The organism is Stenotrophomonas sp. GD03654, from assembly GCF_029845105.1.
GTDB lineage: Bacteria > Pseudomonadota > Gammaproteobacteria > Xanthomonadales > Xanthomonadaceae > Stenotrophomonas > Stenotrophomonas africana.
The window spans coordinates 56,139-109,333 of record NZ_JAOCLC010000006.1 but is presented as its reverse complement, the minus strand read 5'-3'; the positions used below and the strand labels follow the sequence as shown (position 1 = coordinate 109,333).

The window sequence follows — 53,195 nt, the reverse complement described above, 5'->3', positions numbered from 1 at the left end:
GGGAGACGAAGTCGTCTTGCTGGGCAGTGCTGGCGCTGGCGTGCGGCTGGCGGGGCATCGGTGTTCCAGAGAGGCAGCCACCCGTGGGGTGGCTCTACCGGATTGCAGTAGAGCCACGCCTTGCGTGGCTGCGCGGTGTATCAGCCGCCCAGCGCTTCGGGCAGCAGGGCGTCGACGAAGGCTTCCGGGTCGAACACGCGCAGGTCTTCCGGGCGCTCGCCGATGCCGGCGAAACGGATCGGAATGCCGAACTCGCGGGCCAGTGCGAACACCACGCCTCCCTTGGCGGTGCCGTCCAGCTTGGTCACCACCAAACCGGTCACGTTCACCGCGGCATTGAACTGGCGCAACTGCGACAGCGCGTTCTGGCCGGTGGTGCCGTCGATCACCATCAACACCTCGTGAGGTGCAGTAGCGTCGATCTTGCCGAGCACGCGGCGGATCTTGCCCAGCTCGTTCATCAGACCGGACTGGGTGTGCAGGCGGCCGGCGGTATCGGCGATCAGCACCGAGGTGCCACGGGCCTTGCCGGCCTGCAGCGCATCGAATGCCACCGAAGCGGCATCCGCGTTCTGCCCCTGCGCGACCACGGCCACGCCGTTGCGCTCGCCCCAGGCCTGCAACTGGGCCACGGCGGCGGCACGGAAGGTGTCACCGGCGGCCAGCATCAGGCTGTGGCCATCGTCCTTGAAGCGCTTGGCCAGCTTGCCGATGGTGGTGGTCTTGCCGACGCCGTTGACGCCGACGGTCAGCACCACGAAGGGCTTGGCGTTGCGGTCGATCACCAGCGGCTTGGCCACCGGCTGCAGGATTGCGATCAGCTCGGCGCGCAGCGCGGCCAGCAGTGCATTGGCGTCGGCGAACTCGCGCGACTTCATGCGCTTGCGCAGGCCCTCGACCAGATCGGTGGTGGCACCTACGCCGACATCGGCGGTGATCAGTGCGGTTTCCAGCTCGTCCAGCAGGTCGTCGTCGAGCTTGGGGTTGCGCGAGAACAGGCCACCGAAGCTGCGCGCGATGACGCTGTTGCGCAGGCGCTCGCGCCAGCCGGGCTTGCCGGCAGGCGCCGGAACGGCGTCGACCGAGGCGGCGGCAGGCAGATCGTCGGTGACAGGTGTGGGGGTGGGCTCAGGCAGCGGTGCGGGTGCCGGTTCGATGGCCAGGGCCGCGACGGGGGCGACGTCGATCTGCGCCGTGGGTGCAGGAGCTGCCGGAACCGGTGCGACTGGAGCCGGAACCACCGGGGTCGGCTCGACAGCGTTCGGAACGATGGCTGCGGGGGGCGGCTCGACCGGTGCAGTCTCGGCCGGTACGGCTACCGGTGCCGGCTTCTTGTCCTCGACCGGCGCGGCCGACGGGAACGCCGCCGCCAGCTCTTCAGCCGAGTAGTGCTGGGTCTTGGGTGCCTCCGTTGCGGGGGCATCCTGGGGCTTCTTGCGGCGGAAAAAACTGAGCATTGGCAAAAGGCGCTGAAATCAGAGGGATATGCTACCACTCGGGCCTGTCGGGCCGATGTGGACTCAAGGTCGCGGCCCGCCGGCCGTTAACCGGTCCGGAGGGCTGCGCAGGGCGGCCCGGAGACCGCCATGAACAACGTGATGGGAATCGCCCTCAGCGGGACGCGTGTGGCCCAGCAGGGCGTGCAGGTGGCCGCGCACAACGTGGCCAACCTGGCGACTCCCGATGCCCAACGCCTGCAGCTGCAGCGTAGTGCGGTGGAGCAGGGCGGGGTGAAGGCTTCGGTGACGTCCATTGGCGCCGATACCCGCGCACCGCTGGGTGATCTGCTGGCGGCGAAAGCCGAGGTGGTGGCCTTCGCCGCCAATGCCACGGTGATCCGCCGCCAGGACCAGATGCTGGGCTCGCTGCTGGATCGCGAGGTCTGAGCAGCCCACTTCGGTAGGTGCCAACCGCCGCCCCAGGTGGGGGCCAACCTTGGTTGGCATGCTCGACCCGCCCTGGTAGGTGCCAACCTCGGTTGGCACTCATGGAGCAGTCGAGCATGGCTCGACTCTACAAAAGCGCGTCACCAAGGTTGGCCTCCATCCTGTCAATCAGGCCGACAGCTCCAGCAGCAGCTTGTTCAGGCGCGCCACATAGGCGCCCGGGTCCTTCAGGCTGTCACCGGCGGCCAGTGCGGCCTGGTCGAACAGCACCCGGCCTAGATCATCGAAACGCGCGCCGTCGGCTTCGGCATCGAGCTTGGCGATCAGCGGGTGGCCCGGATTGATTTCCAGCACCGGCTTGCTGTCCGGCACCTTCTGCCCGCTGGCTTCCAGGATCTGGCGCATCTGCAGGCCCAGGTCCTGTTCGCCGATGGCCAGCACCGCCGGAGAATCGGTCAGGCGGTGCGACACGCGCACTTCGGCCACGTCATCGCCCAGCACCGTCTTCAGGCGCTCGACCAGGCCCTGCTTGTCCTTGGCGGCTGCTTCCTGTTCCTGCTTGTCGGCCTCGCTTTCCAGCGCGCCCAGGTCGAGGTCGCCACGGGCGATGTCGACGAAGCCCTTGCCGTCGAAATCGGTCAGGTAGCCCATGAGCCACTCGTCGATGCGGTCGGTCAGCAGCAGCACTTCCACGCCCTTCTTGCGGAACACTTCCAGGTGCGGGCTGTTGCGCACCTGGCTGTAGCTCTCGCCGGTCAGGTAGTAGATCTTGTCCTGGCCTTCGGCCATGCGGCCGAGGTAATCGGCCAGCGACACGGTCTGCGCATCGCCGTCGCCACGGGTGGAGGCGAAGCGCAGCAGGCCGGCCACCTTCTCGCGGTTGTTGTAGTCCTCGGCCGGACCTTCCTTCAGCACCTGGCCGAATTCCTTCCAGAACGTGGCGTACTGCTCCGGCTTGTCGGTGGCCAGCTTTTCCAGCATGTCCAGCGAGCGCTTGGTCAGCGCCGCCTTCATCGAATCGATGACCGGGCCGGACTGCAGGATCTCGCGCGAGACATTCAGCGACAGGTCGTTGGAATCGACCACGCCCTTGATGAAGCGCAGGTACAGCGGCAGGAACTGTTCGGCCTGGTCCATCACGAACACGCGCTGCACATACAGCTTCAGGCCCTTGGGCGCGTCGCGGTGGTACAGGTCGAACGGCGCGCGGCCGGGCACGTACAGCAGCGAGGTGTACTCCAGCTTGCCTTCGACCTTGTTGTGGCTCCACGCCAGCGGATCGCTGTGGTCGTGCGCCACGTGCTTGTAGAACTCGGTGTACTCGGCGTCGCTGATCTCGGTGCGCGGACGGGTCCACAGCGCGCTGGCGCGATTGACGGTTTCCCATTCGACCGCGGCGCCTTCTTCGCCACCTTCCTTCGGCATCTGGATCGGAAGGCCGATATGGTCCGAATACTTCTTGAGGATGCTGCGCAGGCGCCAGCCGTCGGCGAAATCATGCTCGCCGTCCTTCAGGTGCAGCACGATGCGGGTGCCGCGCTCGGCTTTGTCGACAGTGGCCACGTCGAAATCGCCTTCGCCGCGCGAGGTCCAGCGCACGCCTTCGCCTGCAGCCAGGCCGGCGCGGCGCGAGGTCACTTCCACTTCGTCGGCAACGATGAAGGCGCTGTAGAAACCGACGCCGAACTGGCCGATCAGCTGCGAATCCTTCTTCTGGTCGCCGGACAGCTGGCGCAGGAAATCGCCGGTGCCGGACTTGGCGATCGTGCCGAGATGGGCAATCGCCTCGGCGCGGCTCATGCCGATGCCGTTGTCTTCGATGGTGATGGTGTGCGCGGTGGGGTCGAAGCTGACGCGCACGCGCAGCTCGCTGTCGCCTTCCAGCAGGGCCGGCTGGGTCAGGGCCTCGAAGCGCAGCTTGTCGGCGGCGTCGGCGGCGTTGGAGACCAGCTCGCGCAGGAAGATTTCCTTGTTGGAGTACAGCGAGTGGATCATCAGCTGCAGCAGCTGCTTGACTTCGGTCTGGAAGCCAAGGGTTTCGGTCTGGATGGTGTCGGTCATCGATAGGGCTCCATGTGCAATGCCGCGCCAGCGCGTGCGGCCTCGCCAAGGGGTATGGCTGATTGTCCCGAAATCAAGGGGTTGTTCGGCAGGGCTTGCAGCCCTGCACCTGCAGAGGCCGAAGCAACAGCAACAGCAACAGCAACAGCGGGCTATCCGTGGGATGGCGGGGCGGTGTGGGTTGGCAGGACACGCCGTGAACCCGTCCCTGGGGGCTCGATGGCGCCATCCATGGCGCCAACGGTCCTGCCTGCCCACACCGCCCCGCCTCTGACAGATTCCGTGTGCTGTTGGTGGGTGTCGACCTTGGTCGACACGGTAGATCCACGCCATGCGTGGATGAATCGCTGTCAGGCATCGAAAAACGGATGGCGTCGGATCTCTTTTTCAACGAAAAAGGGCACGCCAGCGAGCAACACTGAATACGGGACACAGTGCCCCTCATCTGCTGCTATCGCCAATTCACCTTGACCTGTTAACGTGCAGTAATGACCTGTGGCATTCTCCTCGTAACACATCCCGGGGTCGGGACCGCCCTGCTTGACGTGGCGACCCGGCTCCTGCGGCAGTTGCCGCTGAAAACAGAAGCTTTCGAAGTACCGTTCGACGCAGACCTGGACGCCCTGCTTCCGCTCGCCTCGGCCGCCCTGCGGCGGGTCGATGGCGGGGAAGGCGTGCTGATCCTGACCGACCTGTACGGTGCCAGCCCCGCCAACCTTGCCGGGCAGCTGGCCCGGCTGGGGACCCCGGTTCGCCGGGTGTCGGCGCTGAGCCTGCCGATGTTGCTGCGGGTGATGAATTATCCGGAACAGGGACTGGATCAACTGCCCGCCACAGCCGCGGCGGGTACCCGTAATGGAGCGATAGTCGACGATGCTTGAACGAGAACTCACCGTCAGCAACCGCCTGGGCCTGCATGCCCGGGCCACCGCCAAGCTGGTGCAGACCCTGGCGCCGTTCCGCTGCAACGTGACCATGGCCGCCAAGGGCCGTGAGATCAACGCCAAGAGCATCATGGGCGTGATGCTGCTGGCCGCGGGCCAGGGTACTCCGGTCACGGTGCGTATCAACGGCGAGGACGAAGCTGCCGCGATGGAGGCGGTGGTCGGCCTGTTCGAGCGCCGCTTCGACGAGGACAACTGAGCGTGCCACGCGCACGCGCCGGCCAGGTCAGTTCCGGCCAACGGCCGGTACAGCTGCTGGCCGGCCATGGTGCGGCCCGTGGCACCGCGATGGGCCGGGCCCGCGTACGCCTGCCACATGCGCTTGAAGTCGCCGAACAACGCGTCGCCGCGCACCAGGTCGAAGCCGAACTGGCCCGCCTGCATCGAGCGGTGGATGCCGCACGCATGGAAATGCACGAGCTGCGACAACGCCTGCAGGGTGCACTGAACCAGGAAGTGGGCGAGTTCCTTGACCTGCATGCGCTGCTGCTGGACGATCCCGAGCTGCTGTTCGGGCTGGACGAGCTGATCCGCAGTGGCCCCTACAGTGCCGGCTATGCACTGCGTCTGCAGCGTGACCGCCTGGCCAAGGTCTTCGATGGCATGGACGATGCCTATCTGAAGAGCCGCATGGACGATCTCGATCATGTGATCGGCCGCATCCACGCCTTCCTGCAGCCCGAGCGGCCGCCAGCCGTGAAAGGCCTGGCGGGCGAAATCCTGGTCTGTGACAACATCGCGCCTTCCGAACTGGCGCAACTGCAGACGCAGGGGGTGGTCGGCATCGTCACCGCTGCCGGCAGCGCGCTGTCGCACAGCGCGATCCTGGCGCGCAGCCTGCACCTGCCCTTGATCGTCAACGTGCCGCAGCTGCTCAGCCGCATCGCCGATGGCGACGTGCTGATCATCGACGGCGCCGACGGCAGCATCACCGCCAACCCGCAGGCTGACAACCTGCGTGACTACCGCGCGCGCCTGAAAGAGCATGCGCGCGAGCAGCGCGAGCTCGGCCGCCTGCGCAGCAAACCCAGCCGCACCCGCGACCAGGTCGACATCGCCCTGCTGGCCAATGCCGAATCGCTGGAGGACGTCACCCAGGCGCATGCGCTGGGCGCGCAGGGACTGGGCCTGTACCGCACCGAATTCCTGTTCCTGCAGCGCAACGAGCTGCCGGACGAAGAAGAACAGTTCCAGACCTACCGCGATGCCGCGTTGGGCATGAGCGGGCGGCCGGTCACCATCCGCACGCTCGATCTGGGCGCGGACAAGGCCGACCGTACCGGCCTGACCCTGAGCAACGAAGAGAACCCGGCGCTGGGCCTGCGCGGTGTACGCCTGTCGCTGGCGCGGCCGAAAGTGGCTGACACCCAGCTGCGCGCGATCCTGCGTGCCTCGGCCTACGGCAAGCTGCGCGTGCTGGTGCCGATGGTCAGCACCCGCGAAGAGTTGCTGGCGGTGCGTCGGCGCATGTTCAAGTTGACCGAACAGCTGCGCGGCGAAGGCCACATGGTGTCCGACCACGTGCCACTGGGCGCGATGATCGAGGTTCCGGCCGCCGCGCTGGCGCTGGAGAGCTTCATCGACCTGGTCGACTTCCTGTCGATCGGCACCAACGACCTGGTGCAGTACCTGCTGGCCGCCGATCGCAACAACGAAGCACTGGGCGAACTGTATTCGCCACTGCACCCGGCCGTGCTGCGCCTGCTGCAGATGGTGATCGAGACCGGCGCACGTCATCGCATCCCGGTGGCGGTCTGCGGCGAAATCGCGGGTGACTCAAGGATGACCCCGCTGCTGCTGGCGCTGGGCCTGACCGAGTTCAGCCTGCACCCGGGCACGCTGCTGGAAGTGCGCCGGGCCGTCCGCGAAGCCGACCTGGGTGCCCTGCGCGCCCGCGCACCGAAGCTGCTGGCCGCACGCGACCGCCGCGCCATCGAGCGCTGGCTGGCGCTGGTGGCGGATACGCCCTGAGCGCCAAGGGTGGTGCCGGCCGCCACCCGGCGGCTATGCGTTGAAACATCCCCTTGCGATAATGACGCGCTGAACACCCCTGTTGCCGCATCCTTGCCGGGATCGCGGCTTTTCTTATCCCGCGGGAGCTGCGATGGCTGAAGCTGTACGCCACGACAAGACTGCGCGCCAACTGCGGATGCTGTCCGATGCACTGGACAGCGGTCGGCTGGGCCCGGTGCGTCGCCTGGTCAACACCCTGGCGCCGGCCGAAATCGGCAACCTGCTCGAATCGCTGCCGCCGGGCAAGCGTGCCATCGTGTGGGGCCTGGTCGACCCGGAAGACGACGGCGAAGTGCTGGTCCACGTCGGCGAGGAAGTGCGCGAAAGCCTGCTGGCCGACATGGACCCGGACGAGATCATCGCCGCGGTCGAAGACCTGGACATCGACGATCTGGCCGACCTGGTCGAAGACCTGCCGGATACGGTCATCGACGAAGTCCTCAAGTCGATGGACCGCGAGAACCGCGAGCGCCTCGAACAGGTACTGTCCTATCCCGAGGACAGTGCCGGCCGCCTGATGAACCCGGACGTGGTGACCGTGCGCGCCGACGTCAACGTCGACGTGGTGCTGCGCTACCTGCGCCTGCGCGGCGAACTGCCGGACCACACCGACCACCTGTTCGTGGTCAGCCGCCGCCACCAGTACCTGGGCCGCGTCTCGCTGGCCGCGCTGGTCACCCATGAAGACACCACGCCGATCAACCGCCTGATCGACGACGAGCAGCCGGCCATCGACGTGGGCGAGAGCGACCAGGAAGTGGCGCGGCAGTTCTCCGACCATGACTGGATCTCCGCGCCGGTGGTGGACGACAACAACATCCTGATCGGCCGCATCACCATCGATGACGTGGTGGACATCATCCGCGGCCAGGCCGAGCACCAGGCGCTGGGCGCCGCCGGCCTGGACGAGGACGAGGATCTGTTCAGCCCGGTCTGGCGCGCCATGCGCCGGCGCCTGATGTGGCTGTCGGTGAACCTGTGCACCGCCTTCCTGGCCTCCAGCGTGGTCGGCCACTTCGAAGGCACCATCGACAAGCTGGTCGCGCTGGCCGTGCTGATGCCGATCGTCGCCGGCCTCGGCGGCAATGCGGGCACCCAGGTGCTCGCGCTGATGGTGCGCGGCCTGGCACTGGGCCAGGTGGGCGCGTCCAACGCGCGCACACTGCTGTGGAAGGAAGTGCGGGTGGCGCTGTTGAACGGCGTGATGCTGGGCTCAGTGCTGGGGCTGATCGTGCTGGCCTGGTTCCACTCGCCCGGGCTGTCGGCGGTGATCGCCATCGCGCTGACCTGCAATCTGCTGTTCGCAGCACTGGCCGGCGTGCTGGTGCCGCTCACACTGAAACGCTTCGGCTTCGACCCGGCCTTGGCCAGTGGCATCTTCCTCACCGCCGTGACCGACTCGATGGGCTTCTTCACTTTCCTCGGCCTGGCCACCCTGGTCCTGCTGCATTGATTCCTGCGGGGTCGGATTCCTGCGACGCAGGCCTCCGACCCACCTCCATTCCTGGAACCTCCCATGGCAACAACGATCGAAAACTACTTCCAGCCCGGCTGGCGCGACCAGCAGCACACCTGCCCGGCCTGCGAATGGAAGGGCTGCTCGCGCGCCATGGTGATGGAGCTGGACGAGGATGCCACCGAGTACGACTGCCCGGTCTGCGAGAACCCGATGCTGGTGGTTCTGCATCCGAACATGACGCAGGTGCAGGCAGCTGCGGCCGAAGGCAACGCCGAGGCGCAGGAGCAGTTGGACATCATCGCCAGTTTTCCGCGCCCGCAGTGACGCAGCGCATGATGCCGTGTTGACCCGCGGCGGACTAGGATGCAGGTGACCCTGCCGCCCCGGGAAATCCCATGGTCCGTTCGATGTCGCGCTGGCTGCCGCTGCTGGCCTTTCTGATGATGACCGGTTGCACCTCGCTGCCGGACAGCGCGCGCGGGCGCTTCGAAGCCCGCGCGGTGAAGGTGGAGGGGGAAACTGCCTACTACCAGGTGTTCATACCGGCCGGCGTTGAGGCCACCGCTCCCACCAAACTCCCGGTCATCCTGTTCCTGCACGGCTCCGGCGAACGCGGCGGCGATGGCGTCAAGCAGACCCACGCCGGGCTGGGGCCTTACCTGCGCGCGCATCCCGATTTCCCCGCCCTGGTGGTGTTCCCGCAGGTGCCGGCCCACGAGGAATGGAGCGGCCGCAACAACCGTGCGGCAGTGGCCGCGCTGGACGCGACCATCGCCGAATTCGGCGCCGATCCGGCACGGCAGTACCTGACCGGCATGTCGATGGGCGGCTATGGCAGCTGGAACATCGCGCTGGATGATCCGCACCGCTTTGCCGCGATTGTCCCCGTGTGCGGCGCGGTACTTGCACCACGCGCGAAGCGCCCGACCCTGTTCGTCGAGCAGGTCGCTCAGGAGGCCGACCCGTATACAGTGATCGCCAAGCGACTGCAGCACACGCCGATCTGGATCTTCCACGGCGCACTGGATGACGTGGTGCCACCGGACGACGACCGCAGGCTGAATGTCGCATTCCAGAGCGCCGCCGCACGCGACGTGCGCTACACCGAATACCCGGAAGGCAACCACAACGCCTGGGACGCCACCTATGCGGACCCCGCAATGTGGGAATGGCTGTTCGCGCAGAAGCGCTGAGCTGCAGCTTCTGGTAGTTGCCAACCTTGGTTGGCATTGACTGCTCTGGTAGTTGCCAACCTCGGTTGGCACTGGCCTACCTGAAACCAAGCCATTCCCCGATGTTCAGTGGAAGCAGACCCGTCCATGCTTGCTCCATGCAGAACACACGTCTCCTGCTCGGTCGTCGCTCCAGCATCGGCCTCAGCTATATCCTCACCACCGTCGTCCATGACCGCGCGCCGCTCTTCACCAACGCCGCAGCGGCCGACTTGGCAGTGCGCGAATTCCAGCGACTGGATCAGGAAGGCTTCACCCGCTCGATTGCCTACGTGGTCATGCCCGACCACATCCACTGGCTGATCGAACTACGTGCAGGAACGCTGGAAACCGTCATGAAGCGTTTCAAGTCGCGCACAGCCCAGCAGGCAAACCGGTTGTTGGGGCGAGTCGGACGCTTCTGGCAGGCCTGCTACCACGATCATGCGATCCGCTCTGACGAATCGTTGCACCGGCATGTGATGTATCTGATGGGAAATCCGATCAGGGCCGGGCTGACGACGCGGTTTGGGCAATATCCCCATGCATGGTGCAAATGGGAGCTTGGGGCTTCGTGTGATCCGCTCGACAACTTGGGCGCGGATGGATAGTGCCAACCAAGGTTGGCATCTACCAGAGCGGTGCGCGGTCAAGCCGCGCGGTAAGTGTGTCAACCAAGGTTGACACCTACCAGAGCGGGCGATCAGCCCAGCAGGGTTTCCAGCACGGCCATGCGCACGGCGACGCCGTTGGCAACCTGGCGCAGCACCCACGACTGCGGGCCGTCGGCCACCTCGTCGGTCACTTCCACGCCGCGGTTGATCGGGCCCGGGTGCAGCACCGCTGCATCCTTGCCGGCGCGGGCCAGGCGTTGGTTGGTCAGGCCGTACTGCGCGTGGTACTGCTCCAGCGACGGCACCAGGCCTTCTTCCATGCGCTCGCGCTGCAGGCGCAGCATCATCAGCGCGTCGACGCCTTCCAGCATCGCGTCGAAATCATCGCCGACCACGCAGCCCTTCAGGGTCTCGTCATCCGGCAGCAGCGACTGCGGGCCGCACACGCGGATCTCGCCCACGCCCAGCGTACGCAGCGCATGCAGGTCGGTGCGGGCCACCCGCGAGTGCTTCACGTCGCCGACGATCACCACTTTCATCTTCGAGAAATCCGGGCCCTTGGCCTGGCGCAGGGTCAGCATGTCCAGCAGGCCCTGGGTCGGGTGCGCGCTGCGACCGTCACCGGCGTTGATCAGTGCAGTGCCCTCGCCCGCCGCTTCGGCCAGTGCGGCCACGGCGCCATCATCGGGGTGGCGCACCACGAAGCCGCGCACGCCCATCGCTTCCAGGTTGCGCAGCGTGTCGCAGGCGGTTTCGCCCTTGCGCGTGGACGAGGTCGAGGCATCGAAGTTGAGCACATCGGCGCCCAGGCGCTGCGCGGCCAACTGGAACGAGCTGCGGGTGCGCGTGGACGGTTCGAAGAACAGCGTGCACACCGCCGAACCGGCCAGCACGTGGCGCTTGTTGCCGACACGGCCGACTGCGGCATCGCGGATCTGACCTGCCCGGTCAAGCAGCTGCAGCAGGGTCTCGCGCGGCAGGCCCTCCAGGGTCAGCAGGTGGCGCAGGCGTCCGGAGGCATCGATTTGCTGGGCAGTCATGGCGGGAGTCGGGCAGTCAGGGAATGGGGGTGGCGTCGTCGGGGGACGACAGCCAGCGGTCGATGATCACCGCCGCGGCCACGGCATCGAGGGCGGCCGCATCACGGCGGCGCTTGCGCCCTTCGGCGCGCTCGACGGCGAAGCGGCGGGCGGCCTCGACCGAGCTGGAACGCTCGTCGATCATCACCACCGGCAGCTTGAAACGTTCCCGCAGCTGGCGGGCGAAGCCCTGCGCACGCTTGCGGTTGGGCTGGTCCTGGCCGTCCAGGGTCAGCGGGTCGCCGACCACCAGGCCGTCGGGCTTCCATTCCTTGAGCAGGCGTTCGATCGCGGTCCAGTCCGGGCCGTTGCCGTGTACATCGACTACGGCTACCGCACGCGCATGCGCGGCGAAGGCACTGCCGATGGCTACACCGATACGGCGCGAGCCGACATCGAAACCCAGAACGGTGCCATCACGGCGGATCGCCGGGGCAGCAGAATCCAGCGCGGGCGTGATGGGCTCAGACATGGCCGCTGTAGTCGGTGAGCCGGAACAGGTCCACACCGATGCGCGAGGCGGCACCCTGCCAGCGCTGCTCAAGCGGCAGCTGGAACACCAGTTCGGCATCGGCCGGCACGGTCAGCCAGCTGTTCTCGGACAGCTCGCTTTCCAGCTGCCCCGCGCCCCAACCGGCACAGCCGAGGGTGACCACGGCGTTGGCAGGACCTTCGCCGCGCGCCATCGCTTCGAGGATGTCGCGCGAGGTGGTCAGGTACAGGCCGTCGCCCACGATCAGGCTGGAATCCCACGCCCGCGCGTCGTCATGGATGACGAAGCCGCGTTCGGGATGCACCGGACCGCCGTTGAGCACCATGCGCGCCTGCAGGTCGCCATCACCGGTGGTGATGTCCATCTGTGCAAGCACTTCACCCAGCGTGTACTCGGAAGGCTGGTTGACCAGCACGCCCATCGCACCGTTCTCGTCGTGCTGGCAGATCAGCGCGACGCTGCGGGCGAAGGTCGCGTCGAGCAGCGACGGCAGCGCGACGAGCAGGTGATCGGCAAGGGAAGTCGGCGTAACAGGCATGGCCCCATTCTACCTGCTGGGGGCGGGATGGTCGCGCGATGGACGCGTGCGGCGATCGGCTAGGATGGTGCTTTGCCATGGAAGGTCGTCGATGCCGTCTTCATCGCCCCTGACCCTGCCGGCACGCAGCGCCATCGTCCTGATTGCCCTGCTGCAGGGTCTGATGCTGTATTCCGCGCAGGAACTGTCCGATGCGTGGCCGTTCCGCGATATCGGCTGGCGCTACTGCTGGTACGCCTGGGTGCTGGCCATTCCCAGCGCGGTGGCGCTGAGCCTGGTCGAGCTGGGCCAGCGCCGCCTGTGGCTGCAGGCCGCGCTCGGTTCGGCGGTGGTGCTGGCGCTGGCCGCCTGGACCGGCTGGAACCTCAACGGAGAGACCGCACTGGACTCGGGCGCGCTGCAGATCCCGCTGACCCTGGGCATGGCCGTGGCGGTGTTCGTGGCCCTGCCCTGGTGGCAGTTCCAGCTGCAGCACGGGCATTGGCGCGCCAGCTACCCGGAACTGTTCGAGCGTGCCTGGCAGAACGGATTGACCCTGGCCCTCGCCGCACTGTTCACCGGGCTGACCTGGCTGCTGCTGTGGCTGTGGGCGGCCCTGTTCCAGCTGCTGGAGGTCACGGTCTTCCGCGACCTGTTCCGCCAGGATGCCTTCATCGCCCTGGCCACCGGCAGCCTGGTCGGGTTCGGTGTGCTGATCGGGCGCACCCAGCACCGCGCGATCCAGATCACCCGCCAGGTGCTGTTCGCGATCGGCCGCGGGCTGCTGCCGCTGCTGTCGTTCATCGCGGTGCTGTTCGTACTGAGCCTGCCCCTTACCGGGCTGGAACCGCTGTGGAAGACCCGCTCGGCCGCCAGCCTGCTGCTGGTGCTGTCGCTGTTGCTGGTGACGTTCACCAATGCGGTCTACCAGCAGGGGGACGACACCACGCCCTACCCCCTGCTGCTGCGCCGGCTGGTTGAAGCCAGCCTGCTGGCGCTGCCGGTCTACGCGGCGTTGGCGCTGTATGCACTGGCCCTGCGCGTGGCGCAGTACGGCTGGACCGTGGACCGGTTCTGGGCGGTGCTGATCGCGCTGGCCGTGGCCGGCTATGCCGTGGGCTATGCAGTGGCGGTGCTGCGCCGGCAGGGCCGCTGGTTGCAGACACTGGAACCGGTCAACCGCTGGATGTGCTGGGCGGTACTGGCACTGGCATTGCTGGGCAACTCGCCGCTGCTGGACCCGGTGCGGCTGACCCTGCCCAGCCAGCTGGCGCGCCTGCGTGCGGACCCGCCGGCGATCACCAGCAGTGACGTCAATGTGCTGCGCTTCGATCTTGGGCGCCGTGGCGTGCAGGCGCTGCGCGACCTGCAGCGTGATCCGGCCATCACCGCCGATGCCAACGCGCCACAGGTGATCGCGGCAGCGCTGGCACGCACGTCACGCTGGGACGACGGACAGCGCCTGGACAAGGGCCCACAGGACGTCGCCGCCCTGCAGCGCGCGCTGAAGCTGGCCAAGGGATCCAGCTCGCCACCGGACGACTGGTGGCAGGCACTGGCCACGCGCGCGATCGATGGCGAATCCTGCGCTCAGAGCGAGCGCGACTGCCTGATCGTGCATCGCGACCTGGATGGCGACGGCAACACCGACGTGCTGCTCTGCGAGCTGTACACCATCCGTGGGCCGGACTGCGTGCTGTACGCACGTGGCAGGGATACCCAGTGGCGCCGGGCCGGTTCGCTGTTCGGCACCGTCAGCGGTCAGGCCGAGGCAATCAACCAGGCCCTGCGTGATGGCAAACTCACTCTCGAACCGCCGCGCTGGCCGATGCTGTCCATCGGTGGGCGCCCCGCAGTGGCCATCGATCCCGAACCCGAATCCAACGAGTCTTCCCCATGAGCGGCTACTGCCTCATCGCCCCGGGCCATCCGGTGCACGACTACTACCACGCCAACGAGTACGGCTTTCCGCAGCGTGAGGAGCGCGAGCTGTTCGAGCGGCTGGTGCTGGAAATCAACCAGGCCGGCCTGAGCTGGGAAACGATACTGAAGAAGCGCGAGGGCTTCCGCGCGGCCTATGACGGCTTCGATGTGGACCGGGTGGCGGCGTATGCCGAGCAGGACATCGAGCGGCTGCTTTCGGACGCAGGCATCATCCGCAACCGGCTGAAGGTACTGGCGGCCATCCACAACGCGCAGGTGATCCAGCAGCTGCGGGCCAGTCATGGCAGCTTCGCGGCGTGGCTGGATGCGCACCACCCGCGCAGCAAGGCCGACTGGGTGAAGCTGTTCAAGAAGACCTTCCGCTTCACCGGCGGCGAGATCACCGGCGAGTTTCTGATGAGCCTGGGCTACCTGCCGGGGGCGCACGCCGAGGATTGCCCGGTGCATGCGCGGCTGCTGACGCTGTCGCCGCCGTGGTTGCAGATCTCCAGGTAGCGCCGGCCGCTGGCCGGCAGCCTCGGAATGCCGCAGGTGCTGCCGGCCAGCGGCCGGCACTACCGTCGAATCGTCACACGCCCATGTAGCGACCGGGGCGGTGGTTGAACATCAGCACCAGGCTGAGCACCACCGCACCGATGGCCGAGTACAGCACCTTCGACGGCGACAGCACGAAGAACGCGGCCACCATCAGGCAGGCGTCGTAGGACATCTGCACCTTGCCCGCGCTCCAGCCACGGGTGCGTTGCAGGTACACCGCCAGGATGCCGATGCCGCCGAGGCTGGCACGGTGGCGGATGAAGAACAGGATGCCCAGGCCGGACAACGCGCCACCCACGATCGCCGAATACAGCGGGTTGATGTGCGAGAAGTCGATCCAGCGCGGCAGCAGGTCGGTCAGCACGCCACAGGCGGTGACCGCAGCGAAGGTCTTTAGGGTGAATTCCCACCCCATGCGTCGCAGCGCCACCCAGTAGAACGGCAGGTTGACCAGCACGAACACCAGGCCGAAGTTCCAGCCCATCGCGTAGTGCAGCAGGAAGGCCATGCCGGCCATGCCGCCGATCATCAGCCCGCCCTTGGCGAAGATGGCAAGGCCCAGCGAGGCCACCATCGTGGCCAGCACCATGCCCTGCACATCCTCGGCGATCGAGTGACGCAGCGCTTTCTCGTCGGCGGTGGTGCCGGCGCTGTCGGGCGGCGGGGTCAGCGGACCGGCGGTGACCAGGTGGCCGTCAGCGTCGTCGCACGGCGCGGGGCCATGGGAAGGAAGGGACATGCGGGTGGGGGACAGCAGGTGGGGAGCGGTATTAGACACGATCTGCATGACAGTTGCAGATGAAATCGTTCAGCTGCGCTCGCCCATTCAGGTTATTTCGGAGGCGTCACCGGCAGCACGGCCAGCATGTCCTCGCCATCATCGTCCATGCCGGTCTCGACGAAACCGAAGCTGCCATAGAAGGCTCCCGCCACCGGATTGTGCGGGTTGTAGCAGATCTCGATCTCGACCAGGCCGGGCGTATCCCGAATCTGCTCCAGCGCCAGTTCCAGCGCGCGGCGCCCGATGCCACGCCCCTGCCAGCGCTGATCGACCATGAAGCGCCATATCGAGATGCGCTGCGGCGTCTCCGGCACCCACATGAAGAATCCGACCAGCTCGCCGTCGGCCTGGATGGCACGGGTCTGGTAGCCGGGATTGAATGCTGCCTGCACCAGCGACCAGGTATTGCCGGCGACGAAGTCCTGCTGCGCCTCACTGACCTCGAGGTCGCACACGGCTTCGTAGTTGTCGACGGTGATCGCGTCCAGCGTGACCAGCATGGGGGCGTCCTGCCTCGGGATGGACGCCCAGTCTGCCTGACTCTGGATGCCGTGTGGCCTGACCCCACACGACCGTTCAGCGCTGCGTTGCCTGCCTCATCCCTTCCCGGCCAGATGGTGCGCCACCAGCGCGTTGGCGTGGCCATGGCCCAGCCCATGCTCGCTTTTCAGGAAACTGACCAGCTCTATGTGTTTCAGGCCAGGCTGCTTCGCCAGCAGCCCGAACCAGTGCGCCACCGGCTGACCGTAGGTCTTCTCGATGGAGGGAAAGTACGAGGCCGGACCCTTGGGCTTTTCAGTGCTCATGCGGAAGCTCCTTGCGATGGATGTACCGGTACGACGAGCCGGGGAGCCGGAAATCGACAGATCTGTTCAATCCGGGAGCCGTATCATCCCGTCATGCCCCGTGAAAACCTCAATGACCTGCAGGCCTTCGTCCACGTCGCCCGCGAGGGCAGCTTCACCAGGGCCGCCGCCCAGCTGGGCGTTTCACAGTCCGCACTCAGCCATGCCATGCGCGGCCTGGAAGAGCGACTCGGCGTGCGCCTGCTGACCCGTACCACCCGCAGCGTGTCCACCACCGAGGCTGGAGCCCGCCTGCTCGAGACCCTCGCTCCGCGCCTGGCCGAGATCGAGGACGAACTGGCCGCGTTGGCCGAGTACCGCGACCGACCAGCCGGCACCATCCGCATCAATGCCACCGGCCATGCCGCCGAGTACATCGCCTGGCCGCGGCTGGCTCCATTGCTGCAGCAGTATCCGGACCTGAAGGTGGAACTGGCTGCCGACTACGGGTTGGCCGACATCGTCGCCGAGCGCTACGACATCGGCATCCGCCTCGGCGAACGGCTGGCGCGCGACATGGTCGCCGTGCCGGTCAGCCCGCCGCTGCGCATGCGCGTGGTTGGTGCGCCCAGCTACTTCCGCCAGCACGTGGTGCCACGGCATCCGGACGAGCTGGCAGACCACAACTGCGTGACCCTGCGTCTGCCCACGCATGGCGGGCTGATGCCGTGGGATTTCGGGCAGGACAGCAACGAACTGAGCGTGCGCGTCACCGGCCAATGGACCTTCAACACCATGGGCATGACCCGCGCCGCTGCGCTGGCCGGCAGCGGATTGGCCTGGCTGCCGGAAGACCAGGTGCAGCCGATGCTGGACGATGGCCGCCTGCAGTCGGTGCTGGACGACTGGTGCCCGCATTTCGATGGCTACTACGCGTACTACCCGTCGCGCCGCCACGTCACTGTGGCGATGCGCACGGTGCTTGATGCGCTGCGCGGGCCGATGAAGGGGTGAGGGTTGAGGAGTGCGGACCAACGGTCCGCACCCACCTCGGTCCGCACCCACCACCAACGGTCCGCACCCACCTGGTGGTCAGCCCTTGGCTTGCGCCGCACGCTGGGCGTTGTAGCGCTCACCGACAATCGATACTTCATCCAGCGCCTGCGCGATGCGCTGCAGCTCTTCCGGTGCCAGCTGCAGGTCGGCCGCGACCAGGTTTTCTTCCAGGCGATGGACCTTGGTGGTGCCCGGAATCGGCACGATCCACGGCGCCTGCGCCAGCAGCCAGGCCAGCGCCACCTGCGCCGGCGTCGCCCCCCGTGCTGCAGCAATCGTACTGATGCGATCCACCAGCGCCTGGTTGGCGCGGCGTGCCTCCACTTCGAAGCGCGGCACGCTGTTGCGGAAATCGTTGGCGTCGAAGGTAGTGTCGGCATTGATCGTGCCGGTCAGGAAGCCGCGACCGAGCGGGCTGAACGGCACGAAGCCGATGCCCAGCTCCTGCAGGGTCGGCAGCAGCTCGCGCTCCGGTTCGCGCCACCACAGTGAGTACTCGCTCTGCACGGCGGTGACCGGCTGCACCGCATGCGCGCGGCGCACGGTGGCGGCACTGGCCTCGGACAGGCCGAAGTGGCCGACCTTGCCCTCGGCGATCAGGTCGCGCACGGTGCCGGCCACGTCCTCGATCGGCACGTTCGGGTCGACGCGGTGCTGGTAGAACAGGTCGATATGGTCGGTGCGCAGGCGCTTGAGACTGGCTTCGGCCACGGCGCGGATGTTCTCCGGGCGGCTGTCCAGGCCGGTATCGGTGCGCGCCTCCTTGAAGCCGAACTTGGTGGCGATCACCAGCGTGTCGCGGTAGGGCGCCAGCGCCTGGCCGAGCAGCTCTTCATTGGTGTACGGGCCGTACACCTCGGCGGTGTCGAAGAAGGTCACGCCGCGCTCAACGGCGGCGTGCAGCAGCGCGATGCCCTGGCTGCGCTCGACCGGCTGGCCATAGGCATGGGTCAAGCCCATGCAGCCCAGGCCCAGGGCGGAAACCTTCAGGCCACTGCGGCCGAGTTCACGTGTCTGCATCGTCGTGCTCCAGAGGGGGAGCACTGACGATACGCCTGCTTGGGCTGCCGATTGAATGGGCAGCGTTGCAGTTGGTCATGACTGGAATTCATCAATCGCCCGCGCGCGAGGTAGAGTCGACTGTCAGTCGACTATCGCGCGCAGCGCGGCATTTCCCTGACCCTCGAAAGAGCAGTCGACTGACAGTCGACTCTACCGATCTGCAGGTCACCGGATCTCGGAGATCTCCACGCCGTCCAGCCCCTGCGACAGGGTACGCGCGTCGCCGCCCTGGCTGAGCTTGATGCGCAGGCGCACCTCGTTCTGCGAATCGGCGTAGCGCAGCGCGTCCTCGTAACTGATCTCACCGGCCTGGTACAGCTCGAACAGGCTCTGGTCGAAGGTCTTCATGCCCAGCTGGACCGAGTCCTTCATCACTTCCTTCAGCTTGTGAATCTCGCCGTCGCGGATGTAGTCCTGCACCAGCGGCGTGCCCAGCAGGATCTCCATCGCCACCTTGCGCGAGCGGCCATCGGGCGAAGGAATCAGCTGCTGCGCAACCACGCCCTTCAGATTCAGCGAAAGGTCCATCAGCAGCTGGTTGCGGCGGTCTTCCGGGAAGAAGTTGACGATGCGGTCCATCGCCTGGTTCGCGTTGTTGGCATGCAGGGTGCACAGCACCAGGTGGCCGGTTTCGGCGAACGCGATGGCGTGATCCATGCCTTCGCGGGTACGCACTTCGCCGATCATGATCACGTCCGGCGCCTGGCGCAGGGTGTTCTTCAGCGCGGCTTCCCAGCTGTCGGTATCAATGCCGACTTCGCGCTGGGTGATGATGCAGCCCTCGTGCTTGTGCACGAATTCAATCGGGTCTTCGATGGTGATGATGTGGCCGGTCGAGTTCTGGTTGCGGTAGCCGATCATCGCCGCCAGCGACGTCGATTTACCGGTGCCGGTGGCGCCGACGAACAGGATGATGCCGCGCTTGGTCATCGCCAGCGTCTTGATGATCGGCGGCAGGCTCAGTTCTTCCACGGTCGGGATGCGCGTCTCGATGCGACGCAGCACCATGCCGACCTGGTTGCGCTGGTAGAAGCAGCTCACGCGGAAGCGGCCGACACCGGACAGGCCGATGGCGAAGTTGCATTCGTGGGTCTTCTCGAATTCCTCGCGCTGCGCCGGGGTCATCACATTGAGGACCAGGTCGCGGCTCTGCTGCGGCGTGAGCGGGGTCTGGGTGATCGGCGAGATCTTGCCGTTGACCTTCATCGCCGGCGGCATGCCAGCGGTGATGAACAGGTCCGAGGCGCGCTGGTGCGCCATCAGTTTGAGGAACGAAGTGAAATCGATGGTGGTCGCGGTGGTGTTCACGGCGGGCTCCCAATGGGGCATGTACCAGGAAACGGTCGGTGGAGGAAACGGCGCGGGAACGGCGGCGCACTGGCGCACGCCGCCCCGCTGCGGCCCTGCCTTACTCGAACAGGCGCTTGTCCTTGGCGTAGTCGCGGGCCTGGTTGCGGGTGATCAGGCTGCGCTTGACCAGGTCCTGCAGGTGCTGGTCCAGGGTCATCATGCCGTACTGCTGGCCGGTCTGGATGGCCGAATACATCTGCGCCACCTTGTCTTCGCGGATCAGGTTGCGGATGGCCGGGGTGCCGACCATGATTTCCCACGCAGCGGTACGACCGCCGCCGACCTTCTTCAGCAGCGCCTGCGAGATCACCGCACGCAGCGATTCAGACAGCATCGAGCGCACCATCGGCTTTTCGCCGGCCGGGAACACGTCGATGATGCGGTCGATGGTCTTGGCCGCCGAGCTGGTATGCAGGGTGCCGAACACCAGGTGGCCGGTTTCTGCGGCGGTCAGTGCCAGGCGGATCGTTTCCAGATCGCGAAGTTCGCCCACCAGGATGATGTCCGGGTCCTCACGCAGCGCCGAGCGCAGTGCTTCATTGAAGCCATGCGTATCGCGGTGTACTTCGCGCTGGTTGATCAGGCACTTCTGCGAGGTGTGCACGAATTCGATCGGATCCTCGACGGTGAGGATGTGGCCGTATTCGTTCTTGTTGATGTAGTCGATCATCGCCGCCAGCGTGGTCGACTTGCCCGAGCCGGTCGGGCCGGTCACCAGGATCAGGCCCTGCGGCTGCTGGATCACCTCGCGGAACAGCGGCGGGCAGGCCAGGTCCTCGAGGGTGAGCACCTCGGACGGAATGGTACGGAACACCGCACCGGCACCGCGGTTCTGGTTGAACGCGTTCACACGGAAGCGCGCCAGCGACGGAATCTCGAAGGAGAAGTCCACTTCGAGGAATTCCTCGTAATCGCGGCGCTGCTTGTCGGACATGATGTCGTACACCAGCGCGTGGACCTGCTTGTGGTCCAGGGCCGGGATGTTGATCCTGCGAACGTCGCCGTCCACGCGGATCATCGGCGGCAGGCCTGCGGACAGGTGCAGGTCGGACGCTTTGTTCTTAACGGAAAACGCCAACAGTTCGGCGATATCCATGAGCGGCTACTCCCCAATAACGGCTTCGACTGGAAGGATCTTTCCCCGGGCGGCAGTATAGCCTCCTGATTCAACGGAACGCGTTACGTGGTCACTTCCCTGCCCCAGATCCTGAGCAACCTGCATGCCGCCGCCGAGGCCGCTGGCAGGCCCGATCCACGCCTGCTGGCGGTGTCCAAGACCCAGCCGGCCGAGGCCGTGGCCGCGCTGGCCGCACAGGGCCAGCACGCCTTCGGCGAGAACTACGTGCAGGAAGCGCTGGCCAAGATGCAGGCGCTGCAGCACTTGGCGCTGGAGTGGCACCTGATCGGCCACCTGCAGTCGAACAAGGCCGAGGCCGTGGCCAGCCATTTCGACTGGGTGCAGAGCGTCGACCGTCCCAAGCTGGTGACCGCGCTGGCACGCCATCGCCCGGCCGCGCGCGGCCCACTGAACGTGCTGATCCAGGTCAACATCGACGACGAATCCAGCAAGCATGGCTGTGCACCGCAAGAAGTGGATGCACTGGCCGCCGCAATTGCCGCCGAACCCGCCCTGCGCCTGCGCGGCCTGATGGCGATTCCCGCGCCATGGCCCGAGGCCGAGCGCCGTCGGGATGCATTCGTGCGCATGCGCACACTTTTCCAGTCGCTGGCTGCCCAGCACGCGCAGATCGACACGCTGTCGATGGGCATGAGCAGCGACTACGCCGAAGCCATCGCCGAGGGCGCCACCCTGGTGCGCATCGGCACCGCCCTGTTCGGCGCGCGACCGCGCCCGGCCTGATTTACCAAGGAGATTTCCATGGCAGCTGATTCCATCACCTTCATCGGCGGCGGCAACATGGCGCGCAGCCTGATCGCCGGCCTGATCCGCCAGGGCGTGCCGGCGGCGCACATCCACGTGGCCGAACCGGTGGCCGCACTGCGCCAGTCACTGGCCGCCGACTTCGGCGTGCAGGTGCATGACAACGCCGCCGATGCCGCCGCGCAGGGCCGCACCTGGCTGCTGGCGGTGAAGCCGCAGGTGCTGCGTGAGGTCTGCCAGTCGCTGCAGGCACTGGCGCAGGCGAAGCGCCCGCTGGTGGTATCGATCGCCGCCGGCATCACCAGCGCGCAGCTGGAACGCTGGCTGGGCGGCAACCTGCCGGTGGTGCGCGCGATGCCCAACACCCCCGCCCTGCTTGGCGCCGGCGTGACCGGCCTGTACGCCACGCCCTCGGTGGATGCGCAGCAGCACGCGCAGGCCGAACAGGTGCTGGCCAGTGCCGGGCGCACGGTGTGGATCGAAAGCGAGGCGCTGATGGATTCAGTGACTGCCGTATCTGGCAGCGGGCCAGCCTACGTCTTCCTGCTGGCCGAAGCGATGGAAGCGGCGGGTATTGCCCAGGGCCTGCCGGCCGACGCCGCGCGCACGCTGGTGGTGCAGACCCTGCTGGGCGCCTCGCGCATGCTCGATGAAGCCGGTGAGAGCCCGGCCGAGCTTCGCCGCCGTGTGACCTCGCCGAACGGAACCACCCAAGCCGCGATCGAGAGCTTCCAGGCCGGTGGCTTCGAGGCGCTGGTGGATACCGCACTGCGCGCCGCGCAGGTGCGTGGGCAGGAGTTGTCTGCGGCGAATGATTGATCCCGAGGTGTGCCGACCCACGGTCGGCACACACCGTCATCCACGCATGGCGCGGATGTTCATCGCCCCAATGTGGTCATGACGAAATCGACGAAGCACTGCAACCGCGGGCGCGGCCTGCGGTCGGGCAGGTAGATCAGGTGCATCGGCCGCGGTTCGGGCAGGTAGTCGCGCAGCAGCGGCTTCAACCGCCCTGCCGCAATCTCCCCCGCCAGCAGCGCGGTCGGCTGCAGCACCAGCCCTGCTCCGGCCACCGCCGCTTCGCGTAGCGCCAACCCATCGTTGCAGGTCAGGCGCGCCTCCCAATCCACCTGTTCGCCGTTGGCCAGCTGCCAACCATGGCCGCCGCGCCAGGCCAGGTGGCTGAGGCAATCATGCCCCTGCAGATCCGCGGGCGTACGCGGCGTGCCGCGCCGGCGCAGGTAGGACGGCGCCGCACACAGGCTCATCGCATACGGTGGCAGCGGCCGCGCCACCACCTCCTGCGACGGCAGTGGCCCGACCCGGATCGCCACGTCGAAGCCGTCCTCGATCAGATCCACACGGCGGTTGCTCAGATCCAGTTCGACGTTCAGCTGCGGCTGCGCGCGCAGCAGGCCGGCCAGTTGTGGCGCCAGCACGCAGCTGCCCCAGGTGGTGGGTGCGCTGACCCGCAGCAGCCCGCGCGGTTGAACCTGCAGGCCGGCCACGTCGGCTTCGGCCTGCTGCACCTGCTCCAGCACCTGCCGGCACCCGGCCAGGTAGGCACTGCCGGCTTCGGTCAGGCGCTGGCGGCGGGTGTTCCGTTGCAGCAACGCGGTGCCCAGGTGCGCCTCCAGCTGCTGGATGTACTTGCCGACCATCACCGCCGACACCTGCAGCTGTTCGGCGGCCGCTGCAAAGCTGCCACGCTCGGCCACGGCGACGAACGCCTGCATGCAGCGAAGGGTGTCCATTACTAATCCAGAGTTAGGAATCTGCGAAGCATACGCCGCTTACCTAACCCCACTGTGACGGCGCAGACTGCGCTCACTCCCTCACGCAAGGAACGGCCATGAAGATCCTCCTCGTCGGTGCCAGCGGCACCCTCGGCCAGGCAGTCGCCCACCAGCTCGGCCAGCAGCATCAGATTCTCGCCGCCGGCCGCAACAGCGGCGAACTGCGCGTCGACCTGACCGACGACGCCAGCGTCGCCGAACTGTTCGCGCGTACCGGCCCGGTCGATGCGGTGATCTCAACCGCTGGCAAGCTGCACTTCGGCCCGCTGCAGGAGATGACGCCCGAGCAGTTCAACATCGGCCTGCAGGACAAGCTGCTGGGCCAGGTGCGGCTGGCACTGGCCGCGCAGCACCACCTCAACGCAGGCGGTTCGATCACCCTGACCAGCGGCATCGTCAGCGCACAGCCGATCCGCGATGGCGTCAACGCCACTGCAGTGAATGCCGCACTGGAAGGCTTCGTGCGCGCCGCCGCACTGGAGCTGCTGCCACGCGGCCTGCGCATCAACGTGGTCAGCCCGAACGTGCTGATCGAATCGATGGCCGCCTACGGCCCCTACTTCCCTGGCTTCGAAGCGGTAAGCGCGCAACGCGCCGCACTGGCCTTCCAGCGCGCAGTGGAAGGCATCCAGAGCGGCGAAACGATCACGGTCTGGTAAGAAAAAAGGGGACGGAGGGGATTAAGTCGTTTGTGCATTAACGACTTAATCCCCTCCGTCCCCTTTTCGCGGGTCACTCCCAGCGCATCGGGCCGTCGCCGCGTTCGCCGAGGACGTCTTCGGGGTTGGCCAGGCGGCAGCGCTGCAGCGACAGGCAGCCGCAGCCGATGCAGCCGGTCAGTTCGTCGCGCAGCAGTTGCAGCATGTGGATGCGTTCTTCCAGCTCGGTGCGCCAGCGCGCAGACAGCCTGGCCCAATCGGCCTTGGTCGGTGCGCGGCCCTCGGGGAGGCTTTCGAAGGCACGGCCGACCGCTTCCAGCGGCATGCCCACGCGCTGCGCCACGCGGATCACAGCCAGCCGGCGCAGCACGTCGCGGCTGTAGCGGCGCTGGTTGCCCGAGGTGCGCAGGCTGCTGATCAGCCCCTTGCGCTCGTAGAAATGCAGCGCGGAAACCGCCACGCCACTGCGCTGGGCGACTTCGCCCACGCTCAGTTCCTGGGACACCATTGCTTGACCTCAACTGCTGTTGAGGTGTCATGCTGCTATCTTCGCCGCCAGTTGACAAGCGCGGCCCGCATCTGACCGGTATGACCCCGACCCTCTCGCCCGCCGACGCCATCGCATCGTCCGATACGTCGATCCTGTCCCCGCGCTACCGCGCCACCACCATCGGCATGGTGGCGCTGGTCGCGCTGCATGCCTTCGAGGCCCTGGCGGTGGCAGCCGCCATGCCCACCGTGGCCGAAGCGCTGGACGGCCTGCGCCTGTATGCGCTGGCGTTCGGCGGCACCCTGGCCACCAGCGTGATCGGCATGACCCTGGCCGGACGCTGGGCCGACCGCCATGGGCCCGCCAGGCCGCTATGGTACGGCCTGGCCTGCTTCGTGCTGGGCCTGCTGCTGGCCGGCTTTGCGATGCGCATGGGCATGCTGGTGGCCGGGCGCCTGCTGCAGGGCCTGGGTGCGGGCGCGATCTCGGTTTCGCTGTACGTGATGGTCGGGCGCAGCTATCCCGAACACCTGCGCCCGAAGGTATTCGCCGCGTTCTCGGCCGGCTGGGTGGTGCCCTCGATGGTCGGCCCGGCGTTGAGCGGCCTGATCGTGCAGCACCTGGGCTGGCGCTGGGTGTTCCTGGCGGTGCCATTGCTGGCGGTTCCGGCGGCCCTGCTGCTGCGCCCCGCGCTGGCGCGCATGCAGCGCAGTCCCGCCAGCACCGCCGACGATGGACGCGGCAAGGTGGTGCGCTGGGCCAGCGGAGCCTCGCTGGCCGCGTTGCTGCTGTACTTCGGCGGTCAGCAACAGGGCCTGCCCGCCCTGCTCTGCATCGGTGTGGCGATGCTGGCGCTGCTGTTCTGCGTACATCGACTGCTGCCGGCCGGCACACTGGTCCTGCGTCGTGGCCTGCCCAGCGTGATCGCGCTGCGTGGCATCGCGGCGGCCGCGTTCTTTGCCTGCGAGGCCTACCTGCCGTTGCTGCTGCAGCGCGAACGTGGCCTTTCGCCCAGTTGGGCCGGTGCCGTGCTCAGTCTTGGCGCACTGGGCTGGTTCGCCGGCTCGTGGCTGCAGGGCCACCAGCAGCGTGGCTGGTCACGCCAGCAACTGCTGCAGGCCGGCACGACGATGATGACAGTCGGCATCGCCGCCACGCTGGCAGTGCTGTTCAACGTGGTGCCACTGCCGGTGTCGCTGCTCGGCTGGGCCGTGACCGGCTTCGGCATGGGCATGATCTATGCAAGCCTGTCGGTGCTGACGCTGTCGCTGTCGGCGCCGCAGGAGCAGGGTGCCAACACCTCGGCACTGCAGCTGAGCGAGGCCCTGTCGGTGACCACCGCGCTGGCGGTCTCCGGTGCATTGTTCGCATTGTTCGTGGAAAGCGCCCCGCACACCGGCTACCTGCTGTGCCTGGCCATCACCTTCGGCCTGGCGGTGTTGGCCACGGTGATCGCGCGACGGGTGTAGCGCCGCCGGAGGGATTCCGCCGGGCCACGCCCGGCGAACGCAGCGGTCAGGGTGTTCTGTCGGCTCCCACATCATCAATGTCCCGGTGCAGGATGCGCCGCACTTCCAGCACTGCCTGCGGGGTCTCCTGCACACTGTGGCCGGAAATGATCACCTTCTCCGACAACGCACCCGGCAGGTGCGCGCTCCAGTACGGCACCAGCCCGTCATCGGACTTCTGCACCGGCAGCTCCGGTTTGCGCTGGGCGATGATCGAGTGGTACTTCAGGCCGGCTTCGATCGGCAACTGTGCGGCGGCCTTCACGAACGGATCGCTGGCCTTGAGGTTGTCGATGCTGTTCGGGATCTTCGGCTTGGCGGTGCCGTCGACCTGCTGCTCGGCCTGTGCCAGCGCCATGAATACATCCTCGAACTTGCCGAGGATGGTCAGCGGCAGGCGTACCAGGCGCCCGATCAGGCGCCCGACCTTGTTGCCGGCGATATCGGTGCCCTGGTGCGGGGCAGCGATGAAGATCGCACGCTCCACGTTCGGCTGTGCCTTGAAATGCAGCAGCGGCCCCAGCTTGTTCTGCACCCGCTTCAACCGTTCACCCTTCAGATCGTAGTTGGCCAACAGGTCGTTCCACAGTACGTCGCCCGAATCGCTCACCAGCAGCCGGGCCAGTACGCCGCCCATGCTGTGGCCGATGTAGACCATGTCCTTCGATGCAGGCGTACTGCCGTTGGGATCAAAATGCTTCAGCGTGTCGTTGAACGCATTGGCGATCTCGTAGCGGTTCAGCGCGATCGGTGCATTGGTCGGGTAATAGACCTGCCACACCTGGAACTGCTGGCGCAGCTCGGGGTCGCCCATAATCTCGTTGGCCAGGTTCACCCAGGCTTCCGGGCTGCTGGCCAGGCCGTGCAGCATGAAGATGATGCGGCGGTTGGGGTCCCACGGCTGCATCAGGTAGATGTGCGGTTCGCCGATGCCCTCGCTCATGCCGAACAGGGTGCGCAGCGACTGCCGGGCGAAGCCACTCTGCGCCAGCCACAGGCCGTAGGCGGCAGTGAAGTTGCCGGCCAGCGGCACCTGCTCGCCGTGCAGGGTGATGCGCTCGGTGGCTTCCGGCGAATAGGCATCGAGCTCGACCCGGCGCGTGCGCATCACGTCTTCCAGGCTGCTGCCTTCGAACCGCAGCAGCGCAGTGACGTTGATTGAGGACATCTCACTGAACTCGGGCACCGAATCGTCATGGCGATGGCGGCGGCCACGACGCTCGTCGTTCTCGTCGTCCTGCGTGGTTTCGGCCTTCGGGCCATCCGGCGCGATCACCGGTGCGACCAGCTTCGGCGGATCCATCACCATCACCAGCTCGGCACCGAAGCCATCGCGGCGATAGGTGCTGCGCAGGCCGACAAAGCTGACGGTGCCGGCCGGAACCAGCTGCGCGGGAATGCTCTTCAGACCCAGCTGCTGGTAGTTGGACGCCAGCGACCAGCTGCCAACCGTGATCGGCTTCGTATAGTCCTCGCCGGCCAGTGCAGCGGCACGCGCGCGCACGAACAACACCACTGCCGCCTTTTCGGCCGCGTAGTTGTAGTAGTCACGCACCTGTGTCTGCCGGTCCTCGAAGGCACGATCGGACGGCGAGCGGCCGCTGTAGAACAGGTACGCGTACGCATAGCGCGCGGCCTCCAGCCACGCATCCAGCGCCGCATCGCTCATCGGCGGATCACCGGCAGCGGTCTTCTTCGGCGTCAGCGCCAGCGCGGCCTTCACCCACAACTCGGACAATGCCGACAGGCGCTGTTCGACGTTGAGGTCGTCGGTCATCAGCAGTGTGCTGCGGCAGACCAGGAAGTCCTTCTCGCACTGCGATTCGTCCAGGCCCGCTGCGCTGAGCGTTTCACGCGCGGCCGGGCTGAGCTTGCCGGTGTTGAGCACATCCGCGCGCTTGTTGACCAGCGAATCGCTGGATTTGACCTGCTTGACGGTGACCATCGCGCAGCCGCTGCTTCCCAGCAGCAGGAAGGCGGCGAACAACACCGGCAGCAGGCGCTGCCAGCGGGTCAGAAAGAGTTGGGTCATTACTGCGGGTCCTGCTCGGTGCCGGGCACGCCCTGGCGGATTACGGTGGAGAAATTGGCGCCATCACCGAGATCCAGCGCGCGCTGGGTGATGCGGCCCTTGGCATGCAGTTCGGTGTACGGCACACCCGGCGTGAGCGCACCGACCTCCTGCGCGTACTCGGCCAGGTAACCGGACAGCAGCAGGCGGTAATCCAGCGGCAGGCGCGGTGCGATATGCCGGGCCAGGTCGAAGACGATGGTCGTGCAGTTGCTGGTCAGCGTGTTGTAGAAGCCCGGCTTCGCATCCAGCTCGCGCGCCTGCGCGATATACGCAGCGAACAGTTCCTTCAGCTGCGCGCGGTCCATGCCGTGCAGGCGGTACAGGTAGACATGTTCGCCACGGGCGTTGGTGCGGGTGCGGATGATGTCGGTCTCCTCCGAAGCCACCAGGGTCATCTCGAACTTGCGGAAGAAGCCGCCCAGCGCCGAGAACGACTCACCGCGCTCCTTGCGGATCTCCAGCGAAAACACCACGTGGCGTCCATCCTCGAAGCCGAACGAGATCAGGGTGTGGGCGATCGCCGGGCCCATCCAGTACGACAGCACCAGGTCGGCCGAGCGCAGCTGGTCCAGGTCGTACTCGCGGCGTACCCAGTGTGCGTCGTAGTCGGTTTCGGTCCGCCAGCTGAAGTCACGCACGTTGTCCAGCACGACGTGGCGGCCATCGAAGGACACCACGTGCAGGCGCTGGGCCACGTCATCGGCCCACAACCGGTCCTGGCGCGGGGTCAGCAGCAGCCACCACAGGCCGGCCAGTGCCAGCGATGCCCCGAACGCCAGACCCAGGCGGCGCGAGGCACGGCCCCGCGCGACCCGCCACGACGCCCACAGCGCAACCAGCAGCCACAGCCCGGCGACGCCGGTGGCCAGCCAGCCCGGCCCCGGCAACTGATAGGCCAGCAGCCCAGTCACCCACAGCGCCAGCAGCGCCATGACACTTCCTGTCATCCATCGTCCTGCGGCTTTCACTGGCATCCTGTCGCGGTCTTGAAGCCGCATAGTTAGCCACAAGCGGGTTCACCGTGGCATCTACGGCCCGTTCAGGCAGGCCGGCGCACCGTCGGCGGCGGCCTCTGCGGCCAGGTTCACCTCACAGGAGCAACGATGGGCATCACTTCCGTGGCCGGCGTTCCGGTCCAACCCCAGCACCGTGCGACCTGCCACTGCGGCACGGTCGAGCTGCTGCTGGACCTGCCGGACGGCATCGTCGATCCCCGCCGCTGCGACTGCTCGATGTGCCGGCGCCGTGGCGCCATTGCCGCCAGCGTCACCCGCCAGGGCCTGCAGGTGGTACGCGGGCAGCATCACCTGCAGAAGTACCAGTTCAACACCCATGTGGCCGAGCACTACTTCTGCGGTGTGTGTGGCATCTACACCCACCACCGGCGCCGCTCCAACCCTGACCAGTTCGGGTACAACGTGGCCTGCCTGGAAGGCATCGACCCGTTTGCACTGGGCATCATTCCGGTGAACGACGGGGTCAACCACCCCGCCGACCGACTAGCCTAGTGACGCGTGCGCCGTGGTGGTGCGGCAACCTTCTGCCACGGTGCCATGCCACTGCGGCCAGCCCGCGCGGGCCGCTTCAGCCACGGCCGGCGCGGTGTGGCCTGCGCCTGGACCGTGACCGGGGGAGGCAGAGGTCTACGGCCAGGCCAGAGATGATCGAGCAGCCACATGGCAGGTCTCCGTGGGGGACGGGGACGACCAAGCCTAGACCCGGGTGGGCATAGGCTGCGTGAGCGGGACACGACAACGGGATGACGGCGAAGGCGGGCGATGAGCCTGCTACGCAGTACGCCCGACCAACGCGTCTTTACGTTTCCGCAGCAACAGGTGCAACAACACAGCACATGCGGCGGTCAGCAGCGCCAGTACACGCAGCAGTGTTGCCAGCGCCTCACTACTGGCGTGCTGCAGCTGCATGCGGCTCATCGCCGGTAGCAGTGCCTGCGCCTGTTCCCATGCCCCCGTGGCCAGATAGGCACCGGCACGCGCCAGCGATGCCGGCGATGCTCCCTGCAGCTGATGACCGATCAACAGCGCAAGCAAGGCCGTCACCGCGGCCAGTGCAATGCCCTCGCCCGCCACCCGCACGGTTCCGAAGATGCCGGCGGCCATGCCCGCACGCTGCACCGGTACCACGCTGACCGACAGCCCATCCATCAAGCCCCACGGCAACGCCGTCCCGGCGCCGACCAGCATCAGCAACGGTACCCACTGAGACGGCGACGGGTGCGATGCCTGCCGCGACAGCAGGTACAGGCCAAAGGCACAGACCAGCAGTCCCAACGTGCAAAGCCGCGCACTTCCCACGCGCTCCGCCCAGCGCGCGGCCAGCAAGGGCAGCGCCAGCATCGGCGCAGACAAGGCCAGCATCTGCAGCCCGACCAATGTCGTGCTCTGTCCATGCACGCCCAGCAACTGCAGAGGCAGTACCACCAGCAGCACCACGTAGCCGAAACAAGTCGCGACTGGCAGCAGCTGGACACCCAGGAACGCCGGTTGCGCGAACAACGAGAGGTCCAGCAACGGTGAGCGGTGCCGTCGTTCGATGCAGACGAACACCCCGCCCAGCAACAGCGTCGCCAGCAGCGCCAGTTGCACGCGCATGGCATGCAGGCCAAATTCACCCAGCCACAGCAGAGCCAGCGTCAACGCCGCCAGCATCAGGCTGAAGCCCAGCATGCCGCCAACATCCAGCCGCCCGCGTTCGCCATGGCTTTCAGGCAACGCGCGCGCGCCCAATGCGAAGGCGGTCAACGTCAGCACGCCGCCCGCGGCGAACACACTGCGCCATCCCAACGCCTGCAGCAGCAGGCCCGCGAGCAGCGGCCCCAACGCCAGCCCTGTGCCGAACGTCGTGCCCAGCAGCGCAAAGACCCGGGCACGCGCCGGCCCCTGCCAGGCTTGTGCCAGCAGCGCCGTGCCGGATGCCAACGCCGCTGCGGCGGCAACGCCCTGCAACCCGCGCGCCAGATCCAGCCAGAGCAGCGTGGGAGCAAGGTAGACGACAACCGTGGCGATGGTGAAACCCGCCGTGCCCAGCAGGAACAATCGTCGTCGACCATAGCGGTCGGCCAGGCCACCGGCAGCAAGCAACAAGCTGCCGAAGGTGAGCATGAAGGCGTTGGTCACCCAGGCCAGCGCCGTGGGCGACGACGCCGCGGAACGGGCCAGCGCGGGCACCGCCACCGCACCGGCCGAGAAGGACAACGGCAACGCAAGTGCGGCCAGGCAGACGGCAAGCAGGGTCCAGCGCTGCTGCGCCTTGACAGGTAAGGGGAGCATCGAAACCGGGACCATGCGGGCCTCCATCCATCAGGGGTATTGATGATGGGCAGGCCGCTATTCCTGAAAAACAGGCTGGATGGACATTGATTACAGCCAGATGTTCCGCAATCATGACTACATGGACTCCATCTCTGCCCTGCTCGCCTTCGTCCGCACCGCGGAGGCCGGCAGCATCGTTGGTGCTGCACGTGTACTCGGCCTGTCCGCGTCGGCGGTCGGCAAGCGCATCGCCCGCCTTGAACAGGAACTCGGCACGCGCCTGTTCCAGCGCACCACCCGTCGCGTGCACCTCACCGACGAAGGCGAACTGCTGCTGCAGCGCTGCCGGCGTGCGCTGGACGAGCTTTCCGAAGCTCAGGCCGACCTGGCGCAGCGCCAGCACGCACCCAGTGGACTGCTGCGTATCGGCCTGCCCACCATCGGCTACCGCTTCCTGTTGCCGGTACTGCCGGGGTTCCAGCAGCGCTACCCGCAGGTGCAGCTGGAACTGGACTTCAACGACCGCATCGTTGATGTGGTCAGCGAAGGCCTGGATGCGGTGATACGCAGCGGTGAACTGGCCGATTCCAGCCTCACCGCACGGCGGCTGGGCGGGTTTCGTTTCGTGCTCTGTGCGGCGCCTGGTTACCTGCAGGCGCACGGTACTCCCGGCGATGTGGGCGACCTGCGCCTGCATACCGCGCTGCGCTTCCGTTACCCCACCACCGGAAAACTGCACCCGTGGCAGCTGCCGGGCATCGAACGCGATGCCGGAGCGCGCCTTCCCACGGCGATGACATGCAACAACATGGAGGCCGTGCTGGCCGCTGCGATCGGTTGCATGGGCCTGGCCTGGATGCCTGACTTCCTCGCAGCCGACGCGCTGGCCGATGGCCGTCTGCAACAGGTGCTGCCTGCACTGCCCACGCACCCGGGGCAGTTCTCGCTGCTATGGCCCGGTGGGCGCCATCCCAGTGCACGCCTGCGGGTGTTCATCGATTATGCTGCCGCACACCTTTTCCGCGACGCTCCGTCCCCGTTTGTGTTCAGCGGCTGAAACGGCGCGCGCCGGCGACGCAGATCACCGCGACCACGGTCACCAGCACCATGCTGACGCTGACCGCTTCATGCAGCAACAGCGCAGCCAGCGCCAGGCCGAAGAACGGTTGCAGCAGCTGCAGCTGGCCGACCGCGGCGATACCGCCCTGGGCCAGCCCGCGATACCAGAACAGGAACCCGAGCAGCATGCTGAACACCGCCACGTAGCCCAGCGCCCACCACGCGGATGCCCCCACCTCAACGAACGAGGGCGGGCGCATCAGCACCGTCAGCGGCAGCATCACCGGCAGTGCCAGCAGCAGCGCCCAGCTGATCACTTGCCAGCCGCCGAGATGGCGGGCGAGCCGACCGCCTTCCGCGTAGCCCAGTCCACACACCACGATCGCCGCCAGCATCAGCAGGTCGGCCTGCAGCGAGGCCTCAATGCCGTTGCGCGCGGCATAGCCGACCACGCAGGCACTGCCCAGCAGCGAGAACAGCCAGAACGCCGGGCGCGGCCGATCGCCACCGCGCAGTACGCCGAACACCGCAGTACTCAGCGGCAACAGGCCGAGGAACACGATGGTGTGCGCTGATGAGGCGTGGCGCAGGGCAAGCGCGGTCAGCAGCGGGAAGCCGACCACCACGCCAAGGCTGACCACCGCCAACCCGGGCAGGTCGCTGCGTCGCGGAAAGGGTTGGCGCAACAGCAGCAACAGGCCGAGGCCGAGTATGGCGGCGATGGTGGCGCGTGCGGCGGTGACGAACCCGGCGTCCAGCTGCAGCACGGCCAGGCGGGTGGCCGGCAACGAGCCCGCAAAGATCACCACACCGATGAAGCCATTGATCCAACCACTCGCCGACCGTTCCACGCCTGTACTCCTGGGGTGCCGGGCGGTGCCCGGCGGGATCTCCATGGAAGCACCTGCGGCCCGCGCTCCCCAGCTACAATCCAGTACAGTTTCAAATAACTGTACTGCCCACACTTCCAGCACACTTTCACTATGACGCGCCCGCTTACCCGTATCGAATCGGTCATCCAGACCGTCCGCACCCGCATCGGCACGCGGGTGGATGGCGCCGGCTCGCGCCTGCCCTCGGTACGCGCGCAGGCGGCGGCGATGGGCGTGTCGGTCTCCACCGTGGTCGAAGCCTACGAGCGCCTTGCCGCTGAAGGGCTGATCAGCGCGCGTGCCGGTTCCGGCTTCTATGTCAGTGGACCGGCCGCACCGCTTGCCTTGGCCGAGATGGAACCACGCCTGGACCGCGCGGTGGACCCGCTGTGGGTGTCGCGGCAATCGCTGGAAACACCGCCCGCGCACCTCAAGCCGGGCTGCGGCTGGATGCCCAGCGACTGGCTGTACCACGACGGCATGCGCCGAGGCCTGCGTCGGCTGGCGCGCGGCGATGCTCCCCACCTGGTCGACTACGCCGGCCCGCTCGGCCTTCCACCGCTGCGCCATCTGCTGCAGCGACGTGCAGCTGCACTGGGAATCGACGCACCGATGGAGCAGATCCTGCTGACCGAATCCGGTACGCACGCGGTCGACCTGATCTGCCGTTTCCTGCTCAAGCCCGGCGACTGTGTGCTGGTCGACGACCCGAGCTATTTCAACTACCACGCCCTGCTGAAGGCGCACCAGGTGCAGGCGGTGGGTGTGCCCTACACGCACACCGGCCCGGATCTTGAAGCATTCGCGCAGGCGTTGCAGGCACATTCGCCGCGGCTGTACATCACCAATTCCGGCCTGCACAACCCGACCGGCGCGGTGCTAGCGGCCAGCACCGCGCACCGCCTGCTGGGCCTGGCCGAACGCAGCGAACTGATCATCATCGAAGACGACATCTTCGCCGACTTCGAACTGCAGCCGGCACCGCGCCTTGCTGCGCTGGACGGGCTTTCGCGGGTGATCCACGTCGGCAGCTTCTCCAAGACGCTGTCGGCGGCGTCGCGTTGCGGCTACATCGCCACGCGCCACGACTGGATTGAAGCGCTGACCGATCTGAAGCTGGCCACCAGCTTCGGCGGCGGCCATCTGGCGATGCAGTTGATGCACATCGCGCTGACCGACAGCGGCTATCGCCGCCACATGCAATCGGTACGCTCGCGCCTGGCTGATGCGCGCCGGAACACACTGCGGAAACTGCACACGCTGGGCATCAGCCCGTGGCTGCAGCCGGAAGCCGGCCTGTTCCTCTGGTGCCAGCTCCCCGATGGCCGCGACGCCGCTGCGCTGGCACGGCAATGCCTGCGCGAAGGCATCGTGCTGGCTCCGGGCAACGCCTTCAGCCAATCGCAGCGCGCGGCCGACTATGTGCGCTTCAACGTCTCGCAGTGCCAGGACCCACGGATCTGGCAGGTGCTGGCACGGGCGCTGCGCCACGCCGGATACCTGCCCGAGAGTGTCGACGGTCAGTCGCCCCGCAGATAGGTCTCCGCCGGGATTTCCAGTAGCTCCGGGCCCGAAAGCACTGCGCCTTTCAGATCGGCGCCCGCGTTCAAGGCATTGTCGACCGCGTTGAGCGACGAACTGCGCTGACAGACCGCCTTGAAGGCGCCGCGTGGTCCCTGGTGATACATCATCAAGGCACGCTCAAGACCCTCCGCGAATATCGGCTCGCAGTGCAGCGGAAGTTCATGCAGGAAGCCCTGCTCATCGTGTGCGCTGAAGGTACGCGGCAGCTGCAGCTCCAGTTCCATATGCCCGATCAGGGCCATGGCAAAGGCTTCCGGCAGCCAGATCAACAGACGGCGCGCAAACCCGGCATCGATGCCAGCGGCGACCAGGTCCCGTTCGGCCCGCCCCTCATCGACGTCCTCCTTCCCCAACAACGACAGCGCCAGCTCAAAAGCCTCGGCCGACGGCATCGGTGGTGAGCAGTGATCCATTCGCAGTGACCTTCAGCTCCAGGCAGGCGCGCACCTTAGGCAAAGCAGCACCAGCATGCAATGCCACTTGCACGCCGCGCTACAGTGGTATGTCCCCCGCAGCAGGAATCCGCGCATGTCTTCGTTCTCCGATCCGCAGGCGGTGGCCCGCTACGCCGAAGGTCCACTGCGCCAGGTGCCGGGCTTTGTCGCCCTGCAGCAGATGAGCCGCCTGCTGCTGGCCGAACGGGTTCCCGCACAGGGCCGCGTGCTGGTGCTGGGTGCCGGCGGCGGGCTGGAGCTGAAGGCCTTTGCCGAAGCGCAACCGGGCTGGCAGCTGCTGGGGGTAGATCCGGCCGCGCCGATGCTCGCCCTGGCCGAGCAGACACTGGGCCCGCTGATGTCGCGCGTGGAGCTGCTGGAAGGCTACATCGACGACGCTCCGGACCTGCGCTTCGACGGTGCCAGCTGCCTGTTGACCCTGCACTTCCTTGATACCGCGCAGCGCCTGCACACACTGCGCGAGCTGCACAGGCGCCTGCATCCGGGTGCGCCACTGGTGGTGGCCCACCACAGCGTGCCGCAGGACGCGGCCGGCAAGCGGCGCTGGCTGCAACGCTATGCCGCGTTTGCCGAAGCCTCCGGCGTTGCCCGCGCCGACACACAACGCGCGATCGAGGCGATTGCCGAACGGCTGCCGCTGCTGGCCCCCGAGCAGGAGGTCGCCCTGCTGCAGGAGGCAGGTTTCGACGGCGTGGAGCTGTTCTACGCGGGCTTCAGCTTCAAGGGCTGGGTCGCCTACGCCGGGTGATGCCTACGGCACCATCGTGATGCCGATGCGCTGCATCAACAGCGCCACCTGCTGCACATCCAGCGTGGCGCCGCGCAGATTGGTGCTGCGCAGGTCCAGCTCGCCCAGCTCGGAGTTGGTCAGGTCGCAGTCGGTGAAGTTGGCGCTGTTCCAGTCGATGCCTTCGAACTGGCCACCGGACAGGTCCGAGCCAGCGAAGCTGGCGCCACTCACGTTCGCACCATCCCAGCGGTTCTCCCACAGTTCGCACTTTTCCAGCGTCACCCGCGAAAAATTGGCGTAGCGCAGGTTCGACTTCTTGATGAAGGCACTGCAGAACCAGCTGCGCGTGGTGATCTGGTTCATGAAGCTGGCGTTGCTGAAATCAGCGCCCTGCGCGCGGCACTCGCTGATCTCCAGGCCCAGCGCCTTGATGAAGCTGAAGTGGCACATGCTGATGTCGCAGCTGCGGAAGCCGGCTTCCTTCAGCGTGGCGCCATTGAAGCGGCAGCCCGCGCGGGTGTCGGCGTCATAGAAGCTGCAGTTGATGAACTCGGTACCGGTCAGGTCGGCGCCGGAAAAATCGCATTCGTGGAACTGCTGGTCGACCACTTTCTGGCCGGTGTACTGGTCCGCGCCGATGCGCAGCCTGCGGTGAACGGTGGGGGACATCGGGGATTCCATGCCAGGGGCCCCGCCATGATGCCGTGCTCCGCAGGCGATCCGAAGGCCCGCGGCCCCAGATCGCCGGCAGGGCCGTCGCCGCCTTGCACCCCCACATGCCGAATGCACGTTCTTGCATGTTTATGCACGAATGTGCAGACTTGCGTCATGAGCTCCGATCCCAGCCCACTTCCCGCCCAGCGCACCCGGCAGATCCTCGAGGAACTGCGCGAGCAGGGCCGCGTGGTGGCCGCCGAACTGGCGCGCCGCTATGCCGTTTCCGAAGATTCGATCCGCCGCGACCTGCGCGAACTCGCCGCCCAGGGCCTGTGCCAGCGCGTCTACGGCGGCGCCGTATTGCCGCCACCGAAGGAACGCCCGCTGCGCGAGCGCCTGACGCGCGACCGCGGCGACAAGGCCGAGCTCTCCGCCCGCGTCTGCGCGCTGCTGCAACCCGGCCAGGTCGTACTGATCGATGCCGGCTCGACCAATCTGGCGATCGCCCAGCAGTTGCCGGCCGCTATCGGGCTGACGGTGATCACCAATGCCCCGCAGATCGCCACCGCCGCCAGCCTGCTTGAAGGCACCTCGGTGCAGCTGATCGGCGGCCGCCTGGCCAGCGGTGGCGGTGCGGTCGGTGCCGAAGCGATGGCCCAGGTGCAGCGCCTGCGTGCCGATGTGTACCTGCCCGGCCCCTGCGCGGTGGACGGCGATACGGGTGTGTGGGCGATGGATGCGGAAGAAGCCACGCTGAAGCGCGCGATGGTGGCGTGCAGCAGCCGCGTCATCGTTGCCGCTACCACTGAAAAGCTCGGTGCCCGCGGCAACTGGCAGATCGCCAGCCTGGACGAGATTGACGACCTGGTGCTGACCACCACCGCACCGCCCGCCCTGGCAGCACGCTTCCGCGCCGCCGGTATCGCGGTGCACCCCACGCCCCCCTGACCGTACCGCTCATGTACCTTGCCAACCGCGCGCGTGCCGAACAGCACGCGACCCGCGCTGCGTTCTTCATTCCCGGCTTCGCCACCGCGCTGTGGGCCACGCTGGTGCCATTCGCCAAGGCGCGCACCGACATCAACGACGCCACGCTGGGGCTGGTGCTGCTCTGCCTCGGTGCCGGTTCGCTGCTGGCGATGCCGTTGTCCGGCGTGCTGGCCGCGCGCCTCGGTTGCCGCCGGGTGATGGTGGCCAGCAGCCTGCTGATCTGCCTGACCGTGCCCGGCCTGGCCCAAGCCGACTCGGCCTGGACGTTGGGCGTGGTGCTGTTCGTGTTCGGTGCGGCCGTGGGCGCGATGGACTGCACGATGAACGTACAGGCAGTGATCGTCGAGCGCGAGGCGCGTCGCGTGATGATGTCCGGCTTCCATGCCTTCTTCAGCATCGGCGGCTTCCTCGGTGCGGCCACCATGACCGTGCTGCTGTCCGCACAGTTGCCGCCCTTGGCATCGGTGCTGATCGGTGTCGGCGCCATGCTGCTGGTGATGCTGTTGTCGGCGACGTACTGGCACAGCGAACGCATGCCGCACGACACACCGATGCTGGCCCTGCCACATGGCATCGTGCTGTTCATCGGCGTGCTGGCCTTCGTTGCCTTCCTCGGCGAAGGCGCGATGCTGGACTGGAGCGCGGTGTTTCTCAGCGATGTGCGTCGCGTCGACGCCAGCCTCGCCGGTATCGGCTATGTGACCTTCACCCTGACCATGACCGTCGCCCGTCTGTTCGGCGATGCACTGGTCTCATGCATGGGACGCCAGCGCGCGATCGTGTTCGGTGCTCTGCTCGCTGCCAGCGGCGTGCTGGTGCTGACCCTGGTCACGCCGTGGCAGATGTCGTTGGCCGGATACGTGCTGGTCGGCCTCGGCTGCGCCAACATCGCGCCGGCGCTGTTCTCGCTGGCCGGCCATCAGAACCGCATGCCCGGCGCGCTGGCGATCACCGCCGTTTCCACGCTGGGTTTTGCCGGCATCCTCGCCGGCCCGGCACTGATCGGTTTCGCCGCCAACCACTTCGGTCTGATCGCTGCGTTCATCGGCGTGGCCATGGCCTTGCTGCTTGTGGCGGTGTCTACCCGTTGGCTGCGGATGTAGTTTGCGACATCAGCGCCGCCCTGGCCGCAACTTCATCCGCAACCGGCGGTAGCCAATCACCACGGCCGTCGCGCACAACGCCGTACCCGCAACGCTCAACAGCAGCAGAACCGCCAACCGGGTGCTGTCGAAGCGCAGCATCGCCGGCAGGTCCCAGCTGTGCAGGAAGTAGAACAACCAGCGCCCGACACGCTCGCGATGTCCCATCGTCAGCAGCGGATCGCCGGTGGCCAGGTCGAGATAGACACGCGTCGCCTCGGCATCACCGAAGTCCGCCACCGCCACCGGGAAGCGGCGTACGGCTGCACCATTCATGGCTTCCGGTGCACGTGGGTAGAAGTACGCATCTGCTGCATGCTGGACCGCGAACGCCTGCATCGGCGCATCGGACATGGCGCGCGCCCTCTGCCGCAGCCAGTCCACAGGCAGTTGCCGCAGGACCTGCAGCTCTCCATCTTCACTGGACACGATGCGGGTATCGCCCCGTCCATCCAGCAACACTGCGAACAGCTCGCCGCCGAGGCGCCGCCACTGGATCTCCACCGGCCTGAAGTGCCTGGCACCCGCCGCCGCCAGCAGTGCCGCAGGTTCACCCAGCATTCCATCCACGGCTGCCGCGCCGCCACGATAGCGTCCGCTGTCGATCGCCTCCCGCGTGCTGCTGAAGACGCCCAATGGGTTCATCGACATCAGGCCGCTGAAGATCCAGGTGAACACGAATGCCGCTGCCACCAACCCGATCAGGTGGTGCCAGCGCATCCACGGCTCGACATACGGCGTCTTCGCGCCAGTGCGGTAGTGCCCACGGAAGCGCCAGCGCCACACACCCACCACGATGCCGCTGATTGCCGCCACCGTGCACAACGCTGAAAGCACGATCACCACCCACGTCCACACCGGATCGACCGACTGCATGCGCAGGAAGTACAGCCAGTGCAGCCACGCACCCACGTAATTCCAGTGCTGCTGCACGCGCGGCGCGTCCAGCACCACTTCGCCGGTGTGCGAGGACACATACACATCCCCCGGCTGCGCGCCGCCCACCTCGACCCGGTACAGTGGCCGATGCGCATCCAGCGCGCGCGAATGGGTCCAGCGGTCCTCATCCACGCGCATCGCCCCAACGAAGGCCTGCCCACCGGCGAACTGCGCGGCCGACGCTTCGGCGCGCTGGGCGGAAACCGGCAGCAGCGCCTGGCCGGTCCGTACCGACCACGCACCGACGTTGCTGCCGCTGCGCACTACATACGCCGCTTCACCGCCCACCGTGGTCAGGGCCACGGCTTCCGGTTCGGCCTGTACAGCATCTGGCAGCGCTGACAGTCCTCGCCAATCCCCTGCGTCACCCAGCACCGGCAACGCTGCCAGCCGCTCGCCGGGCGTCAACTTCGGGTAGCCGATGAACAGCATCACCATGCCGCTGATGAACCACAGCAGCATCAACAGGCATCCGCCGATGCCCAGCCAGCGGTGCACCAGATAGGTCCAGCGCTTGGCAGTGGAACGCAACGACATGGCCAGTGCCCTCAGAACCGATGGTCGACGGTGAACTCGACGCGCCGATCCGGTCCCAGCAGCCATTGGGTACTGGTGTAGTACGCGGTGGCGTAGTACGCCTTGTCGAACACATTGAACAGGCGCGCCGACAACCGCGTGCGCGGTGACGCCTGCCAGGTCAGCGCCAGGTCGGTGGTGCTGTAGCCGGGCAGTTCCAGGGTGTTGGCATTGTCGGCGTAGCGCTTGCCGACGTAACGCACGCCTGCGGCCGCGCTCCAGTCGGGCAGGAACTGCCAGCTCACCCACACATTAGCCAGGCGCTCAGCCACGTTCGGCGGCACATTGCCATCGCGTGAGACCAGCACCGGGGGCGAACCGGTGGTTTCCAGGAAGTCATCGAACTTTGCCTTCAGCACCGTGGCATTGGCATCGAGCGCCCACCGCGGCGCGAAGGCCCAGTTCAACGACGCTTCAATACCACGCGAGGTCTGCGCCCCCACCTGCACACGGCGATCCGGCACCAGCGGATCGCGGCTGAGCAGCCCGGTCTTGCGGATGCGATATGCCGCCAGCGTCCACTCGCCACCGTCGAACGCCTGCTTCAGGCCCACCTCGACCTGCCGTCCCTTGGCCAGGTCGAAGGCACCGTTGGCCGGGCTGATCATCAGCAGGCCGCTGACCGGGTCCGCCGCCTGTGAGTACTGCGCGTAGAGGCTCAGCGTCGGCTGCAGCGCGAACACGGTGCCCGCGCGCCAGCCGGTGCTGCTGTAGGTCTTCGAGAATGCTCTCTGGCCGCTGATCAGATCGGTGCGTTCGATGCGCGCGCGGTCATGGCGCAGCCCACCCAGCACCGACCAACGCTCGCTCAACGTCAGGTGGTCTTCCACGAACAGCGCGTACTGCTCGGCACCATTGCGATAGCGCGGCAGGTTCGGCGCATCGCTGGCGAACTGCCCCGGCACCGTATGGAACGGATCGACCGGGCCAGAGCTGCCGGCGTAGGTGTTGTTGGTGTGCTTGAAGTGCGCACGGTTGGCGTCCAGGCCTACGGCAAAATTGTTCTGCAGCCCCCCCACACTGCCCTGCACGCGCAGCGTCGAGGTCAGGCCGGTCTGGTCCTGGTTGTGGGTGATCTGGGTATTGCCCGAACGGTCGATCAACCCGGTTCGCGGGTTGTAGACATAGGCCTCGGCATTGCGCCAGTCGCGCTGGCTGTCGATCTGGTAGACGCGCGTGCGCCATTCCACGTTCGCGTTCGCGTTCGGCGTCCACAGTGCATCGAGCTGGGTCCAGCGGTCACGAAAGCGGATGTCACTGTCTTCCACGTTGTAGTTGCGGTGGCGCAGTGCGTCCAACTGTCGGCCATCCACCAGGGGCGTACCGAAGTAGCGCATCGGCTTCTGGTGGCCCTGCGCATGGGTCAGGGTCAGCTGCAGATCCGTGCGTGGCTGCCACACCAGTGCGCCGGAGAAGGTGGCATCACTGCTGCGCCCGCGATCAACCCAGCCACCGCTGTAGTTGCCACTCACATCCAGCCGGTAGGCCAGCTCGGGCGTCAGCGCACCGCCGCTGCCGAAGCCCAGGCGCGCGGTGTCCTCGCTGCCCACGGTTACGCTGACCTCGTTCTCGATCGCCCCACGCGTGGGCTTCTTCGGCACGATGTTGATCACGCCGCCGATCGCACCGTCGCCATGGATCACCGAAGCCGGCCCGCGCAGCACTTCGATGCGCTCGATCGACCAGGTATCGAACGGGAAGGTGATGCCCACGCCCCCGTACTGGCGCAGCCCGTCGTACAGGCGCATCACCGAGGCACCATCGGTGAAGCCACGGCTGGACAGCGCACTCAGACCATTGCCTGGGTGCGGCATGGCGCTGATCGCGCCAGCCCGGCTGATCGCATCGTTGAGGTTGGTGTCGCCACGCTGCTCCAGCTGTTCGCGCGAGATCACGGTCAGGCTTGCTGGCGTCTGCAGCACGCTGAGGCCCAACGCAGAGCCTGCGCTGGCGGTGGATGACAGCTCACCGCTGCGGGTGTCGATCACGCGTACGGTATCCAGCGTGGTCGGCGGTGCCGCATCGGCGGCAAGTACGGAGGCGCTGTGCAGGAGCAACGCGCACATGACAGGCAGCGTCGCCCGGCGCAGGCGCGCGGAGTTGGGGCTCGTTTTCATTTGTTCACGGCATGCAAGGCCACCCCGCAGTGGCGGGGCAGCAATCAGAAAGGGACAGACACGCGCGTGCGGGCGCCGGCCGTAGCCGGCAACCTCATGGAAGGACGGTCAATGCACTGCGCGTGTGGCTCAGGCAGCCATGAAGGCCGGTGGCCCGCGCGCTCCCAATGTGCCGCTGACCCGCTGCGGCAACGCCTGCACTGCACCCCGCAACGCATGGCATATCGATGCCACCGGTGCCAGCAGCAGCAATGCCGCCACCAGCAGGGTGATCAGCCGCGCGGCGATCAGGCAGTAGTCGCAGTCCACGCCCATCTCATGCTCGGCGTGTGGATCGGCGGGCGGCTTCTTCGCGACCTCGCCCTGCTGCATCGCCATCGCGTGGTGCCCGTGATGGCCCTCCATCGCATGCTGGGAATGATCCATCGCCGCCATCGGCACAGCCGCTGCAACGTGACCATGCGCCAGCCAGCGGCTCACCAGCGGGGCAAGCAGCACCAGCAGCATGGCTAGCCATGCCAGGGCCTGGAACCGGCGGTGGAGGACAGAACGACGCACCCGCCCATTCTACGGGCCTGCGACCAACCTTGGACCACGTTCAGGGTTGCCCTGCCGCCGGTGCGACGTTATGACGCAGCCTCCAGCGCAGGAGATCGTCCACTGCCCGAGGGGGACGGAAGGCAGCCTGGCCGGCCCCTTCCGTCCCCGCACCGGATGACTAGAACCGCGCCGGCTGCTGCACCGCGCGCTCCAGGAACATGACACCCGCCTGCAGGCTGTTGCGGGCGTTCTCCAACCAGCGCTCCGGATCGGCTACCGCGAATCGCTCCTGTGCATCCACATCACCCGAGTCGGCCAGATCAGCCAGCTGCAGATGGATGTGGTTCTCCACCAGGCTCACCAGCACGGCGAGCTCGGCCGATAAACCGGCGATGCGTTCGGTGAAGCCAGCGTCGTTGCTGTTCAGAGACATGTCCCCTGTTCCTATGCGTTGCGGTGTTGATGGATGGCTTCGAAACGCTCGGCACAGGCAGGCCCACAGAACAGCCTTGCCGGATCGTTGTCGAAGTCTTCGCTGCAGTCCGGGTTGTGGCATTCCCCCATGGGAGTGAGAGGGGCAACGTTGCTGGCCCGCGTTGCGTGCTGGGCCAGGGCGCGTTGCAGGTGGCGCGCTTCCATTTCCTGCGCTTCGTCGATGGTGTCCGTCATGCGGGTTGTATTTTATCGAGGGGTGGTCGCACCGATTGAGAACGTCGCAACGACCGTCAACGACGCGGAATCCGCGGCGGATCGGCGTTCGCGGTTGCAGTGGATTTCAAACATGCGGGCTCCTTGTGCATGGGCGCCCGAAGGCGCGGTGGAGAGAAACGAAGGCCGTCGCTGACGGCGATCGCATCATCCGAAAACCGGTTCTCGCCAACTGCGACGCATTGGCGCGACCACAGCGATCTGCGAACGTCATCGCAACTCCAACGCGTACTGGATGGCCTGAGCACACCCAGGGATGCAAGGTACTGGAAGGTGTTGCAAATGAAGCCGCATTCCGACACCATGACCGTGCCACCACCTCCCATCACATCCTGACCGCACTGCATCGGTCGGCCGCTGCGTGACCTGCGCACGCCAGACACTGCGAAGCACGTTGGCCGCCATCGGCCGCCGTGGACCGATCCACGTTCCCAGGGGCTCCGTCGAATGCACACACCGCATCCCACGCAGGACATCGTTCCCGCGTTCCTGCAGGCCATGCACGCGCACGGCATCGTGCCGGACGCGCGCGGCCGCGACGCGCTCAATGCCGATGGCACCCTGGTTCGCTTCCATGTGGAAGGCGACCGTCGTGGCACGCGCAACGGGTGGGCCGTGTTGTTTGGAGACCATGTGCCGGCCGGCGAGTTCGGCAGCTGGCGGACCGGCACCCGCCATGCCTGGTGCGCGAAATCGCCGACCGCATTGAGTGCGGCCGAGCAGCGCGCCATCCGGCAACGCCAGGAAGCGGCCCGCAACGAGCGCGAGCGGCATCAGCGCGAGCGCGAGGACGCAGCCGCCAAGGCCGCCAACGTGCTGTGGAACCGTGCCATTCCCGCCGACGTCCAGCACCCCTATCTGGTACGCAAGGGCATCCACGCACATGGCCTGCGTGTGGCGCCGTGGCCGGTGCGCAACAGCGATGGCCTGGTCTTCCGCCATATCGACAATGTCCTGCTGGTGCCGGTGATGAACACCGCGGGCCGTATCGTCTCGTTGCAGGCGATCTTTCCCCGCGTGGATCCAGCACTTGGCCGCGACAAGGACTTCCTTTCCGGTGGCCGCAAGCAGGGCTGCTTCCATGTCATCGGCAAGCCGGCCCCTGGCCAACCGATCGCCATTGCAGAGGGCTATGCCACCGCCGGATCCATCCACCAGGCCACGGGCTGGTGCGTGGTGGTGGCCTGGGATGCAGGCAACCTTGGTGCGGTCGCCCGGGCCTGGCGCGGCGCCATGCCGGACGCATCGTTCGTGCTGTGTGCCGACAACGATCAGTGGACGCGGCAGCCGCTGGACAACCCGGGCGTCACCCTGGCCACGCAGGCTGCCGCGGACATCGATGCCCGCGTGGCCTGGCCCGAGTTCGCCGCGCTGCATGGCGACGATGACCATCCTACCGACTTCAACGACCTGCATCTGCGTGAAGGGCTGGATGCCGTGCGTACCCAGCTGTTGCCTCCCGCACCGCCCGCAGCAGGCGACGACGTGGCGGGGGATGATGCGCCGTCATCGGCCAGCGCGCGTTACCAGGTGCCTGGCAACCTGTCCGCATTCGATGCTTTCACCCCGTTTCCCGACACCAGCGCGCGCGGGCGGCCGTTGCCAACGGCCCGCAACCTGGCCGAGCTGTGCCGTCGTACCGGTGTGACCGTGCGCTACAACGTCATCCGCAAGGATCTGGAGATTCTGGTCCCTGGGCTGCACACGACCGTGGACAACGCCAAGGAAGTCGCGGCGGGCGAGGTGATGGATTGCATGCACCGCGCCGGAATGGCCACCGCCAGCTTCGAGACCAACCTGTGCCAGGTGGCCGAAGCCAATCCCTATAACCCGGTCGCAAGCTGGATCACCTCACGGCCGTGGGATGGCCAGACCCGCCTGCAGGCGTTCTTCGACACCGTGCAGGAAGCCCAGTCCACGCGCATGGCCGACGGCCGCGTGCTGAAGGAGGTCCTGATGCGGCGCTGGCTGATCTCCGGCGTGGCGGCCGCCTTTGAGCCCGATGGCGTGGTCGCGCGCGGCGTACTGACGTTCGTCTCGAAACAGAACCTGGGCAAGACGCGCTGGGCACGGCAACTGGCGCCGGCGGAGCTGCAGCTGATCGCTGACGGGGTGGTGCTCGATCCGGCCAACAAGGACAGCGTCAAGCAGGTCATCTCCAAGTGGATCGTCGAACTGGGCGAAGTCGATGCCACCTTCCGCCGTACCGATATCGCGGCGCTGAAATCATTCATCTCGCGCAGCCATGACGAGATCCGCCGCCCCTACGCGCGCACCGAATCCCGCTATGCACGGCGCACCATCCTGTTTGCCAGTGTCAACGACGAACGCTTCCTGCGCGATGCCACCGGCAACACCCGCTGGTGGACCGTGCACGCTGTAGCGTTGGGCGAACCGGCGCGGATCGACATGCAGCAGGTCTGGGCAGAGGCCCATGCGTTGTACTGCAGCGGCGAGACCTGGCACTTGAGTGCCGAGGAACTGGATGCGCTGAATGCCACCAACAGCGAGCACGAACCCATCTCGCCGATCGCCGAACTGATCGATCGCCATTTCGACTGGTCGCTCCCTGCCGAACACTGGAGCGCGCATTACCGCGCCACAGAGATCGTCATCGCGGTGGGCATCGACAAGCCCAACCGTCGCGAGGTGAACGAGGCCGCCGCCTACGTGGTCAAACGCCATGGCGTACGCACCCGCGTGGTGGGCAAGGAACGCGCCAAGGTCTGGCTGATGCCAGAGCGCAGACGCACTCTCGCCGAGCATGCGGCAGGCCCGTTCTAGATGCCACGCATCCATGATGGTCGCGACGTTGACAGCAGCAGCGACGACTGTCGCCTGCACTGCGAAGCACGTCGCCTGCTGCAACTGGACGGCTACCGGCGCATGGGCAACGACGGGCGCTGGACGGCGGTCAGTCCGCGCCGACATCGCCAGCAGTATCTCGAGGGTGTCCTGGCCGCACGCGGCGCGGTTGAGCGTGAGCGCCTGGCAGCAGCGGCATTACGGCTGTGGACCGCCAGCCCGCCCGGCCGACCACGCCACGACGAAAGTAGATGAAAGGTGTTGACTGAGATCATCTACAGAGGCAAGATGGCTGTATCGGCCCGCCACCTTCCAGGAGCGCTTCCGCCATGCCTCATCCCCGACTGCATGCCTTCGAAGGTGAGCAGCTGACCGTGCAGCAGATCCACCAGCGGGTACCGGTGCTGTCCGAGCGGACCATCCGCGACCACCTTGCTGCCGGCCGACGTACCCGCACCGCCATGCTGTGCTTTGACCCGATCGCCGCGGCGGCCCGGGGTGGTCGCATTACCCAGCGCATCCTCCGCGCCCGCAGCCTCGCCGGTCGCGATTCCTGATCCTCCGGCACCTGCCGCATTTCTCCAGGAGTAGATTCCGCATGATTCCCGCCTCCCCCGACAGCGGTCATCGCATGATTGCCGACACACTGGCCGCGTTCCGTGCCGGCCCTGCACTGGGCAGCATCGCCCTGCGGCCGGCACCGCGCGCGCGCGTACCGCTCTACATCGGCATCGCCGGCAGCAAGCGCTCGGGCAAGGACACACTCGCCAATGGGCTGGCATCGGCGTTGGCGCTGCCACGCGACAGCTTCGCGGCCCCACTGCGCCAGTTCGTCGCCTCCCTCCTCGGGCTCTCCCTGCATGAACTGGACCGCCGCAAGGAGGACGCCATCGATTGGCTGGCCGAACTCACCCCGCGCCACCTGATGCAGACCGCCGGTACCGAATGGGGACGTGACCGCGTCCATCCCGAACTGTGGGTACGCTCGCTGTTCGCACGCCTGCCCGAGGGCGGGCTGGTACCCGACGTCCGCTTCGCCAATGAGGCGCGCGCGATCCACCGCCGCGGTGGTGTCGTGATCCGCGTCAACCGCCCGGGCCATTGCAGCAATGACCTTCATGCCAGCGAGCAACCGCTGCCGCATGAACTGGTCGACATCGAAGTCGACAACGTCGGCACCCCGGCCGATCTGGTCCGCAGATCACTGGACCAGCTGCTGTCGCGCGGCCTGATCTGAGCCGGAATCGGGGTCGGCTGTGCGGCCCCGTCCGCTGAACCCACCGCAGGCCACGACCCATCATCGGCGAAAATGATGTAAGGTCATCCCCCATCACCGACGACACCTGTCGTCACCCTGCATCCCCAACCCATTTCGCAATGAGGAAACGCCATGGAGGTCGAACAGTTCACGTCGACGCGCCTGAAGGCCATCGAGTTGTTCAAGTCCCAGCCCAAGGGCAGCAAGGACAACGTGAGCCTGGATGCGATCTTCATCTCGCTGTGCACGCTGGCCACTGCCCGGGCAGGCGCTGGCAGCGCCCAGCAGGCGCGCACCGTGGCCCGCCCGGGCAACCAGCAGCCGCCTGCGCCATGGTTCGTCGAAACCCTTGCGGCCCTGAAGGGCAAGGGCGAGTCGATCACCGTGGCGCGCTTCCTGATGTTCGCCAACCGATTCCCGGTCAAGCGCATGGACCAGGTCAACGCGGCACGCTGGCTGCGCGACGCCGGGTACATCCCCCGCAAGACCGGCGGCAACCTGGTATTCGATCTTTGATCCAGCGCCTCCTGCAGTCCTGAAGCCCCGGCATCGTCCGGGGCTTTTTTTGTTTCTGGCCAGTACACGGCGCATGAGGCCATGCGGGGGAGGCCGTCCTCACCCTGTACCTGCCCCATCCCCTTGATCTGCCTCTATTCCTGCCAAGTGAGGACAACGAGTACGGATGTACAGGAAAACATCAGCGGCCAGTGCAAGCGGATACGGCGCACTGCAAGCAGGCGGGTCGTGCTCCTCACCCGTTCTCGCGCACGGCTGAACGTCTTCAGCGCACCGATATAAAAGTAGATGAAAGGTGTTGACTGCGCGGGCGGGATGGCAACAGTGGAGATCAATGCCACTGAAGACATCCTCCATGAACGCCCTGCCCGACAGTATCCAGACCCTGGCCGAGGTCATCGGCGAATCCGCAGCCCTCACGCTGGTGCGTGCGTGGCCGCCGACCACCTCCAGCACAACCGGCCGTCACCGCGTCATCGTCTACGTCCCCTCCACCCTGCCCGACCAGCATCGGCTGATCGACATCCTTGGCCACGACGCCGCCCGGCGGCTGGTCGCGCACTTCGGCGGCGAACTGTTGTTCCTGGCGTCCTGCTTCGCTGCCGGCGCGCACGAACGCCGTGAGCAGATCGCCCGCGCGGTCGCCAGCGGCATGCCGCGCGACCATGTCGCGCGTGAGTTCGGCGTCTCACAGACCACCATCAAGCGCGCCCTGCGCGGTGCGCGCAGCGCGCCGCCACCGGCAGTGCACCCAGCCCTGCTCAAGGGGTACGCACGCGCATGAACGAGAGCGACCTGCTGGCCGGCGTGCCGGATTGGGCCAAGTATCTGGGCGGGACCTCGGGCGTGCTGATCGCGGTGTCGTTATGGCTGCGCCAGTGGCTGTCGTCAGCCAAGGTCGACCGCACCGCCGACGAAGCCACCAGCAACACCCTGCGCACCCTGCAGGAACAACTCGCCGCCGAACGTACACGCGCCGACGGACTGATGCACGAACGCGAGGCAATGGCCCAGGAGATCGGGCAACTGCGCGGTGAGGTCAGCGCCCTGCGTGCGCAGATCGCCCAGCAGAGCGTACAGATAGACGCCCTGCTGGCCCTGGTGCGCAAGCAACCGGGAGCGGCCGCATGACCGTCGCTGCAGCCAGCGCCCTCGGTGGCACCAACGTCTCTGCGTTCCTGGACATGCTGGCCGTGTCCGAAGGCACCGACATTCCGGGCCAGCGCTCACGTGACCGCGGCTACGACGTCATCGTCGGCGGCCAGCTGTTCACCGACTACCGCGACCATCCCCGCGTGCTGGTGTCGCTGCCGCGCTATGGCATCAAGTCCAGCGCCGCCGGCCGCTACCAGTTCCTGCGCAGCACCTGGGACGACCTGCGCGCACGCCTGGGCCTGCCCGACTTCGGCCCGGTCTCGCAGGACCGTGCGGCGGTCGCCCTGCTGAAACAGTGCGGTGCCTACGAGCTGATCCGGCTGGGACGCTTCGATGCCGCCGTCACCGCAGCTCGGCGCATCTGGGCATCGCTGCCAGGCGCCGGCTACGGGCAGAAGGAGCACGCACTGGAAACACTGCGCGCGGCCTACCGTGCCGCCGGCGGTGCCCTGCAGTGACGCCCGGGGCACTGAGGCTGGGCATCGGACTGCTGGTCCTTGCCGGCAGCCACGCGAGCTGCGCCTGGCTGGGATGGACCTTGCGCGACCGCAGCGCGGAACTTGCCGCTGCCACCACCCGGGCAGCGCAGCAGGCGGCCCACACCGATGCAGCCCAGCGCGCGCACCAGCAGGCCCTCGCCAACAGCGCCGCAGGCGCGCAGGCCGAATCACAGCGCCTGGCCCAGCAGGCCCGCCGCACCGAACAGTTCAACACCCTGCAACGGGACATCGAGACCCATGCCAAGACTCCTGGTCGTGATCGCGGCGACGCTGACGCTGAGTTCGTGCGCATCTGGCGCGAGGCCAACGCCGGCCACACCCTGCCGCGCTGATCTCAGCATCGCACCTGCCCAGCTACTTCCCCCTTCCCGCCTGCCGGACCTGCACGCGGCCAGCGATGACGCGCTGCTGCGCAATCACGTTGCCGTCGCACAGCAGTACCACGCGCTGGCCGACCAGCTGAGTGCGCTGCTGTGCAGTCTCGGCAACCAGCGCGGCATCACCATCAATGGCGCCGCGCCGGCAGCACCTGCCGACTGCAGCAGCAGCGCCACTCCCGCGCACTGAGCCTTCCGGATAAGGCCACGCCTGCAATGCCGCCCCACTGCGGTGATGGCAACACTGGCTGCAGACCGCGCGCGCCTTGCAGCGCTACGCCCTTCTTCCCTTCCCTGCATGAGCTGACATGGCGAACGATCCCTTCCCTCCTACGCTCGATCCGCTGATTGCCGCGATCGAAGCAGCAATCCGCGCACGCTTTCCGGGGTTTGCAAGCGTCGAGTTCCATCGCGACGCCAGCGCTGAGGGGATGCCCCTGCCGGCCTGCCTGCTGGCGATGACCCGCTGTGACCGCAGCAGGGACAACAATGATGGCAGTGGCCTTCTGCAGGCCACGCTGCGCTTCGAAGCACGCATTGCGCTGCCGGCAACCGATGCAACCACAGCGCTGCGGCTGCGCAATGCGGCCCTCGCCCTGGCGACCTGGCTGCACCAGCTCGGCCGCTTTCCCGGCGTTGCCAGCAGCGCGATCGATGTGATCGCGGCATTGCCCGAAGACCCAGCGGCAGCACAGCCGGGCCTGCGCACCTGGATCGTCGAGTGGTCGCTGCCGGTCGCACTGGGCGACAACCCGTGGGACGACGCCGGTGGCGTGGTGCCGCAGGCGTCCTACAGCTTCGCGCCCGAGATCGGCCGCGCCCATGAGCCCCACTACCTGCCGTTGCCGGAGCGCGCACGATGAGCGCCGAACACGCGCGGTTGATCGGCAACCTGCTGATGATCGGTGTGGTACGCGAGCTGGACGAAGCGAACGGGCGCGTTCGCGTCGATGCCGACGGCATGCTTACCGACTGGATTCCCTGGCTGGAGCGCCGCGCGGGGCCGGGCATGCGCAGCTGGTGCACGCCCGAGCCAGGCGAGCAGGTCGTGCTGGCGTGCCCCTATGGCGACCCCGGCCAAGCGCTTGTACTCGGCAGCCTGTACCAGGACCGCTTTCCGCCGCCGGCCGACTCGCGCCTGCGGCAACGCACCGAGTTCGCCGACGGCAGCACCGTCGAGTACGACCAGGAAACCACCACGCTGAGCGTTAACGTCGGCAACGGCAAGGTCATCGTCACCTGTGCAAGCGCGCAGGTGATCGCCAGCGAATCGGTGCTGCTCGACACGCCGTCGCTGAAGGCCACCGGCGATCTGCAGGTGACCGGCGCGATCAGCGCCGGCAAGGACATCACCACACCCGGTGAGATCAAGGCCGGCGCCATCGGCCTGAAGGCACACAAGCACACCGCACAGGGCCCAACCGCCCCGACCACGCCGGCCCAGGCCTGAGCGGCCACGCCTGCAATGCCCTGAAAACCCGCACTCCACGACGATAGAGGCCATGCGAGGAATCGACGCCAACACCGGCAAATCACTGGATGGGCTCGCCCATCTCCACCAGTCCGTGCGTGACATTCTCACCACGCCCCTTGGCTCCCGCGTACTGCGCCGCGAATACGGTTCACGCGTGTTTGAACTGATCGATGCGCCGACCAACCGCTCGCTGCGCATGGACCTGATCGCGGCCACCGTCGACGCGCTCGCGCGATGGGAACCGCGTCTCCACGTCGAGAACATCGACGTCTCCCTCCCCGCCCCCGGCGTGATGATCCTGGCAGTGACCGGAATCCACCTGCCCGACGGCGAGGCCATCACCATCGAAGGAATCGAGGTTCGCTAACCGTGGCATCCGGCTCGTTCACCAGTGTCAATCTGTCCCAGCTGCCTGCCCCGGCGGTCATCGAAGTGCTCGATTTCGAAGCCATGTTCGATGAATCGCTGACCGCGCTGCAGGCCCTGGATCCCACCTTCGACGCGCTGCTGCCGTCGGACCCGGCCTTCAAGATCCTCGAGGTCTGCACCTACCTGCGCCTGCTCGATCGCCAGCGGGTCAACGATGCAGCACGTGGCGTGATGCTGGCCTATGCCGTCGGCAACGATCTGGACCATCTGGCTGCGATCTTCGGCATCGCCCGCCAGGTGCTGGACCCCGGCAAGCCGCAGCAAGGCATCGCACCGCGCTACGAAAGTGACGAGGATTTCCGACGCCGCATCCAGCTGGGGCCGGAAGGCTTCAGTGTGGCTGGGCCGGAGGGTGCCTACATCTTCCACGCGCTGAGCGCCGACGCCCGTGTGCTGGACGCCAGCGCAACCAGTCCCTCCCCTGGCGAGGTAGTGGTTTCTGTGCTCTCACGCGAAGGCGACGGCACCGCTTCCCAGGGTCTGCTCGATATCGTCGACGCAAAGCTGAGTGCGGATGACGTGCGACCACTGACCGATCACGTAGTGGTTAAACCCGCTGCCATCATCAACTACACGGTCGACGCCGCACTTTTCACTTTTGCCGGCCCGGATTCGCAGGTGGTGCTGGCCGAAGCGCGCACCCGCCTTGACCGCTACATCAGCGAATCGCACCGGCTCGGCCGCGACGTCACCCGTTCGGGATTGTTCGCCGCACTGCATGCCGAGGGCGTGCAGCGCGTGGAGATCACCAACCCGGCCAAAGACATCGTGGTTGATCGTACCCAGGCCACGCACTGCACCAGCATCACGCTGACCCATGGCGGCAATGATGAGTGACG

The 53,195-nt window shown here is 66.9% G+C and carries 61 protein-coding genes and 1 pseudogene (2 of these 62 cut by a window edge); 36 read left to right on the top strand and 26 right to left on the bottom strand.

Features of this window, described 5'->3' with window-relative positions; all coding sequences use genetic code 11:
* Together mutY and ftsY are read right to left on the bottom strand one after the other, a co-directional pair.
* On the bottom strand, positions 1-58 hold the beginning of the coding sequence (gene mutY, locus N5J73_RS04315; protein ID WP_049445702.1) for an A/G-specific adenine glycosylase. Its footprint begins 1,067 nt before the window's first position; only the first 58 of its 1,125 coding nucleotides appear in the window; its start codon is at positions 56-58; the stop codon falls past the left edge of the window.
* An 82-nt stretch (positions 59-140) separates the two neighbouring features.
* Positions 141-1,457: a signal recognition particle-docking protein FtsY gene (gene ftsY / locus N5J73_RS04310; RefSeq protein WP_049445700.1), complete on the bottom strand. Its 1,317-nt coding sequence runs from the start codon at positions 1,455-1,457 to the stop codon at positions 141-143.
* Between the two features lie 129 nt (positions 1,458-1,586).
* On the opposite strand from ftsY, the gene N5J73_RS04305 reads away from it, so the two are divergent.
* The gene (locus tag N5J73_RS04305; protein ID WP_049445698.1) at positions 1,587-1,886 is read left to right on the top strand and encodes a hypothetical protein; all 300 of its coding nucleotides are present in this window, start codon (positions 1,587-1,589) and stop codon (positions 1,884-1,886) included.
* 168 nt (positions 1,887-2,054) lie between these two features.
* Here the strand turns inward: N5J73_RS04305 and htpG are convergent, their stop codons facing one another.
* Positions 2,055-3,947 carry a molecular chaperone HtpG gene (gene htpG / locus N5J73_RS04300; protein WP_049445695.1) on the bottom strand — a complete coding sequence of 631 codons (1,893 nt, stop codon included), beginning with the start codon at positions 3,945-3,947 and terminating at the stop codon, positions 2,055-2,057.
* A gap of 488 nt (positions 3,948-4,435) precedes the next feature.
* Here htpG and N5J73_RS04295 point away from each other — a divergent pair, with 488 nt between their 5' ends.
* The 7 genes from N5J73_RS04295 to N5J73_RS04265 all read left to right on the top strand — a co-directional run bounded on the left by N5J73_RS04295 (position 4,436) and on the right by N5J73_RS04265 (position 10,185).
* Positions 4,436-4,828 carry a PTS fructose subfamily transporter subunit IIA gene (locus N5J73_RS04295; RefSeq protein ID WP_010483657.1) on the top strand — a complete coding sequence of 131 codons (393 nt, stop codon included), beginning with the start codon at positions 4,436-4,438 and terminating at the stop codon, positions 4,826-4,828.
* The gene (locus N5J73_RS04290) at positions 4,821-5,090 is read left to right on the top strand and encodes an HPr family phosphocarrier protein (RefSeq protein WP_046983647.1); all 270 of its coding nucleotides are present in this window, start codon (positions 4,821-4,823) and stop codon (positions 5,088-5,090) included. Before N5J73_RS04295 ends, N5J73_RS04290 begins: the two co-directional genes overlap by 8 nt.
* 2 nt (positions 5,091-5,092) lie before the next feature.
* Positions 5,093-6,862 (top strand): phosphoenolpyruvate--protein phosphotransferase, encoded by a 1,770-nt coding sequence (gene ptsP, locus N5J73_RS04285; RefSeq protein ID WP_049444185.1) that lies wholly within the window; start codon positions 5,093-5,095, stop codon positions 6,860-6,862.
* 133 nt (positions 6,863-6,995) lie between these two features.
* The gene (gene mgtE, locus N5J73_RS04280; RefSeq protein ID WP_049444183.1) at positions 6,996-8,357 is read left to right on the top strand and encodes a magnesium transporter; all 1,362 of its coding nucleotides are present in this window, start codon (positions 6,996-6,998) and stop codon (positions 8,355-8,357) included.
* Between the two features lie 63 nt (positions 8,358-8,420).
* Entirely contained in the window at positions 8,421-8,687 is a 267-nt protein-coding gene (locus tag N5J73_RS04275) for a hypothetical protein (RefSeq protein ID WP_049444182.1), read from the top strand.
* Between the two features lie 71 nt (positions 8,688-8,758).
* On the top strand, positions 8,759-9,556 hold the full coding sequence (locus N5J73_RS04270) for a prolyl oligopeptidase family serine peptidase (RefSeq protein WP_049444180.1): 798 nt from the start codon (positions 8,759-8,761) through the stop codon (positions 9,554-9,556).
* 137 nt (positions 9,557-9,693) lie between these two features.
* The gene (locus N5J73_RS04265) at positions 9,694-10,185 is read left to right on the top strand and encodes a transposase (RefSeq protein ID WP_049444179.1); all 492 of its coding nucleotides are present in this window, start codon (positions 9,694-9,696) and stop codon (positions 10,183-10,185) included.
* A gap of 92 nt (positions 10,186-10,277) precedes the next feature.
* On the opposite strand, the gene N5J73_RS04260 is transcribed toward N5J73_RS04265, so the two are convergent.
* Genes N5J73_RS04260 through N5J73_RS04250 form a run of 3 tightly spaced genes read right to left on the bottom strand, consistent with a single transcriptional unit; the run spans position 10,278 to position 12,298 of the window.
* The gene (locus N5J73_RS04260; protein WP_049434434.1) at positions 10,278-11,228 is read right to left on the bottom strand and encodes an aspartate carbamoyltransferase catalytic subunit; all 951 of its coding nucleotides are present in this window, start codon (positions 11,226-11,228) and stop codon (positions 10,278-10,280) included.
* 16 nt (positions 11,229-11,244) lie between these two features.
* Positions 11,245-11,739 (bottom strand): Holliday junction resolvase RuvX, encoded by a 495-nt coding sequence (ruvX, locus tag N5J73_RS04255; protein WP_049444177.1) that lies wholly within the window; start codon positions 11,737-11,739, stop codon positions 11,245-11,247.
* Positions 11,732-12,298, bottom strand: a complete 567-nt coding sequence (locus tag N5J73_RS04250) for a YqgE/AlgH family protein (protein ID WP_014646224.1) — start codon at positions 12,296-12,298, stop codon at positions 11,732-11,734. The genes ruvX and N5J73_RS04250 overlap by 8 nt, the downstream gene beginning before the upstream one ends.
* A gap of 91 nt (positions 12,299-12,389) precedes the next feature.
* Here N5J73_RS04250 and N5J73_RS04245 point away from each other — a divergent pair, with 91 nt between their 5' ends.
* Entirely contained in the window at positions 12,390-14,177 is a 1,788-nt protein-coding gene (locus N5J73_RS04245) for a DUF4153 domain-containing protein (protein ID WP_049444175.1), read from the top strand.
* The gene (locus N5J73_RS04240) at positions 14,174-14,716 is read left to right on the top strand and encodes a DNA-3-methyladenine glycosylase I (protein WP_049444173.1); all 543 of its coding nucleotides are present in this window, start codon (positions 14,174-14,176) and stop codon (positions 14,714-14,716) included. The genes N5J73_RS04245 and N5J73_RS04240 overlap by 4 nt, the downstream gene beginning before the upstream one ends.
* Before the next feature lie 73 nt (positions 14,717-14,789).
* Here the strand turns inward: N5J73_RS04240 and N5J73_RS04235 are convergent, their stop codons facing one another.
* The 3 genes from N5J73_RS04235 to N5J73_RS04225 form a co-directional block, all read right to left on the bottom strand.
* Positions 14,790-15,497, bottom strand: a complete 708-nt coding sequence (locus tag N5J73_RS04235) for a YitT family protein (protein WP_014036228.1) — start codon at positions 15,495-15,497, stop codon at positions 14,790-14,792.
* A gap of 92 nt (positions 15,498-15,589) precedes the next feature.
* The gene (locus N5J73_RS04230) at positions 15,590-16,039 is read right to left on the bottom strand and encodes a GNAT family N-acetyltransferase (RefSeq protein ID WP_049444171.1); all 450 of its coding nucleotides are present in this window, start codon (positions 16,037-16,039) and stop codon (positions 15,590-15,592) included.
* A 96-nt stretch (positions 16,040-16,135) separates the two neighbouring features.
* Positions 16,136-16,345, bottom strand: coding sequence for a DUF4287 domain-containing protein (locus N5J73_RS04225; protein ID WP_049444169.1), 210 nt, complete (start codon positions 16,343-16,345; stop codon positions 16,136-16,138).
* A gap of 93 nt (positions 16,346-16,438) precedes the next feature.
* Between N5J73_RS04225 and N5J73_RS04220 the strand changes: the two genes are divergently transcribed.
* Positions 16,439-17,338: a LysR family transcriptional regulator gene (locus N5J73_RS04220; RefSeq protein ID WP_049444167.1), complete on the top strand. Its 900-nt coding sequence runs from the start codon at positions 16,439-16,441 to the stop codon at positions 17,336-17,338.
* A 78-nt stretch (positions 17,339-17,416) separates the two neighbouring features.
* Here N5J73_RS04220 and N5J73_RS04215 read toward each other — a convergent pair whose 3' ends face one another.
* The 3 genes from N5J73_RS04215 to N5J73_RS04205 form a co-directional block, all read right to left on the bottom strand.
* Positions 17,417-18,400 (bottom strand): aldo/keto reductase, encoded by a 984-nt coding sequence (locus N5J73_RS04215; RefSeq protein WP_049444166.1) that lies wholly within the window; start codon positions 18,398-18,400, stop codon positions 17,417-17,419.
* Positions 18,401-18,607: 207 nt separating this feature from the next.
* Positions 18,608-19,771 (bottom strand): PilT/PilU family type 4a pilus ATPase, encoded by a 1,164-nt coding sequence (locus tag N5J73_RS04210; protein WP_049434422.1) that lies wholly within the window; start codon positions 19,769-19,771, stop codon positions 18,608-18,610.
* A gap of 79 nt (positions 19,772-19,850) precedes the next feature.
* A complete protein-coding gene (locus N5J73_RS04205; RefSeq protein WP_006422551.1) occupies positions 19,851-20,888 on the bottom strand; it encodes a type IV pilus twitching motility protein PilT in 1,038 nt (345 codons plus the stop codon).
* Between the two features lie 87 nt (positions 20,889-20,975).
* On the opposite strand from N5J73_RS04205, the gene N5J73_RS04200 reads away from it, so the two are divergent.
* The gene (locus N5J73_RS04200; protein WP_049444165.1) at positions 20,976-21,653 is read left to right on the top strand and encodes a YggS family pyridoxal phosphate-dependent enzyme; all 678 of its coding nucleotides are present in this window, start codon (positions 20,976-20,978) and stop codon (positions 21,651-21,653) included.
* Between the two features lie 18 nt (positions 21,654-21,671).
* The gene (proC, locus tag N5J73_RS04195) at positions 21,672-22,493 is read left to right on the top strand and encodes a pyrroline-5-carboxylate reductase (RefSeq protein WP_049444164.1); all 822 of its coding nucleotides are present in this window, start codon (positions 21,672-21,674) and stop codon (positions 22,491-22,493) included.
* A 59-nt stretch (positions 22,494-22,552) separates the two neighbouring features.
* On the opposite strand, the gene N5J73_RS04190 is transcribed toward proC, so the two are convergent.
* On the bottom strand, positions 22,553-23,428 hold the full coding sequence (locus N5J73_RS04190) for a LysR family transcriptional regulator (RefSeq protein WP_049444163.1): 876 nt from the start codon (positions 23,426-23,428) through the stop codon (positions 22,553-22,555).
* Between the two features lie 71 nt (positions 23,429-23,499).
* Between N5J73_RS04190 and N5J73_RS04185 the strand changes: the two are divergent.
* A pseudogene (locus N5J73_RS04185) lies at positions 23,500-24,129 on the top strand (short chain dehydrogenase); the annotation flags it as partial.
* 73 nt (positions 24,130-24,202) lie between these two features.
* Here the strand turns inward: N5J73_RS04185 and soxR are convergent.
* Complete coding sequence (gene soxR, locus N5J73_RS04180) at positions 24,203-24,637, bottom strand: redox-sensitive transcriptional activator SoxR (protein ID WP_057501902.1); 435 nt, start codon at positions 24,635-24,637, stop codon at positions 24,203-24,205.
* 29 nt (positions 24,638-24,666) lie between these two features.
* Here soxR and N5J73_RS04175 point away from each other — a divergent pair, with 29 nt between their 5' ends.
* Positions 24,667-26,088: an MFS transporter gene (locus N5J73_RS04175; protein ID WP_049444156.1), complete on the top strand. Its 1,422-nt coding sequence runs from the start codon at positions 24,667-24,669 to the stop codon at positions 26,086-26,088.
* Positions 26,089-26,134: 46 nt separating this feature from the next.
* Here N5J73_RS04175 and N5J73_RS04170 read toward each other — a convergent pair whose 3' ends face one another.
* Positions 26,135-28,159: an alpha/beta hydrolase gene (locus tag N5J73_RS04170; RefSeq protein ID WP_049444154.1), complete on the bottom strand. Its 2,025-nt coding sequence runs from the start codon at positions 28,157-28,159 to the stop codon at positions 26,135-26,137.
* Positions 28,159-29,133, bottom strand: coding sequence for a DUF4105 domain-containing protein (locus N5J73_RS04165; protein ID WP_080354795.1), 975 nt, complete (start codon positions 29,131-29,133; stop codon positions 28,159-28,161). Before N5J73_RS04165 ends, N5J73_RS04170 begins: the two co-directional genes overlap by 1 nt.
* Before the next feature lie 171 nt (positions 29,134-29,304).
* On the opposite strand from N5J73_RS04165, the gene N5J73_RS04160 reads away from it, so the two are divergent.
* Entirely contained in the window at positions 29,305-29,709 is a 405-nt protein-coding gene (locus tag N5J73_RS04160) for a GFA family protein (protein ID WP_049444151.1), read from the top strand.
* A gap of 279 nt (positions 29,710-29,988) precedes the next feature.
* On the opposite strand, the gene N5J73_RS04155 is transcribed toward N5J73_RS04160, so the two are convergent.
* The gene (locus N5J73_RS04155) at positions 29,989-31,506 is read right to left on the bottom strand and encodes an MFS transporter (RefSeq protein ID WP_049444201.1); all 1,518 of its coding nucleotides are present in this window, start codon (positions 31,504-31,506) and stop codon (positions 29,989-29,991) included.
* Between the two features lie 106 nt (positions 31,507-31,612).
* Between N5J73_RS04155 and N5J73_RS04150 the strand changes: the two genes are divergently transcribed.
* A complete protein-coding gene (locus N5J73_RS04150) occupies positions 31,613-32,530 on the top strand; it encodes a LysR substrate-binding domain-containing protein (protein WP_049444198.1) in 918 nt (305 codons plus the stop codon).
* Here the strand turns inward: N5J73_RS04150 and N5J73_RS04145 are convergent.
* Positions 32,520-33,383 (bottom strand): DMT family transporter, encoded by an 864-nt coding sequence (locus N5J73_RS04145; protein ID WP_049444149.1) that lies wholly within the window; start codon positions 33,381-33,383, stop codon positions 32,520-32,522. The two genes, N5J73_RS04150 and N5J73_RS04145, sit on opposite strands and share 11 nt — an antisense overlap.
* Before the next feature lie 132 nt (positions 33,384-33,515).
* On the opposite strand from N5J73_RS04145, the gene N5J73_RS04140 reads away from it, so the two are divergent.
* Positions 33,516-34,943, top strand: a complete 1,428-nt coding sequence (locus tag N5J73_RS04140; RefSeq protein ID WP_049444147.1) for a PLP-dependent aminotransferase family protein — start codon at positions 33,516-33,518, stop codon at positions 34,941-34,943.
* On the opposite strand, the gene N5J73_RS04135 is transcribed toward N5J73_RS04140, so the two are convergent.
* Entirely contained in the window at positions 34,925-35,401 is a 477-nt protein-coding gene (locus N5J73_RS04135) for a hypothetical protein (protein WP_152906640.1), read from the bottom strand. The genes N5J73_RS04140 and N5J73_RS04135 overlap by 19 nt on opposite strands.
* 115 nt (positions 35,402-35,516) lie before the next feature.
* Here N5J73_RS04135 and N5J73_RS04130 point away from each other — a divergent pair, with 115 nt between their 5' ends.
* Entirely contained in the window at positions 35,517-36,191 is a 675-nt protein-coding gene (locus tag N5J73_RS04130; RefSeq protein ID WP_049444143.1) for a class I SAM-dependent methyltransferase, read from the top strand.
* 3 nt (positions 36,192-36,194) lie between these two features.
* Here N5J73_RS04130 and smqnr read toward each other — a convergent pair whose 3' ends face one another.
* Positions 36,195-36,842: a SmQnr family pentapeptide repeat protein gene (gene smqnr / locus N5J73_RS04125; RefSeq protein ID WP_049444142.1), complete on the bottom strand. Its 648-nt coding sequence runs from the start codon at positions 36,840-36,842 to the stop codon at positions 36,195-36,197.
* 159 nt (positions 36,843-37,001) lie between these two features.
* On the opposite strand from smqnr, the gene N5J73_RS04120 reads away from it, so the two are divergent.
* Complete coding sequence (locus N5J73_RS04120; RefSeq protein ID WP_049444139.1) at positions 37,002-37,778, top strand: DeoR/GlpR family DNA-binding transcription regulator; 777 nt, start codon at positions 37,002-37,004, stop codon at positions 37,776-37,778.
* Between the two features lie 11 nt (positions 37,779-37,789).
* The gene (locus N5J73_RS04115; RefSeq protein WP_049444135.1) at positions 37,790-38,923 is read left to right on the top strand and encodes an MFS transporter; all 1,134 of its coding nucleotides are present in this window, start codon (positions 37,790-37,792) and stop codon (positions 38,921-38,923) included.
* A gap of 9 nt (positions 38,924-38,932) precedes the next feature.
* On the opposite strand, the gene N5J73_RS04110 is transcribed toward N5J73_RS04115, so the two are convergent.
* The 5 genes from N5J73_RS04110 to N5J73_RS04090 form a co-directional block, all read right to left on the bottom strand.
* Positions 38,933-40,438 (bottom strand): PepSY-associated TM helix domain-containing protein, encoded by a 1,506-nt coding sequence (locus N5J73_RS04110; protein ID WP_049444129.1) that lies wholly within the window; start codon positions 40,436-40,438, stop codon positions 38,933-38,935.
* Positions 40,439-40,449: 11 nt separating this feature from the next.
* Positions 40,450-42,594 carry a TonB-dependent receptor gene (locus N5J73_RS04105; RefSeq protein WP_049444127.1) on the bottom strand — a complete coding sequence of 715 codons (2,145 nt, stop codon included), beginning with the start codon at positions 42,592-42,594 and terminating at the stop codon, positions 40,450-40,452.
* Positions 42,595-42,723: 129 nt separating this feature from the next.
* The gene (locus tag N5J73_RS04100) at positions 42,724-43,101 is read right to left on the bottom strand and encodes a DUF2946 family protein (RefSeq protein WP_049444125.1); all 378 of its coding nucleotides are present in this window, start codon (positions 43,099-43,101) and stop codon (positions 42,724-42,726) included.
* 211 nt (positions 43,102-43,312) lie between these two features.
* Positions 43,313-43,567 (bottom strand): hypothetical protein, encoded by a 255-nt coding sequence (locus N5J73_RS04095; RefSeq protein ID WP_005408345.1) that lies wholly within the window; start codon positions 43,565-43,567, stop codon positions 43,313-43,315.
* 11 nt (positions 43,568-43,578) lie between these two features.
* On the bottom strand, positions 43,579-43,803 hold the full coding sequence (locus tag N5J73_RS04090; protein ID WP_005408344.1) for a hypothetical protein: 225 nt from the start codon (positions 43,801-43,803) through the stop codon (positions 43,579-43,581).
* Between the two features lie 486 nt (positions 43,804-44,289).
* Between N5J73_RS04090 and N5J73_RS04085 the strand changes: the two genes are divergently transcribed.
* From N5J73_RS04085 to N5J73_RS04065, 5 genes are all read left to right on the top strand, one after another.
* Positions 44,290-46,626 carry a VapE domain-containing protein gene (locus tag N5J73_RS04085; protein ID WP_279940620.1) on the top strand — a complete coding sequence of 779 codons (2,337 nt, stop codon included), beginning with the start codon at positions 44,290-44,292 and terminating at the stop codon, positions 46,624-46,626.
* Positions 46,627-46,902: a hypothetical protein gene (locus tag N5J73_RS04080; RefSeq protein ID WP_164078521.1), complete on the top strand. Its 276-nt coding sequence runs from the start codon at positions 46,627-46,629 to the stop codon at positions 46,900-46,902. It abuts the gene before it with no gap.
* Positions 46,903-46,976: 74 nt separating this feature from the next.
* The gene (locus N5J73_RS04075) at positions 46,977-47,204 is read left to right on the top strand and encodes a hypothetical protein (protein WP_012510243.1); all 228 of its coding nucleotides are present in this window, start codon (positions 46,977-46,979) and stop codon (positions 47,202-47,204) included.
* Positions 47,205-47,245: 41 nt separating this feature from the next.
* Positions 47,246-47,884 (top strand): hypothetical protein, encoded by a 639-nt coding sequence (locus N5J73_RS04070; protein WP_049444119.1) that lies wholly within the window; start codon positions 47,246-47,248, stop codon positions 47,882-47,884.
* A gap of 153 nt (positions 47,885-48,037) precedes the next feature.
* A complete protein-coding gene (locus tag N5J73_RS04065) occupies positions 48,038-48,421 on the top strand; it encodes a hypothetical protein (protein WP_049444117.1) in 384 nt (127 codons plus the stop codon).
* A gap of 134 nt (positions 48,422-48,555) precedes the next feature.
* Here N5J73_RS04065 and N5J73_RS04060 read toward each other — a convergent pair whose 3' ends face one another.
* The gene (locus N5J73_RS04060; protein WP_162492319.1) at positions 48,556-48,762 is read right to left on the bottom strand and encodes a hypothetical protein; all 207 of its coding nucleotides are present in this window, start codon (positions 48,760-48,762) and stop codon (positions 48,556-48,558) included.
* Positions 48,763-48,776: 14 nt separating this feature from the next.
* Between N5J73_RS04060 and N5J73_RS04055 the strand changes: the two genes are divergently transcribed.
* The 10 genes from N5J73_RS04055 to N5J73_RS04010 form a co-directional block, all read left to right on the top strand.
* Positions 48,777-49,205: a helix-turn-helix domain-containing protein gene (locus N5J73_RS04055; RefSeq protein ID WP_226053629.1), complete on the top strand. Its 429-nt coding sequence runs from the start codon at positions 48,777-48,779 to the stop codon at positions 49,203-49,205.
* Positions 49,202-49,552 carry a hypothetical protein gene (locus tag N5J73_RS04050; protein ID WP_043033662.1) on the top strand — a complete coding sequence of 117 codons (351 nt, stop codon included), beginning with the start codon at positions 49,202-49,204 and terminating at the stop codon, positions 49,550-49,552. Before N5J73_RS04055 ends, N5J73_RS04050 begins: the two co-directional genes overlap by 4 nt.
* Positions 49,549-50,034, top strand: a complete 486-nt coding sequence (locus N5J73_RS04045) for a glycoside hydrolase family 104 protein (RefSeq protein WP_049444110.1) — start codon at positions 49,549-49,551, stop codon at positions 50,032-50,034. Before N5J73_RS04050 ends, N5J73_RS04045 begins: the two co-directional genes overlap by 4 nt.
* Before the next feature lie 80 nt (positions 50,035-50,114).
* Positions 50,115-50,408, top strand: a complete 294-nt coding sequence (locus N5J73_RS04040) for a hypothetical protein (protein WP_239508848.1) — start codon at positions 50,115-50,117, stop codon at positions 50,406-50,408.
* Positions 50,314-50,643 (top strand): hypothetical protein, encoded by a 330-nt coding sequence (locus N5J73_RS04035; RefSeq protein ID WP_154348604.1) that lies wholly within the window; start codon positions 50,314-50,316, stop codon positions 50,641-50,643. The genes N5J73_RS04040 and N5J73_RS04035 overlap by 95 nt, the downstream gene beginning before the upstream one ends.
* A gap of 118 nt (positions 50,644-50,761) precedes the next feature.
* The gene (locus tag N5J73_RS04030) at positions 50,762-51,316 is read left to right on the top strand and encodes a hypothetical protein (protein ID WP_049444106.1); all 555 of its coding nucleotides are present in this window, start codon (positions 50,762-50,764) and stop codon (positions 51,314-51,316) included.
* Positions 51,313-51,903: a phage baseplate assembly protein V gene (locus N5J73_RS04025; protein ID WP_049444105.1), complete on the top strand. Its 591-nt coding sequence runs from the start codon at positions 51,313-51,315 to the stop codon at positions 51,901-51,903. Before N5J73_RS04030 ends, N5J73_RS04025 begins: the two co-directional genes overlap by 4 nt.
* Before the next feature lie 52 nt (positions 51,904-51,955).
* Entirely contained in the window at positions 51,956-52,294 is a 339-nt protein-coding gene (locus N5J73_RS04020) for a GPW/gp25 family protein (RefSeq protein ID WP_049444104.1), read from the top strand.
* A gap of 2 nt (positions 52,295-52,296) precedes the next feature.
* Positions 52,297-53,193 carry a baseplate J/gp47 family protein gene (locus N5J73_RS04015; protein WP_049444103.1) on the top strand — a complete coding sequence of 299 codons (897 nt, stop codon included), beginning with the start codon at positions 52,297-52,299 and terminating at the stop codon, positions 53,191-53,193.
* Positions 53,186-53,195, top strand: partial view of a phage tail protein I gene (locus N5J73_RS04010; protein ID WP_049444102.1) — the 5' end (the start) only. 770 nt of this gene lie beyond the right edge of the window; 10 of the gene's 780 nt are visible here — the first part of the coding sequence; its start codon is at positions 53,186-53,188; its stop codon lies off the right edge, out of view. The genes N5J73_RS04015 and N5J73_RS04010 overlap by 8 nt, the downstream gene beginning before the upstream one ends.

Bases quoted from the DNA above. Each gene is read 5' to 3' on its own strand.
- N5J73_RS04100 (WP_049444125.1), bottom strand. From the start codon at position 43,101: ATGCTGCTGGTGCTGCTTGCCCCGCTGGTGAGCCGCTGGCTGGCGCAT.
- N5J73_RS04115 (WP_049444135.1), top strand. From the start codon at position 37,790: ATGTACCTTGCCAACCGCGCGCGTGCCGAACAGCACGCGACCCGCGCT.
- N5J73_RS04210 (WP_049434422.1), bottom strand. From the start codon at position 19,771: ATGCCCCATTGGGAGCCCGCCGTGAACACCACCGCGACCACCATCGAT.
- N5J73_RS04080 (WP_164078521.1), top strand. From the start codon at position 46,627: ATGCCACGCATCCATGATGGTCGCGACGTTGACAGCAGCAGCGACGAC.
- N5J73_RS04140 (WP_049444147.1), top strand. From the start codon at position 33,516: ATGACGCGCCCGCTTACCCGTATCGAATCGGTCATCCAGACCGTCCGC.
- N5J73_RS04215 (WP_049444166.1), bottom strand. From the start codon at position 18,400: ATGCAGACACGTGAACTCGGCCGCAGTGGCCTGAAGGTTTCCGCCCTG.
- N5J73_RS04085 (WP_279940620.1), top strand. From the start codon at position 44,290: ATGCACACACCGCATCCCACGCAGGACATCGTTCCCGCGTTCCTGCAG.
- soxR (WP_057501902.1), bottom strand. From the start codon at position 24,637: ATGGTGTCCCAGGAACTGAGCGTGGGCGAAGTCGCCCAGCGCAGTGGC.
- N5J73_RS04090 (WP_005408344.1), bottom strand. From the start codon at position 43,803: ATGACGGACACCATCGACGAAGCGCAGGAAATGGAAGCGCGCCACCTG.
- N5J73_RS04105 (WP_049444127.1), bottom strand. From the start codon at position 42,594: ATGAAAACGAGCCCCAACTCCGCGCGCCTGCGCCGGGCGACGCTGCCT.
- N5J73_RS04295 (WP_010483657.1), top strand. From the start codon at position 4,436: ATGACCTGTGGCATTCTCCTCGTAACACATCCCGGGGTCGGGACCGCC.
- N5J73_RS04160 (WP_049444151.1), top strand. From the start codon at position 29,305: ATGGGCATCACTTCCGTGGCCGGCGTTCCGGTCCAACCCCAGCACCGT.
- N5J73_RS04165 (WP_080354795.1), bottom strand. From the start codon at position 29,133: ATGGCGCTGCTGGCGCTGTGGGTGACTGGGCTGCTGGCCTATCAGTTG.
- N5J73_RS04150 (WP_049444198.1), top strand. From the start codon at position 31,613: ATGGACTCCATCTCTGCCCTGCTCGCCTTCGTCCGCACCGCGGAGGCC.
- N5J73_RS04260 (WP_049434434.1), bottom strand. From the start codon at position 11,228: ATGACTGCCCAGCAAATCGATGCCTCCGGACGCCTGCGCCACCTGCTG.
- N5J73_RS04240 (WP_049444173.1), top strand. From the start codon at position 14,174: ATGAGCGGCTACTGCCTCATCGCCCCGGGCCATCCGGTGCACGACTAC.
- N5J73_RS04065 (WP_049444117.1), top strand. From the start codon at position 48,038: ATGGAGGTCGAACAGTTCACGTCGACGCGCCTGAAGGCCATCGAGTTG.
- N5J73_RS04245 (WP_049444175.1), top strand. From the start codon at position 12,390: ATGCCGTCTTCATCGCCCCTGACCCTGCCGGCACGCAGCGCCATCGTC.
- N5J73_RS04130 (WP_049444143.1), top strand. From the start codon at position 35,517: ATGTCTTCGTTCTCCGATCCGCAGGCGGTGGCCCGCTACGCCGAAGGT.
- htpG (WP_049445695.1), bottom strand. From the start codon at position 3,947: ATGACCGACACCATCCAGACCGAAACCCTTGGCTTCCAGACCGAAGTC.
- N5J73_RS04270 (WP_049444180.1), top strand. From the start codon at position 8,759: ATGGTCCGTTCGATGTCGCGCTGGCTGCCGCTGCTGGCCTTTCTGATG.
- smqnr (WP_049444142.1), bottom strand. From the start codon at position 36,842: ATGTCCCCCACCGTTCACCGCAGGCTGCGCATCGGCGCGGACCAGTAC.
- N5J73_RS04050 (WP_043033662.1), top strand. From the start codon at position 49,202: ATGAACGAGAGCGACCTGCTGGCCGGCGTGCCGGATTGGGCCAAGTAT.
- N5J73_RS04170 (WP_049444154.1), bottom strand. From the start codon at position 28,159: ATGACCCAACTCTTTCTGACCCGCTGGCAGCGCCTGCTGCCGGTGTTG.
- N5J73_RS04095 (WP_005408345.1), bottom strand. From the start codon at position 43,567: ATGTCTCTGAACAGCAACGACGCTGGCTTCACCGAACGCATCGCCGGT.
- N5J73_RS04135 (WP_152906640.1), bottom strand. From the start codon at position 35,401: ATGGATCACTGCTCACCACCGATGCCGTCGGCCGAGGCTTTTGAGCTG.
- N5J73_RS04225 (WP_049444169.1), bottom strand. From the start codon at position 16,345: ATGAGCACTGAAAAGCCCAAGGGTCCGGCCTCGTACTTTCCCTCCATC.
- N5J73_RS04250 (WP_014646224.1), bottom strand. From the start codon at position 12,298: ATGCCTGTTACGCCGACTTCCCTTGCCGATCACCTGCTCGTCGCGCTG.
- ruvX (WP_049444177.1), bottom strand. From the start codon at position 11,739: ATGTCTGAGCCCATCACGCCCGCGCTGGATTCTGCTGCCCCGGCGATC.
- N5J73_RS04035 (WP_154348604.1), top strand. From the start codon at position 50,314: ATGCCAAGACTCCTGGTCGTGATCGCGGCGACGCTGACGCTGAGTTCG.
- N5J73_RS04230 (WP_049444171.1), bottom strand. From the start codon at position 16,039: ATGCTGGTCACGCTGGACGCGATCACCGTCGACAACTACGAAGCCGTG.
- N5J73_RS04175 (WP_049444156.1), top strand. From the start codon at position 24,667: ATGCTGCTATCTTCGCCGCCAGTTGACAAGCGCGGCCCGCATCTGACC.
- N5J73_RS04055 (WP_226053629.1), top strand. From the start codon at position 48,777: ATGAACGCCCTGCCCGACAGTATCCAGACCCTGGCCGAGGTCATCGGC.
- N5J73_RS04075 (WP_012510243.1), top strand. From the start codon at position 46,977: ATGCCTCATCCCCGACTGCATGCCTTCGAAGGTGAGCAGCTGACCGTG.
- ftsY (WP_049445700.1), bottom strand. From the start codon at position 1,457: ATGCTCAGTTTTTTCCGCCGCAAGAAGCCCCAGGATGCCCCCGCAACG.
- proC (WP_049444164.1), top strand. From the start codon at position 21,672: ATGGCAGCTGATTCCATCACCTTCATCGGCGGCGGCAACATGGCGCGC.
- mgtE (WP_049444183.1), top strand. From the start codon at position 6,996: ATGGCTGAAGCTGTACGCCACGACAAGACTGCGCGCCAACTGCGGATG.
- N5J73_RS04305 (WP_049445698.1), top strand. From the start codon at position 1,587: ATGAACAACGTGATGGGAATCGCCCTCAGCGGGACGCGTGTGGCCCAG.
- N5J73_RS04265 (WP_049444179.1), top strand. From the start codon at position 9,694: ATGCAGAACACACGTCTCCTGCTCGGTCGTCGCTCCAGCATCGGCCTC.
- N5J73_RS04275 (WP_049444182.1), top strand. From the start codon at position 8,421: ATGGCAACAACGATCGAAAACTACTTCCAGCCCGGCTGGCGCGACCAG.
- N5J73_RS04205 (WP_006422551.1), bottom strand. From the start codon at position 20,888: ATGGATATCGCCGAACTGTTGGCGTTTTCCGTTAAGAACAAAGCGTCC.
- N5J73_RS04110 (WP_049444129.1), bottom strand. From the start codon at position 40,438: ATGTCGTTGCGTTCCACTGCCAAGCGCTGGACCTATCTGGTGCACCGC.
- N5J73_RS04155 (WP_049444201.1), bottom strand. From the start codon at position 31,506: ATGGTCCCGGTTTCGATGCTCCCCTTACCTGTCAAGGCGCAGCAGCGC.
- N5J73_RS04235 (WP_014036228.1), bottom strand. From the start codon at position 15,497: ATGTCCCTTCCTTCCCATGGCCCCGCGCCGTGCGACGACGCTGACGGC.
- N5J73_RS04045 (WP_049444110.1), top strand. From the start codon at position 49,549: ATGACCGTCGCTGCAGCCAGCGCCCTCGGTGGCACCAACGTCTCTGCG.
- N5J73_RS04025 (WP_049444105.1), top strand. From the start codon at position 51,313: ATGAGCGCCGAACACGCGCGGTTGATCGGCAACCTGCTGATGATCGGT.
- N5J73_RS04070 (WP_049444119.1), top strand. From the start codon at position 47,246: ATGATTCCCGCCTCCCCCGACAGCGGTCATCGCATGATTGCCGACACA.
- N5J73_RS04120 (WP_049444139.1), top strand. From the start codon at position 37,002: ATGAGCTCCGATCCCAGCCCACTTCCCGCCCAGCGCACCCGGCAGATC.
- N5J73_RS04190 (WP_049444163.1), bottom strand. From the start codon at position 23,428: ATGGACACCCTTCGCTGCATGCAGGCGTTCGTCGCCGTGGCCGAGCGT.
- N5J73_RS04220 (WP_049444167.1), top strand. From the start codon at position 16,439: ATGCCCCGTGAAAACCTCAATGACCTGCAGGCCTTCGTCCACGTCGCC.
- N5J73_RS04020 (WP_049444104.1), top strand. From the start codon at position 51,956: ATGCGAGGAATCGACGCCAACACCGGCAAATCACTGGATGGGCTCGCC.
- N5J73_RS04290 (WP_046983647.1), top strand. From the start codon at position 4,821: ATGCTTGAACGAGAACTCACCGTCAGCAACCGCCTGGGCCTGCATGCC.
- N5J73_RS04030 (WP_049444106.1), top strand. From the start codon at position 50,762: ATGGCGAACGATCCCTTCCCTCCTACGCTCGATCCGCTGATTGCCGCG.